This is a genomic window from Cupriavidus sp. FW305-26, from assembly GCF_058787975.1.
This window is the reverse complement of record NZ_JBYTAH010000043.1, coordinates 1-54,938: the sequence shown is the minus strand read 5'-3', so window position 1 is coordinate 54,938 and position 54,938 is coordinate 1. Positions and strand designations below refer to the sequence as shown.

57 protein-coding genes and 2 pseudogenes (1 of these 59 running past the window's edge) are annotated in these 54,938 nt (G+C 64.8%); 19 read left to right on the top strand and 40 right to left on the bottom strand.

Annotated features, from left to right (window positions below; translation table 11 throughout):
- The 3 genes from AC3WQZ_RS22120 to AC3WQZ_RS22110 all read left to right on the top strand — a co-directional run.
- Positions 1 to 12, top strand: partial view of an MFS transporter gene (locus AC3WQZ_RS22120; protein WP_492301261.1) — the 3' end only. 1,572 nt of this gene lie to the left of the window's left edge; only the last 12 of its 1,584 coding nucleotides appear in the window; the start codon falls outside the window, past its left edge; its stop codon occupies positions 10 to 12.
- Positions 13 to 179: 167 nt separating this feature from the next.
- Positions 180 to 1,058, top strand: coding sequence for an alpha/beta hydrolase (locus AC3WQZ_RS22115; protein ID WP_439669631.1), 879 nt, complete (start codon positions 180 to 182; stop codon positions 1,056 to 1,058).
- Positions 1,055 to 1,438 carry a RidA family protein gene (locus tag AC3WQZ_RS22110; protein ID WP_439669630.1) on the top strand — a complete coding sequence of 128 codons (384 nt, stop codon included), beginning with the start codon at positions 1,055 to 1,057 and terminating at the stop codon, positions 1,436 to 1,438. Before AC3WQZ_RS22115 ends, AC3WQZ_RS22110 begins: the two co-directional genes overlap by 4 nt.
- Positions 1,439 to 1,446: 8 nt before the next feature.
- On the opposite strand, the gene AC3WQZ_RS22105 is transcribed toward AC3WQZ_RS22110, so the two are convergent.
- Complete coding sequence (locus AC3WQZ_RS22105; protein ID WP_011616464.1) at positions 1,447 to 2,163, bottom strand: FCD domain-containing protein; 717 nt, start codon at positions 2,161 to 2,163, stop codon at positions 1,447 to 1,449.
- A gap of 359 nt (positions 2,164 to 2,522) precedes the next feature.
- Here AC3WQZ_RS22105 and AC3WQZ_RS22100 point away from each other — a divergent pair, with 359 nt between their 5' ends.
- From AC3WQZ_RS22100 to AC3WQZ_RS22090, 3 genes are all read left to right on the top strand, one after another.
- Positions 2,523 to 3,512: a Bug family tripartite tricarboxylate transporter substrate binding protein gene (locus tag AC3WQZ_RS22100; protein ID WP_011616463.1), complete on the top strand. Its 990-nt coding sequence runs from the start codon at positions 2,523 to 2,525 to the stop codon at positions 3,510 to 3,512.
- Positions 3,513 to 3,521: 9 nt separating this feature from the next.
- Positions 3,522 to 4,481 (top strand): NAD-dependent epimerase/dehydratase family protein, encoded by a 960-nt coding sequence (locus tag AC3WQZ_RS22095; RefSeq protein ID WP_439669629.1) that lies wholly within the window; start codon positions 3,522 to 3,524, stop codon positions 4,479 to 4,481.
- A 146-nt stretch (positions 4,482 to 4,627) separates the two neighbouring features.
- Positions 4,628 to 5,710: a porin gene (locus AC3WQZ_RS22090; protein WP_161940229.1), complete on the top strand. Its 1,083-nt coding sequence runs from the start codon at positions 4,628 to 4,630 to the stop codon at positions 5,708 to 5,710.
- 330 nt (positions 5,711 to 6,040) lie between these two features.
- Here the strand turns inward: AC3WQZ_RS22090 and AC3WQZ_RS22085 are convergent, their stop codons facing one another.
- On the bottom strand, positions 6,041 to 6,472 hold the full coding sequence (locus tag AC3WQZ_RS22085; protein ID WP_037025644.1) for a hypothetical protein: 432 nt from the start codon (positions 6,470 to 6,472) through the stop codon (positions 6,041 to 6,043).
- Between the two features lie 234 nt (positions 6,473 to 6,706).
- Positions 6,707 to 8,566 carry a dihydroxy-acid dehydratase gene (ilvD, locus tag AC3WQZ_RS22080; protein ID WP_058698286.1) on the bottom strand — a complete coding sequence of 620 codons (1,860 nt, stop codon included), beginning with the start codon at positions 8,564 to 8,566 and terminating at the stop codon, positions 6,707 to 6,709.
- Between the two features lie 224 nt (positions 8,567 to 8,790).
- On the opposite strand from ilvD, the gene AC3WQZ_RS22075 reads away from it, so the two are divergent.
- Both AC3WQZ_RS22075 and AC3WQZ_RS22070 read left to right on the top strand, forming a co-directional pair.
- Positions 8,791 to 9,126, top strand: a complete 336-nt coding sequence (locus AC3WQZ_RS22075) for a DUF3175 domain-containing protein (RefSeq protein WP_492301256.1) — start codon at positions 8,791 to 8,793, stop codon at positions 9,124 to 9,126.
- A gap of 85 nt (positions 9,127 to 9,211) precedes the next feature.
- On the top strand, positions 9,212 to 10,234 hold the full coding sequence (locus AC3WQZ_RS22070) for a class I fructose-bisphosphate aldolase (protein WP_010812651.1): 1,023 nt from the start codon (positions 9,212 to 9,214) through the stop codon (positions 10,232 to 10,234).
- Positions 10,235 to 10,543: 309 nt separating this feature from the next.
- Here AC3WQZ_RS22070 and AC3WQZ_RS22065 read toward each other — a convergent pair whose 3' ends face one another.
- The gene (locus AC3WQZ_RS22065; RefSeq protein WP_058698285.1) at positions 10,544 to 10,999 is read right to left on the bottom strand and encodes a carboxymuconolactone decarboxylase family protein; all 456 of its coding nucleotides are present in this window, start codon (positions 10,997 to 10,999) and stop codon (positions 10,544 to 10,546) included.
- A gap of 9 nt (positions 11,000 to 11,008) precedes the next feature.
- Positions 11,009 to 11,425, bottom strand: a complete 417-nt coding sequence (locus AC3WQZ_RS22060) for a cupin domain-containing protein (protein WP_010812653.1) — start codon at positions 11,423 to 11,425, stop codon at positions 11,009 to 11,011.
- A gap of 87 nt (positions 11,426 to 11,512) precedes the next feature.
- On the opposite strand from AC3WQZ_RS22060, the gene pdxR (AC3WQZ_RS22055) reads away from it, so the two are divergent.
- Positions 11,513 to 12,925, top strand: a complete 1,413-nt coding sequence (pdxR, locus tag AC3WQZ_RS22055) for a MocR-like pyridoxine biosynthesis transcription factor PdxR (protein ID WP_492294404.1) — start codon at positions 11,513 to 11,515, stop codon at positions 12,923 to 12,925.
- Positions 12,926 to 13,396: 471 nt separating this feature from the next.
- The gene (locus AC3WQZ_RS22050) at positions 13,397 to 13,915 is read left to right on the top strand and encodes a DUF1697 domain-containing protein (RefSeq protein WP_492301255.1); all 519 of its coding nucleotides are present in this window, start codon (positions 13,397 to 13,399) and stop codon (positions 13,913 to 13,915) included.
- A gap of 96 nt (positions 13,916 to 14,011) precedes the next feature.
- Here AC3WQZ_RS22050 and AC3WQZ_RS22045 read toward each other — a convergent pair whose 3' ends face one another.
- Entirely contained in the window at positions 14,012 to 14,419 is a 408-nt protein-coding gene (locus tag AC3WQZ_RS22045; RefSeq protein WP_439672341.1) for a PPC domain-containing DNA-binding protein, read from the bottom strand.
- Positions 14,420 to 14,699: 280 nt separating this feature from the next.
- On the opposite strand from AC3WQZ_RS22045, the gene AC3WQZ_RS22040 reads away from it, so the two are divergent.
- Positions 14,700 to 15,278, top strand: a complete 579-nt coding sequence (locus AC3WQZ_RS22040; protein ID WP_492301254.1) for a DNA-binding response regulator — start codon at positions 14,700 to 14,702, stop codon at positions 15,276 to 15,278.
- 271 nt (positions 15,279 to 15,549) lie between these two features.
- On the opposite strand, the gene flgL is transcribed toward AC3WQZ_RS22040, so the two are convergent.
- The 11 genes from flgL to flgB form a co-directional block, all read right to left on the bottom strand.
- On the bottom strand, positions 15,550 to 16,779 hold the full coding sequence (flgL, locus tag AC3WQZ_RS22035; protein WP_492301252.1) for a flagellar hook-associated protein FlgL: 1,230 nt from the start codon (positions 16,777 to 16,779) through the stop codon (positions 15,550 to 15,552).
- Positions 16,780 to 16,825: 46 nt separating this feature from the next.
- A complete protein-coding gene (flgK, locus tag AC3WQZ_RS22030) occupies positions 16,826 to 18,745 on the bottom strand; it encodes a flagellar hook-associated protein FlgK (protein ID WP_011616450.1) in 1,920 nt (639 codons plus the stop codon).
- Positions 18,746 to 18,881: 136 nt separating this feature from the next.
- Entirely contained in the window at positions 18,882 to 19,925 is a 1,044-nt protein-coding gene (gene flgJ, locus AC3WQZ_RS22025; protein WP_011616449.1) for a flagellar assembly peptidoglycan hydrolase FlgJ, read from the bottom strand.
- A 2-nt stretch (positions 19,926 to 19,927) separates the two neighbouring features.
- Positions 19,928 to 21,097, bottom strand: coding sequence for a flagellar basal body P-ring protein FlgI (locus tag AC3WQZ_RS22020; RefSeq protein ID WP_011616448.1), 1,170 nt, complete (start codon positions 21,095 to 21,097; stop codon positions 19,928 to 19,930).
- Positions 21,081 to 21,779 carry a flagellar basal body L-ring protein FlgH gene (flgH, locus tag AC3WQZ_RS22015; protein WP_010812662.1) on the bottom strand — a complete coding sequence of 233 codons (699 nt, stop codon included), beginning with the start codon at positions 21,777 to 21,779 and terminating at the stop codon, positions 21,081 to 21,083. The genes AC3WQZ_RS22020 and flgH overlap by 17 nt, the downstream gene beginning before the upstream one ends.
- An 11-nt stretch (positions 21,780 to 21,790) precedes the next feature.
- Positions 21,791 to 22,576, bottom strand: coding sequence for a flagellar basal-body rod protein FlgG (gene flgG / locus AC3WQZ_RS22010; protein WP_010812663.1), 786 nt, complete (start codon positions 22,574 to 22,576; stop codon positions 21,791 to 21,793).
- 54 nt (positions 22,577 to 22,630) lie between these two features.
- Entirely contained in the window at positions 22,631 to 23,374 is a 744-nt protein-coding gene (gene flgF, locus AC3WQZ_RS22005) for a flagellar basal-body rod protein FlgF (protein ID WP_011616446.1), read from the bottom strand.
- 26 nt (positions 23,375 to 23,400) lie between these two features.
- Positions 23,401 to 24,627, bottom strand: coding sequence for a flagellar hook protein FlgE (gene flgE, locus AC3WQZ_RS22000; protein ID WP_010812665.1), 1,227 nt, complete (start codon positions 24,625 to 24,627; stop codon positions 23,401 to 23,403).
- Between the two features lie 65 nt (positions 24,628 to 24,692).
- Positions 24,693 to 25,358 (bottom strand): flagellar hook assembly protein FlgD, encoded by a 666-nt coding sequence (gene flgD / locus AC3WQZ_RS21995; protein WP_010812666.1) that lies wholly within the window; start codon positions 25,356 to 25,358, stop codon positions 24,693 to 24,695.
- A 55-nt stretch (positions 25,359 to 25,413) separates the two neighbouring features.
- Positions 25,414 to 25,821: a flagellar basal body rod protein FlgC gene (gene flgC / locus AC3WQZ_RS21990; protein WP_010812667.1), complete on the bottom strand. Its 408-nt coding sequence runs from the start codon at positions 25,819 to 25,821 to the stop codon at positions 25,414 to 25,416.
- Positions 25,822 to 25,845: 24 nt separating this feature from the next.
- Complete coding sequence (gene flgB, locus AC3WQZ_RS21985) at positions 25,846 to 26,253, bottom strand: flagellar basal body rod protein FlgB (RefSeq protein WP_010812668.1); 408 nt, start codon at positions 26,251 to 26,253, stop codon at positions 25,846 to 25,848.
- A gap of 245 nt (positions 26,254 to 26,498) precedes the next feature.
- Between flgB and flgA the strand changes: the two genes are divergently transcribed.
- The 3 genes from flgA (at position 26,499) to AC3WQZ_RS21970 (ending at position 28,227) form a co-directional block, all read left to right on the top strand.
- The gene (gene flgA / locus AC3WQZ_RS21980; protein WP_011616445.1) at positions 26,499 to 27,290 is read left to right on the top strand and encodes a flagellar basal body P-ring formation chaperone FlgA; all 792 of its coding nucleotides are present in this window, start codon (positions 26,499 to 26,501) and stop codon (positions 27,288 to 27,290) included.
- A 161-nt stretch (positions 27,291 to 27,451) separates the two neighbouring features.
- Complete coding sequence (flgM, locus tag AC3WQZ_RS21975) at positions 27,452 to 27,760, top strand: flagellar biosynthesis anti-sigma factor FlgM (RefSeq protein WP_058698281.1); 309 nt, start codon at positions 27,452 to 27,454, stop codon at positions 27,758 to 27,760.
- 5 nt (positions 27,761 to 27,765) lie between these two features.
- Complete coding sequence (locus tag AC3WQZ_RS21970) at positions 27,766 to 28,227, top strand: flagellar protein FlgN (RefSeq protein WP_492301250.1); 462 nt, start codon at positions 27,766 to 27,768, stop codon at positions 28,225 to 28,227.
- A 68-nt stretch (positions 28,228 to 28,295) separates the two neighbouring features.
- Here the strand turns inward: AC3WQZ_RS21970 and AC3WQZ_RS21965 are convergent, their stop codons facing one another.
- From AC3WQZ_RS21965 to flhB, 6 genes are all read right to left on the bottom strand, one after another.
- Positions 28,296 to 28,733 carry a flagellar protein FlhE gene (locus tag AC3WQZ_RS21965; RefSeq protein ID WP_010812672.1) on the bottom strand — a complete coding sequence of 146 codons (438 nt, stop codon included), beginning with the start codon at positions 28,731 to 28,733 and terminating at the stop codon, positions 28,296 to 28,298.
- Complete coding sequence (locus tag AC3WQZ_RS21960) at positions 28,733 to 29,449, bottom strand: RNA polymerase sigma factor FliA (protein ID WP_010812673.1); 717 nt, start codon at positions 29,447 to 29,449, stop codon at positions 28,733 to 28,735. Before AC3WQZ_RS21960 ends, AC3WQZ_RS21965 begins: the two co-directional genes overlap by 1 nt.
- Positions 29,450 to 29,546: 97 nt before the next feature.
- A complete protein-coding gene (locus tag AC3WQZ_RS21955) occupies positions 29,547 to 30,341 on the bottom strand; it encodes a MinD/ParA family ATP-binding protein (RefSeq protein WP_492301259.1) in 795 nt (264 codons plus the stop codon).
- Between the two features lie 11 nt (positions 30,342 to 30,352).
- Complete coding sequence (gene flhF / locus AC3WQZ_RS21950) at positions 30,353 to 32,683, bottom strand: flagellar biosynthesis GTPase FlhF (RefSeq protein ID WP_492301249.1); 2,331 nt, start codon at positions 32,681 to 32,683, stop codon at positions 30,353 to 30,355.
- A gap of 10 nt (positions 32,684 to 32,693) precedes the next feature.
- On the bottom strand, positions 32,694 to 34,775 hold the full coding sequence (flhA, locus tag AC3WQZ_RS21945) for a flagellar biosynthesis protein FlhA (RefSeq protein ID WP_011616442.1): 2,082 nt from the start codon (positions 34,773 to 34,775) through the stop codon (positions 32,694 to 32,696).
- Positions 34,772 to 35,914 (bottom strand): flagellar biosynthesis protein FlhB, encoded by a 1,143-nt coding sequence (gene flhB / locus AC3WQZ_RS21940; RefSeq protein ID WP_492301247.1) that lies wholly within the window; start codon positions 35,912 to 35,914, stop codon positions 34,772 to 34,774. Before flhB ends, flhA begins: the two co-directional genes overlap by 4 nt.
- A 190-nt stretch (positions 35,915 to 36,104) precedes the next feature.
- Between flhB and AC3WQZ_RS21935 the strand changes: the two genes are divergently transcribed.
- Positions 36,105 to 36,521: a hypothetical protein gene (locus tag AC3WQZ_RS21935; protein WP_492301264.1), complete on the top strand. Its 417-nt coding sequence runs from the start codon at positions 36,105 to 36,107 to the stop codon at positions 36,519 to 36,521.
- A gap of 11 nt (positions 36,522 to 36,532) precedes the next feature.
- Here AC3WQZ_RS21935 and AC3WQZ_RS21930 read toward each other — a convergent pair whose 3' ends face one another.
- The 12 genes from AC3WQZ_RS21930 to AC3WQZ_RS21875 form a co-directional block, all read right to left on the bottom strand.
- Positions 36,533 to 36,937: a cupin domain-containing protein gene (locus AC3WQZ_RS21930; protein ID WP_010812679.1), complete on the bottom strand. Its 405-nt coding sequence runs from the start codon at positions 36,935 to 36,937 to the stop codon at positions 36,533 to 36,535.
- A gap of 4 nt (positions 36,938 to 36,941) precedes the next feature.
- A complete protein-coding gene (locus AC3WQZ_RS21925) occupies positions 36,942 to 37,421 on the bottom strand; it encodes a carboxymuconolactone decarboxylase family protein (RefSeq protein ID WP_010812680.1) in 480 nt (159 codons plus the stop codon).
- A 74-nt stretch (positions 37,422 to 37,495) separates the two neighbouring features.
- A complete protein-coding gene (locus AC3WQZ_RS21920; RefSeq protein WP_010812681.1) occupies positions 37,496 to 38,248 on the bottom strand; it encodes an SDR family oxidoreductase in 753 nt (250 codons plus the stop codon).
- Between the two features lie 234 nt (positions 38,249 to 38,482).
- Positions 38,483 to 38,752: a DUF2798 domain-containing protein gene (locus tag AC3WQZ_RS21915; protein ID WP_246840266.1), complete on the bottom strand. Its 270-nt coding sequence runs from the start codon at positions 38,750 to 38,752 to the stop codon at positions 38,483 to 38,485.
- Between the two features lie 51 nt (positions 38,753 to 38,803).
- Positions 38,804 to 39,529 (bottom strand): cysteine hydrolase family protein, encoded by a 726-nt coding sequence (locus AC3WQZ_RS21910; protein WP_439669615.1) that lies wholly within the window; start codon positions 39,527 to 39,529, stop codon positions 38,804 to 38,806.
- 67 nt (positions 39,530 to 39,596) lie between these two features.
- On the bottom strand, positions 39,597 to 40,586 hold the full coding sequence (locus AC3WQZ_RS21905; RefSeq protein WP_454751359.1) for an alpha/beta fold hydrolase: 990 nt from the start codon (positions 40,584 to 40,586) through the stop codon (positions 39,597 to 39,599).
- 241 nt (positions 40,587 to 40,827) lie between these two features.
- On the bottom strand, positions 40,828 to 42,261 hold the full coding sequence (gene pdxR / locus AC3WQZ_RS21900; RefSeq protein ID WP_454751360.1) for a MocR-like pyridoxine biosynthesis transcription factor PdxR: 1,434 nt from the start codon (positions 42,259 to 42,261) through the stop codon (positions 40,828 to 40,830).
- A 244-nt stretch (positions 42,262 to 42,505) separates the two neighbouring features.
- Complete coding sequence (locus AC3WQZ_RS21895) at positions 42,506 to 43,549, bottom strand: glutathione S-transferase family protein (protein WP_454751361.1); 1,044 nt, start codon at positions 43,547 to 43,549, stop codon at positions 42,506 to 42,508.
- 68 nt (positions 43,550 to 43,617) lie between these two features.
- Positions 43,618 to 45,087 (bottom strand): amidase, encoded by a 1,470-nt coding sequence (locus tag AC3WQZ_RS21890; RefSeq protein ID WP_492301244.1) that lies wholly within the window; start codon positions 45,085 to 45,087, stop codon positions 43,618 to 43,620.
- 174 nt (positions 45,088 to 45,261) lie between these two features.
- On the bottom strand, positions 45,262 to 46,173 hold the full coding sequence (locus AC3WQZ_RS21885) for a LysR substrate-binding domain-containing protein (protein ID WP_439669611.1): 912 nt from the start codon (positions 46,171 to 46,173) through the stop codon (positions 45,262 to 45,264).
- A 399-nt stretch (positions 46,174 to 46,572) separates the two neighbouring features.
- On the bottom strand, positions 46,573 to 47,481 hold the full coding sequence (locus AC3WQZ_RS21880; protein ID WP_439669610.1) for a SphA family protein: 909 nt from the start codon (positions 47,479 to 47,481) through the stop codon (positions 46,573 to 46,575).
- Positions 47,482 to 47,659: 178 nt separating this feature from the next.
- On the bottom strand, positions 47,660 to 48,343 hold the full coding sequence (locus tag AC3WQZ_RS21875) for a nitroreductase (protein WP_492301242.1): 684 nt from the start codon (positions 48,341 to 48,343) through the stop codon (positions 47,660 to 47,662).
- A gap of 258 nt (positions 48,344 to 48,601) precedes the next feature.
- Here AC3WQZ_RS21875 and AC3WQZ_RS21870 point away from each other — a divergent pair, with 258 nt between their 5' ends.
- Together AC3WQZ_RS21870 and AC3WQZ_RS21865 are read left to right on the top strand one after the other, a co-directional pair.
- Complete coding sequence (locus AC3WQZ_RS21870; RefSeq protein ID WP_492301241.1) at positions 48,602 to 49,720, top strand: iron-containing alcohol dehydrogenase; 1,119 nt, start codon at positions 48,602 to 48,604, stop codon at positions 49,718 to 49,720.
- 50 nt (positions 49,721 to 49,770) lie between these two features.
- Complete coding sequence (locus tag AC3WQZ_RS21865) at positions 49,771 to 50,679, top strand: tryptophan 2,3-dioxygenase (RefSeq protein WP_454751363.1); 909 nt, start codon at positions 49,771 to 49,773, stop codon at positions 50,677 to 50,679.
- Between the two features lie 243 nt (positions 50,680 to 50,922).
- On the opposite strand, the gene wrbA is transcribed toward AC3WQZ_RS21865, so the two are convergent.
- The 5 genes and pseudogenes from wrbA to AC3WQZ_RS21840 all read right to left on the bottom strand — a co-directional run.
- Entirely contained in the window at positions 50,923 to 51,549 is a 627-nt protein-coding gene (wrbA, locus tag AC3WQZ_RS21860) for an NAD(P)H:quinone oxidoreductase (RefSeq protein WP_037025737.1), read from the bottom strand.
- Positions 51,550 to 51,566: 17 nt separating this feature from the next.
- Positions 51,567 to 52,517: a ring-cleaving dioxygenase gene (locus AC3WQZ_RS21855; RefSeq protein ID WP_454751364.1), complete on the bottom strand. Its 951-nt coding sequence runs from the start codon at positions 52,515 to 52,517 to the stop codon at positions 51,567 to 51,569.
- Positions 52,518 to 52,608: 91 nt separating this feature from the next.
- On the bottom strand, positions 52,609 to 52,794 hold the full coding sequence (locus tag AC3WQZ_RS21850; protein ID WP_144062277.1) for a hypothetical protein: 186 nt from the start codon (positions 52,792 to 52,794) through the stop codon (positions 52,609 to 52,611).
- Between the two features lie 43 nt (positions 52,795 to 52,837).
- Positions 52,838 to 53,026 (bottom strand): hypothetical protein, encoded by a 189-nt coding sequence (locus tag AC3WQZ_RS21845; protein ID WP_492301263.1) that lies wholly within the window; start codon positions 53,024 to 53,026, stop codon positions 52,838 to 52,840.
- A 72-nt stretch (positions 53,027 to 53,098) separates the two neighbouring features.
- Positions 53,099 to 53,580 (bottom strand): annotated as a pseudogene (locus tag AC3WQZ_RS21840) (SDR family NAD(P)-dependent oxidoreductase); the annotation flags it as partial.
- Between the two features lie 100 nt (positions 53,581 to 53,680).
- Here AC3WQZ_RS21840 and AC3WQZ_RS21835 point away from each other — a divergent pair.
- Both AC3WQZ_RS21835 and AC3WQZ_RS21830 read left to right on the top strand, forming a co-directional pair.
- A pseudogene (locus tag AC3WQZ_RS21835) lies at positions 53,681 to 54,577 on the top strand (AraC family transcriptional regulator).
- Positions 54,578 to 54,628: 51 nt separating this feature from the next.
- On the top strand, positions 54,629 to 54,938 hold a 310-nt coding region (locus AC3WQZ_RS21830; RefSeq protein ID WP_492301238.1), incomplete at its 3' end, for a hypothetical protein.

The following is a 54,938-nucleotide window of genomic DNA, read 5'->3' as shown; positions in this document are numbered from 1 at the left end:
CCCCGCAGGTGATATGCGTCGTGTCGCCGGAGGCGTCCGTTGCCTATCCGGCACGGACATTGCTCCTTTAATTTATAAATTGTTCTCTTGCAAACATGAATAATTGAGATGTATATTTTGCAAACTGCCAGGAGCGGCGCAAGCCGGTGGCTCGCACTTGATATGGAAGCAAAGTGAAAATGTCAGACCAGTTCGCAACTGAACCAGAGCCATCTCAGCCACCGCTGTCGTCCGCGGCCGCAGTGGCGTATGAACGTACCGTTCTTGACTGGGCCGAACACCTGCCGGAAAGCGTCGTCGCTGTGCGCAACCTCACCTACGGTACCGACCAGCGGCAGCGGTTCGACGTGTTTACGGCACGAGGGTTGCGCGACGCGCCTGTCCTGATCTTCTGGCATGGTGGGGGCTGGACGAATGGCTACAAGGAATACGCCTCGTTCCTTGCGCCTATGGTGATAAGCCTTGGCATGGTGCTGGTGGCGCCCACGTATCGGCTGGCACCGGCCCACAGGTTGCCCGCAGCGTTTGACGACGCGGCGTTGCTCCTGGCCAGCGTGCAGAAAAGCATTGCCACCTGGGGCGGCTCACCCTCTCACCTCTATCTTTCCGGCCATTCGGCAGGCGGCGGTATTGCGGCCATGGCGGCGATGCGAAAACCACAACTGCGCGCGGTGGGTATTGACCAGCAGGCCATTCGCGGTTGCCTGCCCATCAGTGGCATCATGAACCTGCACCACCCGAACCCGGCGCCCGGGAGTCTTGAGGAGCGGGTGTACACCGCATTGCTCGACTCGCAGGAACTGGATGCGGCAATGAGTCCGCTGACGTGGTCTGCCGGCAATACCGTTCCGATGGTGCTCAGCTACGGCGAACATGACAGCGAGCGCGTGATCCGCTCCAATCTCACCCTGTACGCCATGCTGAGGATGCAGCCGGCTCCCGTTGATTGCTACATGCACGCGGGCGAGGATCATTTCCGCACGCATACTGCGCTTTCGGACCCTTCCCACCCTTGGTATGCGCGGCTCGCGCAACTCGTCAAGGAGACCTCACAGTGAAGCAAGTCATTGAGACTGGCTTGCCCACTCCGGCACAGCCATTTTCCTGGGCGACCCAGGCCGCAGGTCTGCTGTTCACTGCGCACGGTCCAGTCCGTCCTGACGGGTCGGTGGATACCGGCGATATCGCCCGGCAGGCCCGCCTGACGTTTGAGAACCTGAAGTTAGCGACCGAAGCAGCGGGCGCGGACCTGAACGATGTGGTGCAGGTGCTGATCACCCTGTTGGAAGCCGATCACGTGCCGGTAGTCGATGCGGTCTACGGAGAGTTCTTCGCCCCGCCTTATCCAAACCGCTCGACGGTGATCGCCAAGGCCTTGGTAGTGCCAGGCATGCGCATCGAAATCGTGGCCTATGTCGCGCTGCCCGACAAGCCCTGAAATTGGGGCTAGTCGGCAAAGCGCTTGCTGAGGACTTCGGCGGTGCGCATCAGGTGGTGCCGCAGCAGCGCGGAGGCTTTCTCCGTGTCGCGCGCGAGCACCGCCTCCATGAGATCCAGGTGTTCCTTCAACACATCGTCGGCCAGTTCCTTGCTCGAGCGCGGGTAGGCCAGGCGAATTCGACGATACCGCTCAGAATGGTCGACCAGTTGTTCGTCGATGCGCAGTAGCCACTTCGACGTAGCCGCTGCAACCAGCGCGAGGTGAAAGCGCCGGTGAGCCGTTTCCCACAGTTCCACTGCCACCGTGTCCGATGCATCGGTCGGGAGCCGCGCCCTGGTCAGCTTGTAATAGGCGGCCATGATGTTCGCGCCCCAGTCATCGTCGCCATGCTCAATGGCATCGGCCAGCAGGAGCAGTTCGATCGAGGTGCGCGCATGCATCAGATCGAGCAGATCACTCCTGGAGAGCTTGGTCACGCTGAAGCCCCTTTGGCCCTCATTGCTGACCAGTCCTTCGCCGCAGAGAAGCATCAGGGCCTCGCGGATCGGGCTCACGCCGAGTTCGTAGCGTTCCTGCAATGCCTGCAGGCGAAGCTTTTCCCCAGGGGCCAGGCTGCCCGCGATGATGTCTGCGCGCAGCAGTTGATACGCCTTCTCGGAAATGGTCTGGGTCGGCGCCGGCTCTGCGTGCTGCAGCCTGCGCGGCAAATCGGAAGTCCGCATGATTTGTTGTTGGATGGATGAGCGGCAAGGGCTGGCCGGCATCTATAGGACACTGGCAATTTCATAAATTTACCTCCAACAACGAAATTTTGCACTATCCGGGGACCAGAGCAGGTGCTGCCGGGACCCGTCGGATTACCGATTCAGGCCCGAATTTCGCCCGTCTGCAGCCGATACAGGCCAGTTCCGCGCTCCTCGCCCACGCAGGGTAAACTCCACCTTTTATTCAATAGATATAAATTTATAATTTTTAATGAGTATTCAATGAGACGCCGTTTCATATATGAACAATGCGCGGTGAGCGCCGGATCTGCTGTGAGGCCCGGCGGGCCGCAATGCACCTAGAGGAGTTGGATCACATGAAGAAATCCGCGAGACGCCGGGCATTGGTTGCCCTGACAGCTATTGCCACCCTACTTGCGACGGGCGGGGCCACTGCGCAGGGCAGCTATCCAACCAAGCCGGTCACGCTTCTCGTGGCCTATCCAGCCGGCGGCGATACAGATGTGCTGGCACGCCTCTTTGCCGAGAAGCTGACTGCTCGGCTTGGGCAACCTGTCGTGGTGGAGAACCGCACCGGCGCCGGCGGCACCATTGGCACGGCGTACGTGGCAAAGGCTGCGCCGGATGGCTATACGCTGCTGTTCGCCCCGAACACAATCTCGATCTCTCCGCACGTGCTGCGGCCCGGCACGGGTGCCTCCTACGACCCGCGCAAGGATCTGACGCCGATCACGCTACTCGGCACGCAGTCGCTGTTCGTTGTGGTCAACAAGGCCGCCGGTGTCACCCGGATTGAAGACTTCGTCACGCATGCTAAAGCCGGTACGCTGAAAACCTATGGCAGTCCGGGCAACGGATCGCCAATGCACATACTGGCGGAACTGTTCAACAAATCGGCCGGCATCAAGCTCACGCAGATCCCCTACCGCGGCAGCGCCCCCGCGGTGGTCGACTTGCTGGGCGGGCAGGTGCCGATGATGTACTCCACGCTTGGGCCGGTGTCCCAGTACTTCCCGTCGGGCAAGCTGATTCCGCTGGCCGTCGCGGACAAGAAGCGCTCGCCTTTCGCGCCGAACGTGCCGTCCCTGGCCGAGCTTGGCTACAAGGATGTCGAGGTTGGTGCCTGGCAGGCCGTGGTGGGCCCGAAGGGCATGTCCCCGGAACTGGTTCTGACGCTGAACAAGCACTTCAACGACATCCTGAAAATGCCGGACGTCGTCGCCCGGATGGCAACGGTTGCCGTGACTCCGCAGGGCAGCGACCCAGCCGCCCTTGGCAAGCTGATCGCTGCCGACTACGAGCGCTATGGCCGGATCGTCAAGGAATTCGGCATTCAGGCCGACTGAGGAGCAGCCATGACGATATTAGTCACCGGTGCCGGCCTGATCGGCCGTCTGACCGCCGCGCAGTTGCTGGCCCGGGGAGAACCTGTGCTGCTCGCCGACGTCAGGCGGCCCGATTCCGCTGAACTGGGCGCGCTGCCGCTGGCATTGTGCGATGTGACCGACTACGACGCATTGTCCCGCCTGGTGGACGAGCATGGGGTCACCGCTATCGTCCATACGGCGGCCTTGCTTTCCACTGCCATTCGCAAGGATCCACTCGCCGGCATCCGGGTCAATACGATGGGAACGGCAAACGTTCTTGAGCTGGCACGCCAGCGTAAGCTCTCGCGTGTCGTGATTGCCAGCTCGACCACCGTCATGTACTCAGCCTTCCCGTCCCTGCCTGCCACACCGATCGCCGAGGATTTCCCGTTGCGGGTCCTCAGCGAACGGCCTGGCAGCATCTATGCGGCCACCAAGCTGGCTGGCGAGCATCTCGCGCTCGCCTACGCCTCGCTCTATGACGTCGATGCGGTCGTGCTGCGCTACGGCGCTGTGCTCGGCGCCGGACGGGACGCGGTCACCAGTGTGCCGGGCCGGCTACTGGCCACACTGCTCGAAGCCGGACGCACCGGAGTGCCTGCAAGGCTAGACGATCCGATCCTGTTGTGGAACGGCCGTGAGGAATTCATCGATGCCCGGGACTGCGCTATCGCCAACATCGCTGCACTGACCGCACCGGCACCGCGTCAACGCGTGTACAACATCGCTACCGGCGAATGGTTCTCGGTTGAAGCGTTCATCGATGTCGTGCGCCAATGTTATCCGGCGCTGCAGACCACCGATCTCAGGCTGCCCGAGGGCGGCTTTGCCGGATTTCCGCATGTGCGACCGGCGTCGTCCGACGTCAGTGCCGCTCACCGCGAAATCGGCTTCAGGGCCTCCTATTCGCTACTAGAGACCACGCGGCACTTCGCTGCAATGCTGTAGATCCGCGCCGCCGCACCCGGCAGGACCCCAACCAGGAGCAGGCTCACAGTCCACCAGGCTGACTGGCGCCCTCGTGCGCGCCACGCAAAAATTTAGATATTTCATACATATTTGCATATTTTAAAAAATTTAGAATGAGAACCGATATGGGAATGAAGCGGGCGATGTTGGCAAGATGCGTGCTCGGCGCGGCAGTGGCATTCGGCGCAGGTGGGCACTCGATATATGCCGCGGCGCAGTCGTCCAGCGTGAATCTGTATGGCGTAGCGGACGTCGGGCTGGTACACGAAAACGGCGCGGCAGCCGGTTCGGTAACAAAGGTCACGAGCGGCATGATGTCAGGCTCGCGCGTTGGCATGCGCGGACGCGAAGAACTAGGCGGGGGCACGGCAGCGTTCTTTACGCTGGAAGCCGGCATCCTGATGGATACTGGCGCATCAGGTCAAGGTGGCTTACTGTTCGGCAGGCAGGCCTACGTCGGACTCGACGCATCGCCGGGCCGTATCACGATGGGGCGGCAATATACAACGCTGGCGCTGGCACAAGTGGAGTTCGATCCGTTTGTGACTGGCCTGGCCGGCACGTCTGCAAACCTGATTTCAGCCGGCGGTCGAGGCGGCAGCAACCGTGTCGACAATGCCCTTAAATACAACCTGCCGGGCACACTCGGCGGCCTCGATGGCGAACTGTCCTACAGCTTTGGCGAAGTGCCCGGCAGTGCGGCCACCAACAGCCAGTTTGGCGCGTCACTTGGCTATTCGGGGGGGAGCTTCATGGGACGCGTCGCCTACGCGGACGCCCATGACGCCAACGGCCCTGGCAAGAATGCACGGGAAGTGTTCTTCGGCGCCAAGTACGACTTCGGGCTCGCGACGGGTTACCTCAACTACGTGATCAACCGAGGCGCCATCATACCGGGCACGCCCAACTTCAAATCGGAAGACGTGCTGGTCGGGGCTTCGATTCCGGTCGGCGCCGGGCGGGTCGTGACCTCGTACATCTACAAGAACGATCGGACCGACGCCGACAACGATGCCCATCAGTTTGCGATCGGCTACGTACATAACCTCTCCAAGCGGACCAGGCTCTATACGTCTTACGCCCACATCTGGAATCGCGCGGCGAACACGGCCAAGTCCGGCTTCTACCGCGTATGGAATGCCAATGATGTCGGCAACCCGCTCGCCGGCAACTCTGCTTTCAACGTTGGTATCAACCACACTTTCTGACCTCTCTGCCGCCTACCGTCCGGTGGAGTCGTGCCCACCGGCCTTCTTGCCCGATGCCAGCAAATGCTCGCATCGGGCCTTTCTCATAGGCAGGCACCAGATTTAAGAGCACAGGCAATCGTGCGAAGTACGCACCGCTGGGCGCCATTGATTTTTCGGAAAACGCAGTCTGACGAATTCCGGTTCCCCACGAATCGCGCGATGTTGCGCAGCGCGTCTTATCAGGCAGTCTGGCCGCGGCGGGAAGTGGCCCTTGACCAAGGGCAGATAGTCAGCTCCTGCAGGCGGATCGGATTAACCGTCCGTTTCAAGACCCATGGAATGACCGGATCACCCACGCATCCGCAACAGATCAGCGTAAGAAACCAGCTTGCGTTTCTCGTTAGCAAGCGTCTTTCGTTTGGACGCCGAGCGGGTTGGTTGGCCGCGCTCGAACTTGGCGGCGGCGCGTGCGTCCTCCCGCGCGTAGGCCCGCGCGGTCCTGGCTTCCGCCTTCAGGCGTTCAGCCTCCAGCCGCGCAGCAGTGCGTTCCTCTCGGGCAACATCTTGCACGGCCGACATGATTTCGGCTCTTAGCAGATCGCGCCTTTGCCTGGCAGCGGCACGGGCAGCCTGCAATTGCTCTTTCCTCTGCCGCAGCCAGTCTTTCCCGTTGACCGGCGCAGGCCTGGCCTCTGGCGGCACGCTCAGGCGTAAAGCCCTGCTGGTTGAAACTCTCTCAGTCGGCGGCGCGCGCCGCGCATCCTGCTTCGCATCACTCACGCTGCATCACTCTCCCAGCACCACATAGCTGCGGCCCATGCGTCACTGGTTGAAGTCCGTAAACTCATGCCAGCAACCTTACCATAGGACTGCATCTCGGGCCTGGAGCGTCCAGCCTCCTTTTACTTGGCGGCATGAATCGCTTAGACACGCGGGCCTTCTTATAAGAACCAAAAAAAAAGCCGCTCCAAAGAGCGGCCTTATCGGCAAACGAAGCAAAGCTTCGCCCCGGGATCAGTCATCCAGCAACGACAAGTCCCGCACAGCCCCCTTGTCCGCCGACATCACCAGCTTGGCGTAAGCCTTCAGCGCAGCAGACACCTTGCGCGGACGCGCCTTGGCCGGCTTCCACCCCCTGGCGTTCTGCTCTTCGCGGCGGCTCGCCAGTTCCTCGTCGGACAGCAGCACGTTGATGGTGCGGTTGGGAATGTCGATGCGGATCTTGTCGCCGTCGCGCACCAGGCCGATGGCGCCGCCGGCCGCAGCTTCGGGCGAGCAGTGGCCGATGGACAAACCCGAGGTGCCGCCGGAGAAGCGGCCGTCGGTCAGCAGCGCGCAGGCCTTGCCCAGGCCCTTGGACTTGATGTAGCTGGTCGGGTAGAGCATCTCCTGCATGCCGGGGCCGCCCTTGGGGCCTTCGTAGCGCACGATCACCACGTCACCGGCCTTGACCTTGTCGTTGAGGATGTTCTCCACCGCCTCGTCCTGCGACTCGGTGACGTGGGCCGTGCCTTCGAACACGAGGATGCTCTCGTCCACGCCGGCGGTCTTCACCACGCAGCCGTCGAGCGCGATATTGCCCGTCAGCACCGCCAGGCCGCCTTCCTTGGAGAAGGCGTGCTCGTAGGAGCGGATGCAGCCCTCGGCGCGGTCCAGGTCCAGGCTGGGCCAGCGCGTGTTCTGGCTGAACGCCACCTGGGTGGGAACACCCGCCGGGCCGGCCAGGTAGAAGTTCCTGACGGCTTCGTCCCGGGTCCGGCTGATGTCCCACCGCTCCAGCGCGTCCCTGAGCGTGGGGGCATGCACCGTGGGCACATCAGTGTGCAGCTTGCCGGCGCGCTCCAGCTCGCCCAGGATGGCCATGATGCCCCCTGCGCGGTGCACGTCTTCGATGTGGTACTTGTTGGTGTTGGGCGCCACCTTGCACAGCTGCGGCACCACGCGCGAGAGGCGGTCGATATCGGTCATGCTGAAGTCGATGTCGGCCTCGCGCGCGATCGCCAGCAGGTGCAGGATGGTGTTGGTGGAACCGCCCATGGCAATGTCCAGCGTCATGGCGTTCTCGAACGCCTTGAAGCCTACCGAGCGCGGCAGGATGCGCTCGTCTTCCTGCTCGTAGTACTGGCGCGCCAGTTCCACGATGCGGCTGCCCGCGCGCTTGAACAGCTGCTCGCGGTCGGCGTGGGTGGCCACCACGGTGCCGTTGCCGGGCAGCGACAGGCCCAGCGCCTCGGTCAGGCAGTTCATGGAGTTGGCGGTGAACATGCCCGAGCACGAACCGCAGGTGGGGCAGGCGGAGCGCTCCACCTCGGCCACGTCGGCGTCGGAATAGGCGCTGTCGGCGGCGATCACCATGGCGTCCACGAGGTCGAGCTTCTTGAACTCCATGGCCTTGGTGACGGGGTTGGCCAGGCGCGTCTTGCCGGCTTCCATCGGGCCGCCGGAGACGAAGATCACCGGGATGTTGAGCCGCATTGCGGCCATCAGCATGCCCGGGGTGATCTTGTCGCAGTTGGAGATGCACACCATGGCGTCGGCGCAGTGCGCGTTGACCATGTACTCCACCGAGTCCGCGATGATGTCGCGGCTGGGCAGCGAATACAGCATGCCGTCGTGGCCCATGGCGATGCCGTCATCGACCGCAATGGTGTTGAACTCCTTGGCCACGCCGCCCGCGGCCTCGATCTCGCGCGCGACCAGCTGGCCCAGGTCCTTCAGGTGCACGTGCCCGGGCACGAACTGGGTGAAGGAATTGACCACCGCGACGATGGGCTTGGAAAAATCTTCGTCTTTCATGCCGGTGGCGCGCCACAGCGAGCGCGCCCCCGCCATGTTGCGGCCGGCGGTGGAGGTTTTGGAACGGTATGTGGGCATTTTTATTGCTGAAGAAATATCGCAGAAAGGAAGCGGGCCACAGGAATAAGGACCCTTGCACGCCCGTGCGAACAACCTCTTGAGCTGCGCCCTGGGCAAAGGGGCAATTATCCCACACCGCCCGGGCCGTCTTGCCACCACGCGCCGGTCCCCCTGCCCCCCCCGGGACGGCGAGAAGTTGCCTAGGCTAGACGGATCCCGATAAAGCTATGGGAGGACCGGAAATGGCTGCCGCGAAATCCACCCGCCGGCCGGCAAAGGGCCGCGCCAAAGCTGGCGCCAGCAAGGGGCGGCGCTGGTCGCAGCAGGTAACAGAGCACAGCAACGCGCTGGACCTCGAACCGCACATCTTCGCCTCGGACAACCCCGAGGAAATTGCCGCCTCGCTCAAGCGTTCCGCCGTGAGCAGCCGGCGCCGCAAGGGCACGGCGTTCCAGTCGGCGATGTCGATGCTCAATTTCTACATCAATCGTGCCGGCCGCCATCTGCCCAGGGCGCGTCGCGCCACGCTGGAAAAGGCCAAGGGCAAGCTGCGCGAAGCGTTCGGGCGGCCACCTTAGGCAGGCGCTACGTGCCCCACCTGGCTTGCGCGACGGCGTTTTCGCGCCAATGCTTGTTCCTATGTCACCTGCACGGAGCCTGATCATGGACAGAAAAAGCGAACTGCAAGCCACCGTGGACGCCCTGGTACAAGCGGGCAAAGGGTTGCTGGCAGCCGACGAGAGCGGGCCGACCATCGCCAAGCGGTTCGAACGCATCGGCGTGGAGTCGAGCGAGGAAAACCGCCGCGCGTGGCGCAACCTGCTCTTGTCGAGCCCAGGCCTTGGCGAGTTCATCAGCGGCGTGATCCTGTACGAGGAAACCCTGGGCCAGCGCGCCGACGATGGCACGCCGCTGCCGGAACTGGCGGCGCGCCAGGGCATCGTGCCCGGTATCAAGGTGGACAAGGGCAAGATCGCGCTCGCCCTGGCACCCGGGGACGAGGTCACCGAGGGTCTCGACGGGCTGGCCAAGCGGCTTGCCGGCTATCGCCAGCAGGGCGCGCGCTTTGCCAAGTGGCGTGCGGTCTACAACGTGTCGGACAAGTTGCCGGGCTGGGCTGCCGTCCAGGCCAATGCGGAAGCGCTGGCACGCTATGCCGCGATCTGCCAGGAAGCAGGCATGGTACCCATCGTCGAGCCCGAGGTGCTGATGGACGGCGCGCACTCAATGGCGCGTTGCGCCGAGGTCACCGAGGCCGTGCTGCATGCAGTCTTTCATGCCTTGCACCGGCATGCGGTGGTGCTCGAGCACATGCTGCTGAAGCCGAGCATGGTGCTGCCCGGCAAGGAGGCCGGGCACGCGGCCCCGGCCGAGGTCGCCATGCAGACCGTGCAGGTGCTCAGGCGCACGGTGCCGGCGGCGGTGCCGGGCATCTTCTTCCTGTCCGGCGGCCAGACGCCCACCGAGGCCACCGTCAATCTGGACGCCATGAACCGGCTTGCCCCGCTGCCCTGGCGATTGTCCTTCTCCTACGGGCGCGCCTTGCAGGAGCCACCCCTGCTCGCCTGGCGCGGCGACGCCGCCAACGCCGCGCAAGCGCAACGGGTGCTGCTGCAGCGCTCACGGCTGAATGCCATGGCCTGCCTGGGTCAATACGACGAGGCGCAGGAGAACGCCGCAGGCTGAGCTTGCCGATGCGCCTGCGCTCCTTCGGCGCAGGCGCGCAGCCCCGCAGCAAATTCCGCATACGCCAGTGCCCGCGATCCTGGCTCGCCTCAGCAACTGGATACTGATGTGGACAGGCCGGCCGACCGGTACCGGCCCAGTTCCGGTCAGTCGGTGCGTGAACTACGGGCGCCCCGTTCGGAAAGGAAGCGGACCTCTGAATGGAAAGCTGCGAAGCGCAACTCGGGGGCTACGTGCCCCCAAAAGGGAAACGCCCCTAAAGGCGCGCTTCTCAACAGACTTCACCCGGCACCCGAGGGACAACAAGCATCAGTCTTTAGCGGCCAGTGCGGACTCGGGGGCGCGCCGGAAGCTGATGGCGAGCCGGTTATAGGCGTTCATCAGGCTGATAGCCATCGTGAGGTCAGCGAGCTCTTTCTCGTTGAACGCCGCGGTCGCGACTTGGAATTCCTCCTCGGGCACGTGTGTGTCCGCCACCAGGGTGACCGACTCGGCCCATGCGAGTGCGGCCTTTTCGCGGTGAGTGAACAACGGCCCCGCTTCGCGCCAGGCTTGCACGAGCGCAAGCTTCTCGGGCGTAGCGCCCTTCTTGATCAGGTCACGGGTATGCATGTCCAGGCAATAAGCGCACGCGTTGATCTGGCTCACGCGCAGATAGACCAGCTCGACGAGGACGTCTTCGAGGCCCGACTGCATGACATAGCCGTACACGCCGCCAAATGCCTTCACACCGCCTGGCGATGCTTTGGTGTAATCCAGTCTCATTTCAAACTCCTACTTGTCGTTGATCGTCAGTTCCTTGTCGTCTGAATCGACGACAAACACGGCGAGCAGTTTTGCCGGCTTGGTCTTGCTCGCATTGCGGCTCACCGGATGGCGTGCGCCTGGCTCCTCGAAGAAGCTCTCACCAGCCTTGTATACGCGTTCCGGCTCGTCGTTCACCTTGCTGGCGACGCTGCCCGAGACGACGTATGCATAGATGAATGACGACTTGGCATGGGTATGAGGATGCGAAGCGCCTCCGGGCGGATAAAGGACCTCCACGGCGATGAGCGACTTGCCCGGGATGTTGGGAATCGCCCGGGAGAAATTCGGCTTGACCGTATCGCCAACGGTGTGTGCAGCGGCAGCCCCGGTGAAGGCGATGCTCGTAGCCGCGACAAGAGAGCGAAGAATGCGCTGAAGTTTCATGTTTATCTCCTGTGAGGCTAGAATCATGCTCTCCCGGAGGTTCATAAAAAAGAACCAAAAGTTCAATTTCCTGATGTACCAGAGGCTATGAGACTCCTGGATCTGAAGCTTGACCGCGCGTCGAAAACTTCACTGGCGGAGCAGATTCGGCTCGGCATTACCGGCGCCATTGAGAACGGGGTACTCGTTCCCGGTGCCAGACTGCCGTCCTGGGTAGATCTTGCCGCACAACTCGGGGTTGCCCGAGGCACCGTCAAGACTGCATATGAGCGGCTGGCCGACGCACAACTGGTCGTTTCATCGCGCGCTTGGGGGACCAGAGTCTCTGAGCATGCTGCCGTCGCGAGCCCGATCACGGAGCGTGCGCGTTCCATCGAGTCTGATCTGCGATCCGAGCTGTACCAGCATTTCCTGCCCGGACCTGCGGTCTTTCAAATGGGCGTGCCGGCATCGGACTGCTTCCCGGCTACATTGTTTTCGCGGCTGCGAGCCCGTGCGGCACGCGACGAAGTCGAAGCGCCTGCAGCGTATCCGGACCCAAGAGGCGAACATGAACTCCGACGAGAGATCGCAGCGCATCTGGCCCTGGCACGCGGCATTGAATGCCAGCCCTCACAGATTTTCATTACGGCGGGATGCTCAGGGGCGCTCGGTGTGGCGCTGCGAGTGATTCAGGCCGAAGGCCGGAAGGCATGGGTCGAGAACCCGGGATTTTTTCCCAGCCGCAGGGCATTGGAAATTTCCCGGCTCGCAACGGTTCCCATCCCGGTAAACGAAGAAGGCATTGATGTCAGCTACGGTGAAACGCACGCACCAGATGCCGCGGTGGCTTTGGTCACCGCGGGCCAACAAGCGCCTCTGGGTCCTACCTTGTCGCTCGCTCGTCGGGTGCAGATCCTCGACTGGGCGACACGCGCGGATGCCTGGATCATCGAAGACGATTACCTGGGCGAACTCCAGCTGACACGCCGCGCGGCTCCCGCATTGGCGTCACTCGATCGTGCGGGGCGGGTGATTCATATCGGGTCCTTCAGCAAGACCATCAGTCCGACGCTGCGGCTTGGATTTGTCGTGGTGCCGGCCTCCCTGGTAGCCCGATTCGATGAAGCCGTGGCCTGCCTTGCTTCAGCGCCCGGACCGGCAGTGCAAATGGCAACTGCTGAATTCATGCGGGATGGGCACTATATCCGACACTTGCGTCGGATGAAGCGCATCTATGCAGGCCGAAGCCATGCACTGCTGGCTGCGCTGAGGTCCAGGGGATTCCAGGCCTATCCGGCCGGACTTGCCGTGGTGATGAGGCTTCCCGATGGCGCCGACGACAAGACGATCGCTCGGGAAGCCTATGCCTACGGCCTTGCGCCCGCCCCGTTGTCGGGGTGGTATTGCTCGGCGTCTACGCAGCGATCGGGACTGCTCCTTGGTGTTGCGACAGCGATTGAACAGCAGCTGCCGGCTGCCTGTGATCGCTTGCAACACCTGATCAGCAAGTTCTCCTAGCGCAAAGGCACTGACAGCACATGGGAAGGGTGGTACACGAATTCTTCAGCTTTTTGGTGCTTTTTTAAGTCCCAGGACCAGAAAAAATGGCGTTCACCGAATCGGAACGGGGCGTCACTCCGCTCCGCTGTGTCGTCGACTTTGCGCTGCGCTGCCAGCCTGCGCAGCTCAATGGAGAAAAGCCATGAAGATTTTCGTTGCAGGCGCAACTCGCGCCATCGGACTGCCGCTCGTGCGGGTACTTCGCGCACTGAACCATGAAGTACCCGGCTCGAGAGTCCGTAACTGCGCGCTAGCAGGTCGTTTCGCCATCTCCTGTGAGATTGTTAATTCTCCCCTTTTCATAGCGGCCATGCGCTGACACGTGGGTGGGCTGAACCGCTGGCCGGCACTGGTCTATCATTGACCAGCCTGTTTACCGTTGACCGCGAGCGAGCTGTGTGGCGGTTTGCCAGCAATCACGAGATAGCCATGTCCCGATACGTTGCCTTTCTTCGCGGCGTCAGCCCGATGAACGCCCGGATGCCCGAACTCAAGCGCTGCTTCGAGGCGGCGGGCTTCTCCGAAGTGAAAACCCTGCTCTCCAGCGGCAACATCGTGTTCAACGCGCGATCGTCGTCACTGGCCAGCCTGGAGCAACGCGCCGAGAAGGCGATGCAGTCTGAACTGGGCCACAGCTTCGACACCTTCGTCCGGCCGTCCCGCTATCTCCAGGACCTCATCGACTCGGACCCTTTCGCCGAGCTCAGCCTTGCACCTTCGGCCAAGCGGGTTGTCACCTTTCTCCGCAACCCGGTGCCACCAGACGTGGAGCTGCCCATCGAGCGCGACGGCGCAAGCATCGTCAAGGCCAATGCCACGGAGGTCTTCAGCGCCTACGTGCCCGATCCGAAGAAAGTCCCGGTGTTCATGCGCCTGCTCGAACGCTCGTTCGGGAAGGGCATCACCACTCGCACGCTCGATACCGTCGTCAAGTGTGCCAAGGCATAGGCTTCATGCGTAAGGCGGTCGCCCGAACACTCGCACCGAGTGGCTGAAACGGGCCGAACGACCTCATTCATCCACGCTGCCCGGGTTGCTTCGAATCTAATCCAGCGGCGGCTCGTTCCGTACCACCAGTTCCATGAACCCTGAACTCTGGTCGTACTCACGGGCGAAACGATGTTCGGGAAGCAGCGCCAGCAATATCTCGGCAGTCGTACGGACCGTGCAACCGCGCGCCACATGACCACCGAGCACCCGACCTCGCGAGTCCGCAACCGACATGTGCAGGTGCGCTCCATCCGGTGACAGGGATCCGGCGAGCGTCAGGATCTCCAGATTGCCACGCAGTTCGGTAGCGTCTTCCGCCCCGGCAAATCGCAATTGGGCAACGCTGAGGCTCCCGATTCCCTGGATGACGAAAGCCGCATGCAACTTGAGCCGACTCAGCACGTCTTCGAGTGCGGCACGCAGATCGTCGCCGGGAGAGAGGCGTAAGGGATGTGCTTGCATCGCGCGGTTCCAGGGTGGGGCTATGTGACAGGTTAAGGCGAATTGAGACCGATCGCAATTGAGCACCAGCTTTCGGTCATTGGCGTCCTGCTCTGCGCGGGACGCTGGTTTCGACAGCCTCCGGCGTCCGGCCGAGGCTGGTCGCGTAACACGTTACGTTACACGTAACACCCCGCCGCGGCTGCCAGTCGTCCGCAAAGGCCGGCAGGTCCGCGTCAACCTCCCGGAAACCCGCAGCGGGCCTGGCTCCCGCGCCTGTGCGCAATGGCACGAGGCGGCCTTGCCAGAGTTGGCATTGCCCTTGCTGGTACTGGTGCAGGGCGCTGGCCACGAAGCCAACGCCGGCAAACCGGAGGAAACAAGGATGAGCTGGACGAACCGTGGAGCGGCCGCCTGGGAACAAGTCCTGGGGCGCAACCGCGAGGCAAATGCCGTGGTGATCGACGACATGCCGGTGTACCGGCACGGAGTCATGCGCCTGCTCGGAGAAATGCCGGGCATTGGCCGGGTCGAACTCGTGGAAACGGACGCCCTGGCGGCACGCAATGCGCGCCTGCCGGCTCCGGCATTGCTTGTGTTCGGCATGCCGCCGGATCTTGCCGACGGCTGGCACCTGCTGCGCCTGGCCAGCCTGGCGCTGAAGCCAAGGCGCCTGCTGCTGGTCTCGGACAATATGTGGCTGCGTCTGCCACCAGGCCTCGACAGCCGCTTTGCCCGCTCCCTGTCCAGGTCCGCTTCGCTCGCGACGGTAGAACGGGACGTGCGCGCGCTGCTGGACCTTCCGCCTTCTGCGGAAGCCCCGCTCGGGCAAGACGCCGGGTCCGTAGCCTTCCAGCGCCCGTTTCACGTGCTCGCGTAAGCCGTTCACGCTGGCACCGGAGCGGGCAAGGCGCTTGGCAAGAGCCGGCGATCTTGCGCTTCGGAAAAATAGAAAGGTCCCCCGGGTTACGTGGGGCCAGGCGGAAGTGCAGGCCGAGGACGGTGCCATCTCCTGATGGCTCCTGCGTGTCCGCCTTCGTGCACGTCGCTAAATGGAGCTGCTACCCGCGGATGCAAAACTTCTTTCGGGGTTTTGCGGGACTTTGTTCCGGCTAGACAAGAACACACCTGAGGCCGCCGCCCCACCCACCTTACAAATACTTAAACAAATTCATCCCCTGAATCTGCATAAACGACTGCTGCGCCCCCTGCAGCGCCGTCTGCCGCTGGTAATACTCGGTGATCGCCTTCGCGTAATCCAGATCCTGCAGTCCCGACAGCGTCTGCGAGTACGTCAGGTCACGGTTGGACCCCACATCATCCAACGCATCGAGCTCGTTCATGCGCGAACCCACCGATGCCCGCACGGTCAGCACGTTGTCGAGCGAGTTGGAGAACTGGCGCGTGGCGGTGGAGATGACGTTGCCAAGATGCGCCCGATCACTGCTGTCGGGGGTGGGCTGGCGCAGCGTGTCGATCACGGTCTGCAGATTGGCGAACATGTCGGTGCCGGCCTCGCTGGCGGGAACCATGGTTATGGTGTCGCCGTCCTTGGGATCGCCGGTCACGTTGAAGCTGACGCCGGCGACGTCGATATGGGCTGGCGACGTGTAGGCGACGGGGCCCTTCACGACCGGTGCGGGGGTCGTGCCTGCCGACAGGTCGGTGATGGTGTATTCCATCTGGCCGCTGGCATTGGCCGCGAACGTGACCTGCATCGAGAGCCCATAGTCGGGATCGCTCGGGTTCGTGGTCGACACCGTGCCGAACGTGGCGCTGCCGGTGTTGTTGGCATTGCCCTTGACGACATAGCCGGCGCCGCCGGTCACGCTCATGAACACTTCGCGCCCGGTGTTGCCGGCGGGCATCTGGCGCGCCATATCGACCTGCAGCAGTTGCTGGCCGTTGTCGCCGATGTAGGCGCCCGGACCTTTGCTCTGCGTGAACGGCGCGCTGCCGGAGCGGGTGCCGCCAAACAGGTACTGGCCGTTGCCGTCGTCGGAGTTGGCCAGGCCCACCAGCTGGTTGTACAGGCCTTCCAGCGCCGTGGCCAGCGAGCCGCGGTCGGCATCGCTCATGGTGCCGTTGCCGGCCTGCACCAGCAGCGTCTGGATGTTCTGCGTGACCGTGGTCACGGACTGCAGTGCGTTTTCTTCCGCGGCCAGCGCGATATTGGCCTGCTTGCGCGAGGTTGCGTACTGGCCGTTGACGGCCTGTGCCTGGCTCACGCCCAGCGCGCGGGTGGCGCCGACGGGATCGTCGGACGGCGTCAGGATGCTGCGGCCGGTGCCTAGCTGCTGCTGGATATGCAGCAGCGAGCCCTGCTGGTAGTTCATCGAAGCCAGGCCTTGCTGGTACAGGGTGGAGCTTGCAACGCGCATATTGGTTACCTCTTCTGACTCTGCTGACGCTTGTGGGTGCCGCCGCTTACCTGCCGATGCCGATGATGGTGTCGAACAGCGTGCCGGCCGTCTGGATCACCCGGGCGTTGGCCTGGTACAGCTGCTGGAAGCGCAGCATCGACACGGTCTCCTCGTCCATGTTGACGCCGGACACCGATTGCTGCGCGGTCTTGATCTGGGTGGTGATGCTGTCCTGCGAGGCCGAGGCGATCTTGACCGACTTGGCGCGCGTGCCGACGTCGTTGACCAGCTGGGCATAGCCCTCGCTGAAGCTGGACACACCGCCGATGGTCTTGGCGTTCTGCAGCTTCGCCAGCGCCAGCATGTTGCCGTTGTCCTTGACCGCGCCGGCGTTGCTGCTCAGCGTGAAGGTGTCGCCCGTCGCGGGCGTGCCGCCGAAGCTGAAGGTCAGGCCGTTGAGGGTGTAGTCGGTATTGCTGCCGTTGGACACGGGCGCCGGCTGGGTCGCGAGCGGTCCGTTGGCATCGCTGAAGACATAGGTGGTTCCGTCGAACCTGGCGGTGATCGTGCCAGCCAGCAGCGAATAGCCGGGCGCGACCTTGCCCAGGCTGACCGTGCCGTTGCCCTTGTTCGACGCCGCCGCGTCGGCGCGAGCCGGCGATGCCGCGGCGATCCTGGCCGGGTCGCTGATCGCCATGTCGAAGCCGGTGGCGGCATTGCGCGTGGGCTGGATCGTGAACGAATCGTTGGTGCCCATCGCCGCATTGATCTCGACTGTGAAACCGTCGGCGCTGAACTGCAGCGGGTAGCTGGCGCCGCCGGCGGGCACCGGCGTGACCACCTGCTGGTTGTCGGAGAGACGCGTCAGCGTGTAGTTGGTACCGTCGAACTGCAGCTTGTAGTCGCTGGTGGTCAGGGCCGAGGCATTGTCGATCCTGGTCGTTGCCACCGTGGTCTTCACGGTGTTGTTGGCGTTGGGGATCGAGGTGGCGCTACCCAGTTCAAACATGTCGGTGCCAATCGCGCCGTTCAGGTCGATGCCCAGCTTGTGCTGCGCATTGAAGCTCTGGCCGATTGCCAGCGACAGCCGGCCGATGGCGTTCTGCGCCGCGTCCAGGGATTCGGTGCGGAACTGCAGCAGGCCGCCCAGCGAACCGCCGGTGATCGCGCCCGGCTCGCTCTCGAACACGTTGCCGTTGGGCAGGGTGTAGGCCACCACGGTGCGGTTGGGATCGGCCGCCGAGGCTACCGCCTTCAGCTCGTACGCGTCATTGCCCATCACCAGCGGCTGGCCGTTGCCGACGAAGACGTTGTAGGTGCCGCTGTCCTGCACCACCACCTTGGCGCCGACCAGCCTGGTCAGCTCGGCCACGGCCTGGTCACGCTGGTCCAGCAGATCGTTGGGCGGCTGGCCGCCGGAGGCAGCCTTCAGGCGGGTGATTTCCTGGTTCAGGTTGGCAATCTGCCTGGTGTACGCGTTGACCTGCGTGACGGCGGTGCCGACCTGCTCATTGACGCCCGATTGCAGCTGCTTGAAGTAGTTGCTGGCCGAGCGCACCTGCCCCACCAGCGCCTGCCCCGCCGACAGCATGCCCTGGCGCGCTGCCGGATCGGCCGGGGTGTCAGCCACTGCCTGCACCGCCGCGAAGAACTTCTGCATCAGCGGCGCCAGGCCGCCCTTCTGGTCGGCGAGCAGGTTGTCGATCTGGGCGATCTGGTCCGAGTACGCCGCCAGCGATGCGCTGGCCGAGGTGGCGCCGCGCAGCTGGCCGGTCAGGAACTCGTCATAGACGCGGATCACCGTGGTGGTGTTGGAGCCGAAGCCATAGAAACCCTGGCTGGTGTACTGGCCGCCGGCCGAGGCCACGATGGTATTCTGGCGCGAATAGCCTTCGGTCGCCGAATTGGCAAAATTGTGGCCGGTCGTCGTCAGCGCGTTCTGCGCGGTGTTCAGGCCGGAAAGACCAATACTGAAGAGAGACATTGTGCTCTGACCCCGGATTGATGGGACTACCGCGGCGAGGGCCGGCGGTGGTGGATGTGGAAGTTATCGGCTGGGTGGGGGCGGGACTTTAGGTGTGGAAGTGATCTTCGCCAGATCCGCTGGCTTCCCCCTGCCCTCAGGCTGCGACCTTCTTCATGATCTTCACCAGCTTGTGCCCGTACGCCGGATCGGTGGCATAGCCCGCGCGCTGCAAGCCATGCGCCGCCTCTTCAGCCGACGCCGCGCTGACCACGCCCGCGTAGCGCGGGTTGTTCGTCAGCAGGCGGGCATAGTCGGCACAGGCCTCGTCATACGAGCCATAGGCGCGAAACTTCGCCCGCACCTTCTGCGGCTGCCCGTCGACATATTCCGTGGTGGTGATCTCGGCCACACGCCCCTTCCAGCTGGCCCCGGCCTTGATGCCGAAGACGTTGAAGGTGGTGGAGCCGTCGGCGTGCGTGATCTCGCGCTGGCCCCAGCCGGATTCCAGCGCGGCCTGGCCTACGATCAGCCGCGCCGGCACGCCGCTGGCGCGCGCGGCGGCTTCCGCGGGCCCGGCCATGCGGGCGACAAAGGCGCTGACGTGGGACGGCGCGTCGTCCGGCAACCGTCCCAGCCTGTCCTCGCCCTGGCCACGGTCCGCGTACCACTGCGGCTGGTACTGGCGCAGGCCGGCAGTGGGATTCCAGTTCTGCCCCGGCACGATGGTGCCGATCGCCGGCAGGTCGGCCTGCTCGCCGGCGTCGGCCGGGATCGCCCCGGCGCCGCGGCTGTCGAGCAGCCTTGCCATCTCGGCATCGGCCGCCTTGCCTGACTCGGCCGGGCTCATGGCGCTCATGCCGGCCGGCATCGGCGTGCCCGTGGCGCGCGCCAGCTGCCGCACCATCACGTCGGCCAGGCCGATCCCGCGCGACGACATCTGCTGCGCAAGCTGCTGGTCCATCATCGACATATAGAGCTTGCTCTGCTCGTTGTCGAAGAGGCCGTCCTGCGGGGTGGCATCGCGCATGCTCTTGAGCACCATCTGCGTGAACACCGCCTCGAACTGCCTGGCGACGGCTTGCAGCGTATTGGCGTCGGCGCCGCCGCGCGCGCTGTGCTTGAGCGCCTCGAAGCCCTGCGTGTCCAGCGCAAAGCGCTGCGTCAGCTCCGCCGCCTGCGGGGGTCGTGCCGTGTTCATGGTCAGATCACTTCCAGCTCGGCGCGCAGCGCCCCGGCCGCGCGCATGGCTTCCAGGATGGTCTGCAGGTCGGCCGGGGTTGCGCCCAGCGCGTTCAGCCCCTTGACCACGGCGGCCAGCGAGGCGCCCGCCTTGACGATCTGCAGCGAGCCGCCCTGCTGCCTCATGTCGATCTGCGACACCGGCGCCACCACCGTCCGCCCTTCGCTAAATGGCGCGGGCTGGCTGATCACCGGTTGCGTGTTGATCACCACCGACAGGTTGCCGTGCGCCACCGCGCAGTCTTCCACGGTCACGGCCTGGTTCATCACGATGGAACCGGTGCGGGCGTTCAGGATCACCTTGGCCGCGGCCTTGGCCGGGGTCACGTCGATGTTCTCGATGCGGGCCAGGAAGCCCACGCGCGCGGCCGCCGAGGCCGGCGCACGCACCTGCACCACGCGCCCGTCCAGCGCCGCGGCAACGCCGCCGCCCATGGAGCGGTTGATGGCTTCCACCACGCGCTCGGCGGTGCCGAAATCGGTGTCCTTCAGTTCCAGGTTGAGCACGCCGCCATCCGGCTGGAACGGCGCCACCGCGCGCTCAACGATCGCGCCATTGGCGATGCGCCCCACCGCCAGCTGGTTGACCTGCACCTTGCTGCCGTTGGCCGACGCGCCCGCGCCGCCCACCAGCATATTGCCCTGGGCGATGGCATAGACCTGGCCGTCGGCGCCCTTGAGCGGGGTCATCAGCAGCGTGCCGCCGCGCAGGCTCTTGGCATTGCCCATCGACGACACCACGATGTCCAGCTGGCTGCCGGGTTGCGCGAACGCAGGCAGCGAGGCGGTCACCATCACCGCCGCCACGTTCTTGAGCTGCATGTTCTTGCCGGCCGGCAGCGTGATCCCCAGCTGCGAGAGCATGTTGGTCAGGCTCTGCGTGGTGAACGGCGTCTGCATGGTCTGGTCGCCGGTGTTGTCCAGGCCGACCACCAGGCCGTAGCCCACCAGCGGGTTCTCGCGCACGCCCTGGAACGTGGCCAGGTTCTTCAGACGCTCGGCCTTGGCGACGCTGGCAAAGGCGCCAAAGGCCACGCCCAGCGCCAGGCTGATCACGCTCAGGCGCAGCAGGCGGGACAGGAAACGGGCGAGCATCGGAGCAGACATGGCGCGGTCAGAACGGTGAAACATTGAGGAAGAAGCGCTGCAGCCAGCCCATGTTCTGCGCTTCGTCGATCACACCCTTGGCGGTGTATTCGATGCGCGCATCGGCGACCTGCGTCGACAGCACGGCGTTGTCGCCGGTGATCGTGCGCGGATTGACCACGCCGGAGAAGCGGATGAACTCGGCGCCCTGGTTGATGGCCATCTGCTTTTCGCCGGAGACCACCAGGTTGCCGTTGGTGAGCACCTCCAGCACGGTCACGGTGATGGTGCCGTTGAAGGTATTGGCCGCGCTGGCGCCGCCGCTGGCCTTCATGGTGTTGGCGCCGTTGATGCTGGCGTTGCTGCTGCTGTTGAACAGGCCGCTGAGCGCGCGCGGCACGGCATCGAACGCCAGCGCGGTGTTGCCGGTGCGGCTGGTATTGGTGCCGGAATTCTTGCTGGCGTTGACGTTCTCGGTTATCAGGATCGTCAGGATGTCGCCCACATTGCGCGGACGCCGGTCCTCGAACAGCGGGTTGCCGGCGTAGGACGACTGGTAGATCGAGCCCGAAGCCGGCCCCATCGGCCGCGGCTCTGCGCGCGCGGTGGTGGGCAGTTGCACCAGCGGCTCGCGCGGCATCAGCGCGCAGCCGCCGCTGGCCAGCATTGCCACGCCGGCCAGGCAAACCAGCGCATGCGCGCCCAGGCGGGAAAGCAAGGTGGCCATGTTCACACCAGTCAACCCAGTTGCGACAGGCGCTGCAGCATCTGGTCGGATGCCTGCACGGCCTTGCTGTTGATCTCATACGCGCGCTGGGTCTGGATCATGCTGACCAGCTCTTCCACCACGTTCACGTTGGACGCTTCCACGTAGTTCTGCTGCACCACGCCAGCGCCGTTCAGGCCCGGCACGGTGGTGTTGGGCGCGCCCGAGGCATCGGTCTGCACGTACAGGTTCTCGCCCATGCTTTCCAGGCCGGCCGGGTTCATGAAGGTGGCCAGCTGCAGCTGCCCCACCTGCACGTTGGCGCTGGAGCCGGGCTGCGTCACCGACACGGTGCCATCGCGCGCAATGGTCATCGACAGCGTATTGGCCGGGATGGTGATGGCGGGCTGGATCACGAAGCCGCTGGAGGTCACCAGCTGGCCGTTCTGGTCCACCTGGAACGAGCCGTCGCGGGTGTAGGCGGTGGTGCCGTCGGGCAGCGCCACCTGGAAGAAGCCCTGGCCCAGGATGGCCACGTCCTTGGCATTGCCAGTCTGCTGCGGGTTGCCCTGGGTGTGGATGCGCTCGGTGGCCACGGGGCGCACGCCGGTGCCCAGCTGCATGCCCGACGGCAGCGTGGTCTGGTCCGACGACAGCGCGCCGGGCTGGCGGATGGTCTGGTACATCAGTTCCTCGAACACCGCGCGGCCGCGCTTGAAGCCGTTGGTCGACACGTTGGCCAGGTTGTTCGAGATCACGTCCATCTGCGTCTGCTGCGCATCAAGGCCGGTCTTGGCAATCCAGAGAGAGCGGATCATGGTGGTCCTTGCGTTGGTGCTGGCACGGTGCGCCGTGCCGGTCAGTCATTCAGGTCAGTTGGTCGAGAGCAGCTGGTTGGCGCGCTGCTCGTTGCCGTCGGCGCCCTGGATCATCTTCATCTGCATCTCGAAGCGGCGGGCATTGGCGATCATCTCGACCATGGCTTCGGTCGGGTTGACGTTGCTGCCTTCCAGCGCGCCCGAGATCACGCGCACGGTGGGATCGGCCTCCAGCGGCTGCGCGCCGGGACGCAGGCGGAACAGGCCGTCATCGCCGCGCGCGATGGCGTCGTTGGGCGGGTTGACCACGCGCAGCCGGCCCACCTGCGCCAGGCCGGCAGAGGCTTCGCCGGGGCCGCGCGCGGTGATGGTGCCGTCGGTGCCGATGGTCACCTGCGAGCCCGGCGGCACCGCCAGCGGACCGCCATCGCCCATCACCGGCAGGCCGGAGATGGTCTGCACCTGGCCGTCCTGCGCCACCTGCAGCGCGCCGGCGCGGGTGTAGGCCTCAGTGCCGTCCGGTGCCTGCACCACCAGCCAGCCATTGCCTTGCAGCGCCACATCCAGCGTGCGGCCGGTGTAGGTCAGCGGGCCGGCGCGCATGTCGGCGCCGGGGGTCGAGGCCACCGTAAACGCGCGCGTGCCCGCCTCCGGCCCGACCACCGGCACCGCGCGGTACAGGTTGACCTGCGCGCGGAAGGCCGGCGTGGAGACGTTGGCGAGGTTGTTCGATACCGCCGCTTGCTGGTCGAGTATCTGCTTGGCGCCCGACAGGGCGGTGTAGATCATGCGGTCCATGGCGGCGGCTCAGCTCAGCGTAGCGGTCACAGGTTGACCAGGGTCTGCATGACCGTGTCCTGCGCCTTGATGGTCTGCGCATTGGCCTGGTAGTTGCGCTGCGCAACGATCAGGTTGACCAGCTGGCCGGACAGGTCCACGTTGGAAGCTTCCACCGCATTGGAGCGCAGCGTGCCCATGCTGCCGCCGGCCACGCCGACCAGCGCCTGGCCGGAGGCGCCGGTGGCCGACCACACGTTGTCGCCCTCCGGCTTCAGGCCTTCGACGTTGCCGAATGCGGCCATCACGATCTGGCCGAGCGGCTTGGTCTGCTCGTTGGAATAGTTGCCGGTGATGGTGCCGTCGCCATTGACCGAGAAGCCCAGCAGGCTGCCCGAGGTGTAGCCGTTCTGGCTGAGCTGCTTGACGTCGTTGTCGGCGCCGAACTGGGTGGTGCCGGTCAGGTCCAGCTTCATCGCCATAGCCTGCGCGCCATTGGCGGCCGGCTGGCTCAGGGTGATGGCGCCGGCCGCCGGCGATTGCAGTGCGCCGGCATTGTCGAACGCGAGTGTGACCGGTGCGCCGCCGACGGCATTGCCGTTGACGTCGGTCACATACATGCGCCAGTCGGTGCCACCGGCGACGGTCGGGGCGCCCGCCGACTTGGCGAAGTACGCCATCAGCTGCTGCTTGTTGCCCAGCGAGTCATAGACGTTGATCGCCGTGCTGTAGTTGAACATATTGCTGGTCGGCGGCGAGCCGGCCGCGCTGGCGAAGGCCTGCGTCGGCACGGTGGCGCGCGAGTCAAGCTGGAACTTGGCGGTGATGTTGCTGGTAGCGCGGGGCTCCATCTGCGCGTTGCTGATCACCAGCGGCTGCGGCTGCACGCCCGCGCCGCCGGCCACGCCCGCCGGATAGCCGGTCACCTGCAGGCCCTGCATATTGGTGATGCGGCCGTCTTCCTGGCGCTGGAACTGGCCGTTGCGCGAGTAGTAGACCGCGCCTTCCGGGCTGGTCAGGCGGAAGAAGCCGTTGCCGTTGGTGATAGCCACATCCAGCGAGCGCCCTGAGGCTTCGATATTGCCCTGGTTGAACGACTGCACCACCGAGTTCACGCGCACGCCCAGGCCGATCTTGGTGCCTGCGTAGACATCGGCAAACTGCGCTGCCGATTGCTTGTAGCCAACCGTGTTGGCGTTGGCGATGTTGTTGCCAATCACGTCCAGATTGGACGCGGCGGCGTTCAGGCCGCTTACCCCTTGACCGAAACCCATGATTGCTTCCTTTTTGCTTGGTCGTTGAAGCCGGCCGGCGCCTGTGCGCTGCCGGCACCTGCGTTTCAGAGAATGCGGCGTACGTCGTCGACGTTCGCGGTCTGTCCGTCGCCCAGGTCCACCAGCACGCCGCTGGCGTCGCCGCTGATGCTCTGGACCTTGCCGTAGACCAGCGCCACCGGCTGCACCGAGGTGCCGTTGGCGGTGGCGGTCACCTTGAAGGTGTAGTCGCCGTCGGCCACGGCCGCGCCGGCGTTGTTCTTGCCGTCCCATGCGACGTTGTGCACGCCCGCGGTCTGCCCCTTCATGTCGATGGTGCGCACCACGTTGCCGTCCTTGTCGAGCACGTCGACGGTGACCGCATCCGCGGTCGACGGCAGGTCCAGGCCAAACTTGCCCGGCACGCCGCCTGCCACCGACACCTGCTTGCCCGGCACCATCACGGTATGGCCGATCAGCGCCGCGGAGTCCATGGCGCGGCTGGCGCTGACCTGCGACAGCAACTGCGACAGCGTCGCGTTCATGGTCTGCATGCCGCTGACCGTGCTGATCTGCGCCAGCTGCGAGGTCAGCTGCGCGTTGTCCATCGGGTTGAGCGGGTCCTGGTTGTTCATCTGCGTGACGAGCATGGTCAGGAAGTTGTTCTGCAGCTCGGACGCGCTGGCGCTGCCGCTCTTGAGGGCGTCGTTGATGCCCTGGGTGTTGCTGCCTACCGCGGAGGTGGTTGTCATGTCGGTTCGTTGTGTGCGTGCTGGTGGAGGCGTTGCCGATACAGGCCGAGGCTTGTCACTGGCCGATCGTCAGCGTCTTGAGCATCATGTTCTTGGCGGTATTGAGCACTTCCACGTTGGCCTGGTAGGAGCGCGAGGCCGAGATCATGTTGACCATCTCCTCCACCGGGTTGACGTTGGGCATCACCACGTAGCCCTGGGCATTGGCCATGGGGTGCGTGGGGTTGTGCACCATGCGCGGCGGCGACGGGTCTTCCGACACGCCTCGCACCTGCACGCCGCCGATGTCCGTCTGCCCCGGTGTGGGCGCCATGCCGAACACGACCTGCTTGGCGCGATAGGCCTGGCCGTCGGGGCTGACCACGCTGTCGGCGTTGGCCAGGTTGGAAGCGGTCACGTTCATGCGCTGCGACTGCGCGGCCATGGCCGAGCCCGCGACGTCGAAGATGTTCATTGCCGGCATGCGCTCTCTCCCTTACTGCTCGATCTATTGCTGGATGGCGGCCAGCATGGTCTTGATCTTTGAATTCATCACCGTCAGGCCGGACTCGAAGTGCACGGCGTTGTCGGCGAAGGCCACGCGCTCGGCATCCATTTCCACGGTGTTGCCGTCGACGCTGGACTGCAGCGGGATGCGGTAAGCCAGGTCGAATTCCTCGCGCCCCGGGGCCTGCGCGGGCAGATGGCGCACCGAGGTGGTGGACAGCGACATGCCCTCATTGCGATGGCCGCGTTCGACGCTCTGCGCCAGCGTGCTGGAGAAATCAAAATCGCGCGCCTTGTAGCCGGGCGTGTCCGCGTGCGCGATGTTGGAGGCAATCACCGACTGCCGCTGGTTGCGCAGGCTCAGCGCTTCCTGCTGGAAACGTAGTGCCGCGTCGAGTCTGTCAATCATCTGGGATCTCCCTGCTCACGTGAACGGAGCGAACGACCTTCTTCAGGGTTGCCATCTTAGGCGGCGACCTGTCACGCCAATCGGATGAATAAGGACGGGAAATCCATGCATTTCGGCCCGCCCTCGCGCGAGGGGCTGCCTACAATGGGACCCCGATGACAGATGTAAACGGGGCGCGCGGCCAGTCACGGGGCGGTGCGCCAGGCATGCCGTGCATGCCGTGCCGTCCTTGCCGGGAAGTCCAGATGAAACAGAATCGCCGCAACGCCCGCAGCCTGGCGCAAGCCCTGCTGGCGGCCTGCCTGCTTGGGCCCGCCGCCGCCGGTGCCGCGCCGGCGCAGGTCATGCCCGTCGCCATGCAGGCGGCGGCCGCGCACGGCCAGCAGCAGGCTGCCTATGCTGCCAACCCCGCTGCCAGCCCCTTTGCCGAAGACCCCGCGCGCGTTGCCGTGGAACGCTTCCTGCTGCAGCAGACCGCCGGCCTGCCGGGCAAGGTCAGCGTGCAGGTGGCGCCGCCTTCGGGTGGGCGCGCGCCGGATTGCCTTGCGCCCGACCCGTTCCTGCCCGCCGGCACGTCGCCTTGGGGCCGCGTCTCTGTAGGCGTGCGCTGCGGCGGTGAGCGGCCGTGGGTGCGCTACATGCAGGCGCGCGTGTCGGTGCTGACCGATTACTACGTCGCCGCGCGCGCGCTGGGCCCGGGCGAGCCGGTCGGCCAGGCCGATATCGAAGTCCGCCAGGGCGACCTGGGCACGCTGCCGCGCGCGGTGATCACCGACCCGGCGCAGCTTGCCGGCGCGGTCACCGCCAACCGTATTGCCGCCGGCTCGCCGATACGGTCTGACCTGCTGCGCAAGGCCATCGCCGTGCGCCAGGGCCAGACCGTCACCGTGGCCGTGGAAGGCGATGCCTTCCAGATCACCAGCGAAGGCAAGGTGCTGGCCGATGCCGCCACTGGCAACACCGTGCAGGTGCGCCTGCGCAGCGGCCAGGTGGTCAACGGGCTGGTGCGCAGCGGCGACACCGTGGTGCTGCAGTAGCCCGCCGAAAGTGCCTTGATCGTGGCCAAAAGACTGCAAACCCGTGGCGGGCGGCATGCGAAAATGCCGCCGACATCGCTGCGCGGCGAAATCGGGGCGAGCGCCCTAAAGAATTCGCCGGCGCAACCGTAATGCCATAGGAAACCAGCAAGGAACGCCCCGTGAAGATCAACCACACCGCCTCGTCCCGGCCCGCCGACGCCCCCGCGGACGCTGCCGCCGCCCGGCCCCAGGCCGCGCCGGCCAGCGCCGCGGCGCCGTCCGCCGGCCTGAGCGTCAGCCCGCTGGCCGCCCAGGTGCGCGACATCAGCGCCCGCCTGGCGCAGCCCACGGACGACGATATCGACACCGCCAAGGTCGAAGAGATCCGCCAGGCCATCGCCGAGGGCCGGATCAGGATCGACCCGGGCAAGATTGCCGACGGCCTGCTCGCGACCCTGCGCGAGCTTGGCCAGGCCGAACCCCGCTAGCCCAAATGAACCAGAGCCTGATCCAGTCCCTGCAGCGCGAAACCGAAGGCATCCAGGCCTTCGGCCAACTCCTCGCCGAAGAGCGCGACGCCCTCAAGCGGGGCGACTTCCAGTCCCTGAGCGGACTGCTGACGCGCAAGGTTGAACTGGGCCAGGCCCTGTCCCGCCAGCTCAAGGCCCGCGAAGCCCAGATGGGCGCGCTTGGCCTGCGCGCCGGCCCCGAAGGCCAGCTGCTCGGCCGCCAGGTCGACCCGGCCGTGGCCGACGCCTGGCGCCAGCTGATCTTCGCCGCGCGCACCGCGCGCCACGGCAACGCCCTGAACGGCGCCGTCGTCAACGCCCACCTCGACTTCACCCGCGAAGCCATCCAGGCGCTGCGCCAGCATGGCGGCGGGGATGCGGGGTTGTATGGGAAGGATGGGAAGGCGGCTGCCGGGGCTGGTGGGGTGAGTCTGGCGGCGGGTTGAGGCGATCGCCAGATGTTCCGTTCTTTCGTCACTTATTCAGAAGTGACGAAAGAACCGAACATTCACTCCTACCTAAACCCCACCACCACCTCATTGCTGCGCCCCTGCAGCACCGGCACCAGGCTGCCCTGCCCCGGCACCCGGAACGCAAACACAAAGCCCTTGGTGGCATCATCCCCGAAGAACGCATCGGTCTTGCCTTCCGCCTGCGGCAGCAGCACGCAGCGCTGGGCATTGCAGAGATAGGCTTGCAGTTCCAGCGGTGGGGTCTTGGCGAAGCTGTAGCGCCAGCGCACCGACGTGATGACCCCTTCTGACTGCGGCAAGACGCCGGTGGGCAGGATCGGCGGCGACACCGCGCGCTGTCCGCGGCCGTGGAGTGCCGGCCCGTTGACCGATCCGGTCCAGGCGTGGCGGGTGCCGCCCTCGATGGCGGCCCAGGCGCAGGCCGATGCGGCAGCCAGCAGCCAGCAAGCGCCGCGCGCGGCGCGGCCCAGCGCCTGCATCACAGCAAGCCGCGCAGCTGGTTGCGCAGCCGCGTGATCGCCTGGCCGCGGATCTGGCACACGCGCGACTCGGTCACATCGAGCACCGCGCCGATCTCGCGCAGGTTCAGCTCCTGGTCATAGCACAGCGACAGCACCAGCTTCTCGCGCTCCGGCAGCCGGTCGATGGCGCGGATCAGCGCCTCGCGCATGCCGCTTTCCATCAGCACGGTCAGCGGGTTGCCGTCATCGCTGCCGCCAAGGTGCCGGTCCAGGAAGTCTTCTTCGCCGGAGCGCTCGAAATCCTCGTAGTGCAGCAGCTGGCAGCCATAGACCTCATTGAGCAGCAGCTGGTATTCGTCCAGCGCCATCTCCATGGCCTCGGCCACTTCGGAGTCGAGCGGCGCGCGCCCGAGCTTCTGCTCCAGCCCGCGCTGCGTGCGCTCGATGCGCCGGGTGAACTGGCGCAGGCTGCGCGACTGCCAGTCGTTGGCGCGCACCTCGTCAAGCATGGCGCCGCGGATGCGCTGGCTGGCGTAGGTCTCGAAGCGCGCGCCGTGGGTGTCTTCATAACGCTTGGCGGCATCCAGCAGGCCGATCATGCCGGCCTGGATCAGGTCGTCGATCTGCACGCTGGCAGGCAGCCTGGCGGCCAGTTGCAGGGCGATGCGGCGCACCAGCTGTGCATGCGCCTTGACCACATCGGCCTGTTCGAGCTTTCCCTGGATCGTGTACATGGTGCAATTCTCGTGAATGCTGGATTGCTGGACCGCCGCAACGTGCGGCGGGGGCTGGCTCAGGGTCTGGTTCGGTTGGATGGCATGGCTGGCAGGCTCAGGCCATTGCGGCTGCGGGCGCGGGCGCGGACGTGTCCGCGCGCAGCGGCCAGGCACCGATGCTGCCGGCGGTGCGGCGCAGCGCGGTGGTGGCCGGCGCCGCCGGAAACGCCTCGACCACGCAGCGCCCCAGTTGCACGCCGCGCGCCACCAGCGGGTCGGATGGCAGCCAGCCCGCGCACAACGCCTCAACGCCCAGGTACTGGCTGGCCGTGCGCGCGAGGTTGCGCAGGATCGCCTGCACCGTAGCCTCGCTCGCCGCCATGTTGACGATCAGGTGGAACTGGCGCCAGGCATACAGGTGGTGCAGGCGCTTGATGCAGGCGTAGGCGGCGGTGATCGACGCCAGTTCAGGCCGCATCACGATCAGCACGTTGTGCGCGCCGCCCGCGAGCGGCGACAGCGCGCCGTCGGCATCGACGCCGGCATCCACCAGCACGCTGCGAAAACCGCTCGCGGCAGCGGCCGGCAAGGCGCTGCCCGGCACATTCCGGCCAGCCGGCAGCACCGACAGCACGCCACCGGAACCGGTGCCTGCAGCAGCTTCCAGCGACAGGCGGCCTGCGCTGACATCGGCCAGGGTGCCGGCGGGCCTGGCGCCGGACAGCCGCGTGGCGCACGCCGCGGCGGCGTCTTCGTCGACCAGCAGCACGCGTTCGCCCTGCATGGCCAGCGCGTGCGACAAGCCCAGCGCCACGGTGGTGGCGCCGGCACCGCGTTCGCTGGCGACCACGGCGATACGGCGCGTCGTGCGCGGCGCCAGCATCCGGCGCAGGCTCTCGGCCTGGTCCATGGCGAGGGCGCTCACTGCAACACCTCCATCGCTTCAGCGGGCACGGCGGTGCCGCGGCCCGGATAGTTTTCCAGCACGTCGAGCAATGCCAGCATGCGGCCCATGCCTTCATTGAGCACCGTGCCCGGCACCGGCACGCCCTGGCGCACCGTGCGGCCAGCCAGGCGCGCGAGGAAGGCGGGCGCGGCCGCGGTCGGCGCGTGTTCCAGGCGCAGCACCGACAGGCCCAGCTGCAGTGCGGCCAGCGCGGCGCCGGCGGCGTGGCCGCTTTCGGCGTCCTGGGCGAAGTGGTCGATGGCGTGGCGCAGCGTGCGCAGGCGCGCATCGGCTGCGTCGGTCCACAAGGCCCAGCGCGCCACCTGCGCGGCATCTTGCGCCAGCGCCGGGTCGCACAGCAGGTAACGGGTATCCAGCAGTTCGCCGGTGGCGCGGTCGGCCAGGCGGGCCACCACCAGGCAGGCATCGATGCCGCCTTCGGGCGTGCCCTTGCCGCGCACCGGGCTGTCCGGCACGCGCACTTCGGCGCTGGCCAGCCAGCGCACGGCTTCACGCTCGCGCACGGTGTCCTCGCCCACGGCGTGGAAGGTCAGCGTGTCGGCCAGCGCATCGAGCTTCCAGGCGGCGCCGGCGCTGACCACGCGCGCGGTCTTGCGCGCGCTGGCCACCCAGCGCTCGCCGGCCTGCTGCCAGCGTGCCAGCGTGGCGGCGGTCGGTACGGCATCGATCAGGTTGACCACCTTGCGCGCGGCGCTCATGGCGGCGCGCAGGCTGGCGGCATCGGACTCGGCCTCGCCCAACGGCTGGCCGGCACGGCCGGTCGGGGTCACGGTGGCGGCCAGCGGCATGCCGTCGCGGTCGGCGAGCCACAGCGTGTGCTGCATCGGCTGCGGCGTGCGGCGGCCGGGCACGGCCACTTGCAGCGTGGCGGCACTGGCCAGCACGTACTGCTCGCACTGGCGGGTCACGTCGCGGCAGACCGCTTCGCGCACCTGCTGCGACATCGCGCGCAGGGCCGGGGCGCCGGCGCTGCGCTGTTGCCACAGCGAGCGCGCCAGGTCCAGACCCAGGCCCGCGCCATTGAGTTCCGCCACGCACTGGCTCAGCGCGTCGGCGCTGTCGGTCAGCGAGCGCAGCACCTCGTCGGCACCGCCACGCGCGGGGGCCTCGTCATCGGTGCCGGCGCTGCGCCGGCGTGCGGCGTCCGCATCGGCAAATACCGAACCGCGGCGCGGCGTCAGGAAGGCGCGCTCCACCAGCGCGGTGCTGTTGGCCAGCTCAAGGTGCTCGGGCACGCGCTGGCCGGTGGAGGCGTAGAACACCGGCAGGCGGTGGCGGATCACCACGTCCAGCACCGAGCCCAGGTGGGTGGCCTCATCCAGCTTGCTGATGATGCAGCCGTCGATGCCGCCCCCATCCGGCGCGGCGTCATGACGGTAGGCATGCACCACTTCATTGAGGGTATCGCCGTGGCTGGCGCCGTTGAGCAGCAGCACGCGCTGCACCGGCGCCGGCACGCCGGCCAGCATCGCGATCTGTTCCGACAGGCTGCGGTCGCGCTGGCTCATGCCGACGGTGTCGATGATCACCAGGTGCTTGTCCTTCATCGCCGCCAGCGCGAAGCGCAGGTCGGCGGCATCCTTTACCGCATGCACCGGCACGCCCAGGATGTCGCCGTAGATGCGCAGCTGTTCGTGCGCGCCGATACGGAAGCTGTCGGTGGTCAGCAGCGCCAGCTTGTCGGCGCCGTGGCGCAGCACGAAGCGCGCCGCCAGCTTGGCCGTGGTGGTTGTCTTGCCTACGCCGGTGGGACCCACCAGCGCCAGCACGCCGCCTTGCGCGAACAGGCTGTCCTCATCGCCCAGCACCGGCAGCTTGCTGGCCAGTTCGGTGCGGATCCAGCCCATGGCCGCGGGGCGGTCGTAGCCCAGCGGCAGCCGCGCCAGCAGCGTGCGCGCCAGCTGCCCGGAGAAGCCGGCGCCGACCATCCATTCAAACAGGGATTCGCGCAGCGGGTCGCTGGCGGCCACGCCGTGCGCTGCCGCGCTTGGAACCGCGCTTTGGGCAGGGCTGATCCCGGCCAGCTGGCGCTCCAGCATTGCGCGCATCGATTGCAGCTCACCGCGCAGGTCGCCGATGGCGGCGGGCTCGACCACCGGCGCGGGCGGCACGTAGACCTGTGCCGTGGCCTGCACGCTGCCCAGATCCGCATCGCGCATGGCGACGATCTCCACGCCGCCCTCGACGGTGCGGTTGGACAGCACCACGGCGTCCGGGCCCATGGCTTCGCGCACCTGGCGCATGGCTTCGCGGCCGTTGGCCGCGACAAACTTGGCTACGCTCATCTATGACTCCTCACGCGCCGATCATGGCGGTGATGCGGATATTGCGGTTGTCCGGCACCTCGGCATGCGACAGCACCCTCAGCTGCGGCATGGTGCGCCGCAGGAAGCGCGCCATCAGCGGGCGCAGCTGCGACGGCACCAGCAGCACCGGGTCCATGCCCAGCTGCTCCTGGCGCGTGACCGCGCCCTGGGTCTGCTGCAGCAGCGCATCGGCCAGGCCCGGCTCGATCCCGCCGCCATTGGTCAGCGCCTGCGACAGCACGCGCTCCAGGCCGGCATCGAGGCCGATCACCTGCAGGTCGGCGTTGTTCGGGAACAGCTGCTGCGTGATCGCGCGGCCCAGCGCCACGCGCACCATCGCGGTCAGCTCGTTCGGGTCGCTGATCTTGGGCGCATGCTCGGCCACCACATCCAGGATGGTGCGCATGTCGCGGATGGGAACGCCTTCGTCCAGCAGGTTCTGCAGGATCTTCTGCAGCGCGGTCAGCGAAATGGCCTTCGGCACCAGGTCTTCGGTCAGCTTGGGCGAGTCCTTGGCGATGCGGTCCAGCAGCGCCTGCACTTCCTGGCGGCCCAGCAGCTCGGCGGCGTGCATGTGGATCAGGTGGTTCAGGTGCGTGGCCACCACGGTGCTGGCATCGACCACGGTATAGCCGTAGGACTGCGCCTGCTCCTTGATGCCCGCGTCGATCCATACCGCCGGCAGGCCGAAGGCAGGATCGCGCGTGGCCGCGCCAGGCAGCGTGCCGCTGACCTGCCCGGGGTTGATCGCCATCCACTGGCCCGGCATGGCTTCGCCGCGGCCGATCTCCACGCCCTTGAGCGTGATGCGGTAGGCGTTGGGCTTGAGCTCCAGGTTGTCGCGGATATGCACCACCGGCACCAGGAAACCGATCTCCTGCGCCACCTTCTTGCGGATGCTCTTGATGCGGCCCAGCAGCTCGCCGTCCTGCGCGCGGTCCACCAGCGTGATCAGGCGGTAGCCCACTTCCATGCCGAGCGGGTCGACCAGCGTGACGTCGTCCCAGCTCGCTTCAGTGGATTCCTGCGCCACCGCCGGGGTGCGCTCCTCGCGCTGCTTGACCTGCTCCTGCGTGGCGGCGCGGCGCGACATATAACGGCCCATCCACACCAGCGCGCCCGCCAGCAGCAGGAAGGCAAAATGCGGCATGCCCGGGATGATGCCCATCAGGCCGATGATGCCCGCGGTCAGGTACAGCACGCGCGGGTTGGCAAAGAGCTGGCCGGTGAGCTGCTCGCCCACGTCCTGCTCGTTCGACACGCGCGACACGATCACGCCGGCGGCGGTGGAGATCACCAGCGCCGGGATCTGCGCCACCAGGCCGTCGCCGATGGTCAGCAGCGTGTAGTTGTGCACGGCGGTGCCGAAGTCCAGGTCGTGCTGCACCATGCCCACCACCATGCCGGCGGCAACGTTGATGAACATGATCAGCAGGCCCGCCACGGCATCGCCGCGCACGAACTTGCTGGCGCCGTCCATGGCGCCGTAGAAGTCGGATTCCTGCGCCACTTCGGCGCGGCGCTTCTTGGCGGCGGCTTCGTCAATCAGGCCGGCGTTCAGGTCGGCATCGATCGACATCTGCTTGCCGGGCATCGAATCCAGCATGAAGCGCGCGCCGACTTCGGCGATACGCCCCGCACCCTTGGTGATCACCATGAAGTTGATCACCACCAGGATCGCAAACACCACGATGCCGACCGCGAAGTTGCCCCCTACCAGGAAGTGGCCGAAGGCCTCCACCACCTTGCCCGCGGCGTCCGGGCCGGTATGGCCTTCGAGCAGCACCACGCGCGTGGAGGCCACGTTCAGCGACAGGCGCAGCAGCGTGGTGAACAGCAGCACCGCCGGGAAGGCGGCAAAGTCCAGCGGCTTCTGCGTGTACATGCTGACCAGCAGCACCATGATCGCCAGCGCGATATTGAAGGTGAACAGCAGGTCCAGCACGAAGGCCGGCAGCGGCAGGATCATCATCCCCAGGATCATGATGATCAGCAGCGGCCCGGTCATGGCCTTGAGCTGGCCGGCGGAGCGCAGGCCGGGCAGGTTGAACAGGTTGCTCAGAGCGTTCATTCGCGCATTTCCGGTACGGCGAGTTCATCGGGCACCGGCAGGTCCGCGGGTGCCTGCGGCTGCGGGCCCTGCGAGTAATGCCAGTGCTTCAGTTGATAGACCCAGGCCAGCACTTCGGCCACGGCGGTATACAGTCCGGCGGGGATTTCCTGGCCCAGCTCCACGTGGCGGTGCAGCGCACGCGCCAGCGGCGGGGCCGACATCAGCGGCACGCGGTGCTCTGCAGCCAGCTCGCGGATGCGGGCGGCAATATCGCCGGTGCCCTTGGCCACCACGCGCGGCGCGCCCATGCGCCCCTCCTCATAGCGCAGCGCCACGGCAAAGTGGGTGGGGTTGGTCACCACCACGTCGGCCTTGGGCACCTCGGTCATCATGCGGCGGCGCGCCATGGCGCGCTGCTGCTGGCGGATGCGGCCCTTGATATGCGGGTCGCCCTCGCTTTCCTTGAATTCCTGCTTGACCTCTTCCTTGGTCATGCGCAGCTTCTTGAAGAACTCCCAGTACTGCCACGGCACGTCGATGGCCGCCACCACCAGCAGCGACAGCGACACCACCAGGCAGCAATACATGACCAGGTCCACCATGTGCAGCAGCGCTTCCTGCACCGGCGCATTCATCAGCGCGATGGCCTCGGGCAGGCGCCGCCACAGCACCCAGGCGCCCACGCTGCCCACCAGCAGCGACTTGGCCACGGCCTTGAGCAGCTCCACCAGCGAATGCGCGGAGAACATCCGGCCCAGCCCCGCCAGCGGCGACAGGCGCGAGAACTGCGGCGCGAAGGACTTGCCCGAGAACACCCAGCCCCCCAGCAGCAACGGCGCCGCCAGCGCCGCAACGCCGAACAGGAACAGCAGCGGCAGGAAGGCCAGCAGGCTGTCCCACACCATCATGGCAAAGCGCGACAGCATGCGCGAGGTATCGAACGCCGTTGCCGGCTCGAAGCGCAGCGCCCCCTGCATCACCTGGTTCAGGCTGCGGCCCAGATGGCCGCCCAGCGTCCACAGGCCGGTCACGCCGGCGATCAGCATGATGAAGGTGGCGAGCTCGCGCGAACGCACTACCTGCCCCTCCTCGCGCGCCTTTTCCAGGCGCCGGGGTGAGGCGGGTTCGGTTTTCTCGAGGTCGCTTTCTTCGGACATCCATGCTCCGTGCGAAGCGGCAGGCCGCTATTCGTCAGCAGGGATTATCGAAGCGTGGGGGGCTTCCCATTCGCGCGAACAGGCGGGGGAATTGGGTGTTGTTTGGGAAATGGGGACGCCTGGGGGTTAACGGCGAGCAGGCTGGGGGACTTTAGGGGGAATCTGGCGAAGCCGTCGGCCGGCGAGTGCCGTGAAGCAAGCAACCGCCCGTCGCCTGCAAGCGCGTTTCACATTACGGAATCCACTCCGCCTCGCCAGCGCCATGTTTCGTCATCTGAAGAAGCGTTCCCCATCCAGAAAAAGAATCGACAACCACGTCACCCACGTCGTGCCCATCATCGCGGACATCGACACGGGTTTCAGCAACGCCATCGGCCTGGGCATGGAGCTGTCGATCTCCCGTTCGATCATCGATCGCGCATGGCGGGCCGATCGTGAGCGAGAGAAAACCTCCCTCGCGGCGGCGCCGTTGAGGTCACCGTGCGGGCCCATCCTGCCGCTTCATCGTGACTGTCACGCCACCCGGGAAAGCAGCGGCACGGCAAGAGCATGCGGTAGCGCCGCTCTTGCCGGCCGGACAGTGCGCACTGGCATTGCCGGTGCCTGAATGGACGACCGCTACTTTACCGGCGTCAGGATCGGCGCGCCCTTTTTCTTGAGCAGGAACACGACAAACTTTGCTGGCTGCGTCTTGCTGGCATTGCGTCCGACGGTGTGGATATCGTTGGGACCTTCGTGGAAGGTATCGCCCGCTTTGAGCGTTACCTCTTTTCCGCCCTTGAGGCCCATGACGATGCTGCCCTCGAGCACGTAGACGAAGGCGTGGGCGTCATGGCGATGCACGGGATCGGCGCTGCCCGGCGGATACTCCACGATGATCATCTCGGCTTCCTTGCCCGGATATTCGGGCAACGCTTCCTTGACCAGGGGCGTGACACTGGCCTCCGGCGCGGCGGCGGCCGGCCTTGCAACCGTCAGGCATGACAACACCAGTGCTGCCGCAACGGAAGTGACCGTCTTCATGGCATCACTCTAGGTTGGCCTTGTCGAGCCCGAACGCCTTGTCCGACGAACCAGGCACCATGCGGAACGCCACGTTCAGGCGGTTCCAGGTATTGATCGCCCCCACCAGGAAGGTGAGGTCCGACAGTTCCTTCTCGCTGTACTGGGTGCGCACGCGCTCATAGATATCGTCGGGCACGCCGTCGGCGGGAAGCCGGGTCAGCACCTCGGTCCAGGCCAGCGCGGCGCGTTCGCGCGGCGAGAACAGTGTCGACTCGCGCCAGATCGCCACATGATGCAGGCGCAATTCGCGCTCGCCGTGGATCTTCGCCATCTTGATATGCATGTCGACGCAGAACGCGCAGCCATTGAGTTGCGATGCGCGAATCTCGACGAGTTCGCGAATGGGCGCTTCGATCGTGGTCTTCTGGAACAGCGGCCCGAATTCCATGAGCTTCTTGGACAGTTCCGGGGATTGCTGGAAGTAATTCGTACGTTGGGTCATGTTCGCTCCTGGTAATCTGATCAATGTTGTGCTTGCGAAACCGGTGCTGCTTGCGTGGGCATGCGCCCTGGGGACTATCGTTGCTGTGCTTGACGCATCCATTCCTCCAAACCGATGCGGCCGAGGCGTGCCTCGCCCAACGGCACGAGCGAATGTTCCTCGACCAGGCCGCCAAAGTAGCGGGCCTCGGGGTCACGCACGACTTCACGCGGGTCGCCAACCGCCTTGAGATAGCGGGCGACGATCTCATTGAACGGGGCTCGCTCCGGTCCAGCGATCTCGACGATGCCGTTTCTGGGGGGCGCGAGCGCGACATCGGCAACGAGGGCGGCAACGTCGTCCGCCGCGATCGGCTGGAACAGCCCCGGCGAAAGGCTGACGATATTTCCTTGTGTACTGGAATCGGCGATGCCGCCGATGAATTCCATGAACTGGGTCGAGCGGATGATGGTGTAGGGGATGCCCGAGGCCTCGATCAGTTTTTCTTGCGCGACCTTGGCGCGGAAATAGCCGTTGTCGGGCGTCCGGTCGGTGCCGACGATGGACAGCGCGACATGGTGCTGAACGCCCGCCGCGGTCTCCGCCGCGTGAAGGTTGCGGCCGGAAGTCTCGAAGAACTCCAGCACCGCCTTGTCTTCAAACGACGGGGAATTGGCAAGATCGATCACCACCTGAGCGCCGGCCAGGGCCCCCTGGAGCCCCTCGCCGGTGATGCTGTTGACACCGCTCCTGGGCGAGGCGGCGACGACCTCGTGGCCGCCCTGGCGCAGAATGGCAACGGTCTTCGAGCCGATCAGGCCGGTCCCGCCGATGATGACAATCTTCATGATGCTTCTCCGTACTGAGGAAAGGGGAACGATTCCATGTTAGGGAACGCCGCATCCCCGTGCCAGATCGGCTTGGAGCGCACCTCGCTTCCTGTCTGGAATAGTCACGGCGCGGGCTGCAATCGAGCCGCAGCAGGCTGAGGGGCCTCGGCTTCAATGTAGTGGAGCGATGACGCAGTCAACAGGCACATGTTTATCGTTTTCAACTGGGCCATCGGCATTGGACGGTATGACCTAAGAGTGGCTCGTCATGCAATCGACCAGGCGGCGAATGACAGGCGTGGCCGACACGACAACCGGCAGCATGGTCAGCCAGGAAACGCTCCAGGACTTAAGCCAGTGCTGAAAAAACAGGCCTTCGTCCGCAAATGGAATGCTTGCGATGGCAGCAGCGATGGAGCAGGTCAAGCCGGCCTGGATAACACCATAGGCGAAATGGCTGTAGCGCGAAGGAATCTTAGGCATATGAGTCGCCTCTATGCATTCTTTGAACTGGACATTCATGCACTTTGCATTGCCGCGCCAGGGCGCTGTCGCACTGGCGCACGACAGGCGCTACGCGGGTGCTCCAACCTTTCCTGCCAACCGCTGCACGGTTTCGCTGGTATCCCACAGCGCGTTTGCGATGAAGCGGAAGTTGACCAGTGCCGCGTGATACCCGTCCCCTTCGGGTAGCTTTGGCCCTGCCACGGCGTCACGCACGATAGCAACTTCGAAACCCTGCTCCAGCAGATCACGCAAATGGGATTCGACGCACAGATTGGCGGCCATGCCCGCAAGAATCACCTGGTCGACGCGCTGCTTGCGCAACTGCAGGACAAGGTCGTTGGCCTGCGGGCCGTACAGCTTGTGCGTGGAGCAGATGATGGTCTTGCCATCCTCGATATACGGCTTGAGCTCCGGCATGAAGTCCGCGCCCGAGCCGCGGAATCCATCCAGGTTCAGCGCGCCCGGACGGTCGAACATGCCGATGGCATGCTGGAACATTTCGGCGGGGCCCTGCACTTTCCATGTGTGATCATGGGGAAAGTAATAGTGGGGAGAGATGGCGACCGTGATGCCCGCCTGTTTTGCGGCCTCGAACAGACGGACCAGGTTGGGCACCAGGTTCTGCTCCGTCACGCTTTCTCCGACCACGCCCCAGCTGCGGCCTTCGGGGCTCATGAAGTCGATCTGCGGGTCAATCACGACAAGCGCGGTGCGTGACAGGTCCAGCGTAATGCTGGACTTCGGCAGAGCCGGGTCAACGGGATCTGCATAGGGGCCGTGGTGGTTGCACATGGGAAGTACCTCTTGGGATGAGCCAGTCTGCCGGCGCCTTCGTGGGGCCCGGCAGGTGCGGCGTCGTTTAACTACGGATGAATGCCAGCAGGTCGGCGTTGAACCTGTCCTTGTGGGTGTCGGTGAGCCCATGCGGCGCACCCGGGTAGACGATCAGCTTCGAGTTCCTGACGAGCTTTGCCGATGCGCGTCCAGCGGCGTCGATCGGCACGATCTGATCGTCGTCGCCGTGGATGATCAGGGTCGGCACATCGATCTTCCTGAGATCCTCGGTGAAATCGGTCTCGGAGAACGCCTTGATCGAGTCGTAAGTATTCTTGTGCCCACCCTGCATGCCCTGCGCCCACCATGCGTCGATCAACCCCTGCGACGGCTTGGAACCGGGACGGTTGAAGCCATAGAACGGCCCCGCCGGCACGTCCTTGTAGAACTGCGACCGATTGGCAAGTTGTGCGGCACGCAGGCCGTCGAACACTTCAATTGGCAATCCGCGCGGATTGGCGGCGGTCTTCACCATCAAAGGCGGCACCGCTGAAACCAGCACCACCTTTGAAACGCGTCGCGTCCCATGCCGGCCGATATACCGGGCCACCTCGCCTCCACCTGTGGAGAAGCCAACCAGGATGGCATCCCGCAGGTCAAGGGCTTCGAACACTGCGGCCAGATCGTCGGCATAAGTGTTCATCTCATTGCCGTTCCATGGCTGGCTTGAACGGCCGTGGCCACGACGGTCATGTGCAACGGCGCGATGCCCTTCCGACGCAACGAGCACCATCTGGGATTCCCAACTGTCCGAGCTCAGTGGCCAGCCATGACTGAATACAACGGGGCGACCGGCGCCCCAGTCCTTGAAATAGAGCTGGGTACCGTCCTTTGCCGTGATATAGCTGCCTGAAGCCTTGCCGCCTGCCCTTGCGGCGTTCCCCTTTCCTGCCGACGTTGCTGCCGCCGCCGGTCCGGGCAAGCCGGAAGCCGCCAGCGCGCCGGCTGCGGCCGCGCTGCCCAGCAGCAGGTCACGTCGCGACAGGCCTTGGTCGAGGCTGCGATCTGAAGACATGTTGATACTCCCTTATTGGCGCGTGCGCGCGTTGCCTTGAACAGATCTGCGCATCGGATCCCTGGTCATGGTGCCGATGCGTGCTGGTTTGTCCGGGATTCAATGTAGTTGTGCGATAACACAGTCGACAGACACATGTTTATCGTTATCGACTGGGCCATCGACATGGGGAGGCATGACCTGTGGTTGGTAGCGCGTCGATCAGGTGATCGATCGGCGCGAGTGCGCATATGACGATCGTCTATGCTTTCAGCGCGCGCATCAGTTCGGCAACCAGTCGATCGGCTTCAGTCTGGCTACGCAGATTGGTAAAACCGATCATCAAGCCGCGCCGCCCTGGCGCACCATGCCGCCAGGCGGTCAGCGAATGAACGGCGAATCCTGCCTCGCGCGCACGACGGGCCATGGCCAGGTCGTCAAGATCGTCCCTGACGTCGACCAGAAGGTGCATGCCGCCATCGTGCAGGCAAACAGTGAGGCCGTCCGTTGCGTACGGAGCCAGCGCCTCGGCCAGCATTGCGCGTCGTCGCGCGTAAAGCGTGCGCATGCGTTTGATATGCCGGGCGAAGTGCCCCTGCTCAATGAACTCCGCCGCCACGGCTTGCAAGAGTTCGGGGCAGCCGCCATGCACCGTGCGCCTGCAGGCCAGATCCATAGTCGGCACCAGACTTTGTGGCACGACCACGTAAGCGAGCCGTAGCCCCGGGTACAGCACCTTGCTAAGCGTGCCGCAGTAGATCACCCGTCCGCCTGTGTCCAGGCTCTTCAAGGCCGGCAACGGGTGGCCGCGGTAACGATACTCGCCGTCGTAGTCGTCCTCGATGATCCATGCGCCCCGCTCACCGGCCCAGTCGAGCAGTTCGACGCGGCGTTGCAGTGTCAGTGCCACGCCAGTCGGGCTCTGGTGCGATGGCGTCACGACGGCCAGGCGCGCATCCGGAAAATGCTGACGCCCAAATGCGACGTCGAGGCCATGTGCATCCACTGGCACATGCCTGACCTGCAGGTTCAGGCGCCTGAGTGACTGGGCTGTCGGAGGGTAGCCGGGATCTTCAACCCAGGTGCTTTCACCCGCCAGGCTGAGCGCATCCACAATCAACGCAAGGCTGGCCGTATAGGCCGGCACGACGAACACCTGGTGCGGCTGGGCGTCGATGCCTCGCGAGCGATGCAAGTAAGTGGCCAGCGCTTCGCGCAGCGGACCAAATCCGGCTGGCGCCGGCCTGGTCAGCGAGCCAGCCCTGCGTATTTGCCGCGCCATCAACCTCGTCCATAGTTTTCGAGGGAACTCATCCAGCGCGGGCAGCCCCAGCTGCAACGGCGCAGGGACGCCCCCTTCCGCGTCGGTCGAAAACTCGGCAAGTTCCTGGTCCGGTGGCGTGGGGCCGGAACCAGCCGCTGCGACGACGCGGTCGGGGCGGGATGGCGCAATTTGCTCGGAAACGAACGTCCCCGCGGGGCCTTTGGCGGTCAGGTAGCCTTCGCCCAGGAGCCGGTCATAGGCAACCTGGACGGTCCCGCGGGCTACTCCGAGTTCGCCCGCAAACGCACGCAAGGATGGCACCCGCTGCCCGGGTTTCAGTTGCCCTTGCAGAATCGAGGCACGAATCCGTGCGTAGATCTGCTCATGCAGGGGCGCTGCATTGGATGGGTCCTGAGCCGGTGACTTCGTCATAGCCTGGCAGACGTATCCGGTCAATGCCGCAACGCCGATGCATGGGAATGCGGATCATTGCCGGCGGTGGCAACGGATCGGATTTCGGGGTGATCTTGACCTCCGATCATACCCCCAGGGCGCCGCATCCGCCGGGATCCGGCCCGTGGCAGCCTGAGAAAGCAAATGGGCGGAGGTCAGAGTCTCCGCCCACTCCCCCTCTTGCTACAGGCACCGGTATTGACCGTGCCGTCGGGATGGTGGATTACCCTGGCCCCGCTTCCCCGCAGCCCGCAATGACATGCAAATAGCGCGAAGGAGGCATGGAGTCGACCGTGGCCTGGACCGCTTCCGTGCACAGGGACGGACGCCTGGCCAGCGTATCCACATATCGCCAGACGTTGGGCAGGTTTTCCCACATCGACGCAAGACCCAGATAAGCCATCCGGACCAGGTTGACACCCCACAGCACATCGCCGAGCGAGAATGACTCCCCCCTGAGGTACGGTGACGACGAACCAAGCGCATGGTCGAGGTCCGTCAAGAGGCCCGCGACGTGCTGGCGCGCGGCGCGCTGAAATGCCGCATTGTGGCGAACCGATTTGCCGCCCTGCTCCTTCGCGATCTTCGCGCGATAGGCTGCAACGAGCTCGGCATCGTCGGCATTGGCGTCAATCATGGCTTCGAGCGCCTTGATCTTGTAGTCGTAGACCGTTTCCATGGCCGTCTTGAGCGCTTCAGGCCGCAGGTCGGCATCGGGATGAAAGCCGTAGAGCAAGGCGCCATTCGGGATCTGATCGACGATGCTCACCTGATGCATCACCCGGGCACGCGCATCGGCGTCTTCCGGCACGAGTTGAATTGGATCGCGCGACACCGCATCGAGATAGCAGCAGATCCGTCTGGAGTCGGCAATGACACGGCCAGCCTTGTAGTCCACAAGCAACGGGACCGCGCAGGGATCAAAGCCCTCGGTCTCTACCGAAGTGCGCCCGCTATAGCCGCTGACAAGTTCCCGCCCCACTTCCCGGCCTGCAAGCAAGCGCAGTCGGACGTAGGGTGGATGGTAGTGCTCGGCTGGAACCACGCCATCCGGACCCATCGAACCGAGGATCATCATATTGTTCGAGCGGTATGGCAACTGCTTCTCGAACAGTACCGTGCGCACTTTCTGCGAGCAGAGCGAACTGGCCGCGTGGAACAGTTCAAAGCGCGGGTTGGCGTCACTACCCACGAGAGAGATTCGCGCGGGGTCCGCGATGGCGGCACGGGCACCGGCCGCCATACTCATCAATGTTTCATGGCTCATTGCTGGTTTCCTGACACTCAGGTTTGGCGCTATCGTTCATCGTTGTCTCCTGGTTGTGGGGTTGACGTCTACCAACTCTTTTGGGCGGTGCCCGTTCGCAGCATCAGCTCCATCTGCTGTGCAATCTGCAGCAGCGCACCGTCGTCGCCGGGCTTCGCGACGATCTGCAAGGCCGCGGGAAGGCTGCGTTCGCCGGTCGCCAGGGGAATCGAGATGGCAGGAAATCCCGCGACATTGAACGGCGCCGTATAGGTCATCAGCGCCTCGCGGACGGTGCCGGTCCAGGCGCCAATGCTGACGGTGCCGGCATCGAGATGCGGTGCGGTGCACGGGCATGTCGGCAGCACGAGATAGTCAACCGTCGACATCACCTTGTGCAGCCTTGCCGTGAAATCTCGCCTGGCCTGCTGGGCCGCTGCATAGGCGCGCAGGTCCATGGTTTCGGCGCGTTTCAGCCGGTCGACGGTTTCCGGGTTGTAGTGCGTCGAGATACGGTCCCAGTCATTGCGGCGGAAATGCTCGATGCCGCCTTCGATCAGGACGATGCTCGCGAAGGCACCGAATACCGCATCGAACAGGCCGGACGTGCTGATGTTCACACAGGAAAAGACGTGCGCCAGCCGCTTCATCGCGCCATCGAATGCCACCGCAATTTCCGGACTGAGTGGAACAGGTGCGATGTCACGAATGACGCCCAGCCGTGCCGACAGCCACGCATCGCTCTCGGGAACCTTGATATCAATGGCATCGGCAAGCAACAGCACGTCATCGACCTGCTCGCCGAGCAGGCCAACGTGGTCGCAAGTGGGCGCCAGGGGGAACACGCCGCGCGTGGATAGCGTGCCGAGCGTGGGCTTGTATCCGACGACGCCGCACAGCGCGGCGGGAATCCGGACCGAGCCGCCGGTATCCGTGCCCACGCCCGCCATGATGGCACCGTGCGCAATCGCCGCCGCGGCGCCACCACTGGATCCCCCGGGTATGCGCGCATGGTCCAGCGGATTCAGCGTATCGCCAAACCTGGCGCTGGCGGTGGTCACGCCCCACGCGAATTCGTGGGTCGTGGTCTTGCCGATGATGATCGCGCCGCGCTCCACCAGAGTTTTCACGATGTCCGCATCGGCGGATGGCACATGACCGAGATAGGCTGCGGAACCGTAGCGGGTCTCCATGCCCTTGGTGTCGATCAGATCCTTGACCGCAATCGGCAGTCCTTCCAGTGGCCGCGGCCGGCGTTCGCCATAGCGGCGATCGCTTTCCGCGGCCGCCTTCAGGGCACGGTCCCAATCGATCGCCGAGAATGCATTGAGCAGCCGCTTGCTGGCTTCCGCGCGTTCGAGTGCCTGCTCCGTCAATGCCGTCGCGGTGATCTGCCGCGTGGCAAGGGCATCCAGCGCGTTGCGCAAGCCCATGGAATGCGGGGCCGTCGTTCGGGATGGGCGCCGGATGCCGTGCTGGCCGAGCGACGCGACAGCCGTCGGAAGTATGTCGTGGCCAGAGAAGATCGTGTCTTGTGGCAGGCAGTTCAGCTGATTCATGTATTCCACTCCAGGGTGACGTGGTTGGCTTATCCCTGGTTGGAAACGATAGTTGATCGGCTCGGCCTTGGAAGCCGGCTGGCGCCGAACGCAGCGTCCATGAATATGGAACGCCCGGCGGGACACACCGGGCGTGGCCCGCGTGGCATTGGAGATAGAGGAGGTAGTGCCGGGTCAGCGGCCGTCGAACGCGGTGACCTTGGGCAGCTCTACGGCGAGGAAATCGACCAGCGACCGCACCGCGGGAAGCAGTCCGGTCCGATAGGGGATGAGGGCGGAGATGCGCGCATCCGCGGCGATCCAGCCCGGCAGTACTTGCCGCAGCACGCCGGCCTGCAGCTCGGGCCGGCAGATATACCCGGGCAGGGCTGCCACGCCAACGTTGGCGCAGGCCGCCTCTTTCAGGGACATCATGCTGTTGCTCTGGAATCTTGGCTCGATCGGGATGGTGACGAGCCTGTCGTCGGGGCCACGCAATTGCCACTGCAGCGGCCCTTTGCGCACCATCGAGACGATGGCATGGGATGCAAGTTGCTCCGGTTCCTCCAGGCGTGGCATCCGTTCGAGGTAGTCGGCACCCGCAAACAAGTACCATGGCGCCCTGACAATGGGCCGTTGGACCAGGTTGGAATCCTGCAGGGCCGAGGTATGTCCGCGCAGCGCCAGGTCGAAGCCCTCGCCCACAACGTCGACGAGTCTGTCCGTGGCGATTTCCACGATGCTGACCTTGGGATGGCTGCTCAGGAACGTCGGCAGGACCTGGCGCAGCGCAAACTGCGCAAGCTCGACCGCTACCGTCAAGCGAATGATCCCGCTGGGTTCCGCGAGCCTCTGGCGCATCGCCTGTTCCGCGACGTCGGCGCTCTGCAGCAAGGCGACAGCGTACTGGTAGAACTCTGCGCCTACGTCGGTCAAGGAAAACTGGCGCGAGGTCCGGTTGATCAGGCGAACGCCCAGCGAAGCCTCCAGCTCCTTGACCCTGTGACTTAACGTGGACTTCGGCAGCCCCAGGCTGTTGCCGGCAGACGTAAAGCCACCGCGGTCGACCACTTGCACGAAGTAGAAAACGTCTTTGAGGTCCAGCATCGGGCTGCCTTGGTAGCGGTTGGGTCGGGCCAATGGCGTGTGCTTTCCATCGCATGGTACTGCAACGGTGGCGCGCAATGCACTGTTGGGCGCCCCAAGGACCGCCATTGCTGTGGTCCGGCCACAGCCATCAGTGCGTGGTTCGCCACCGAATCGCACACAGCGACATCGCGACGAACGACCGCCCTGTCGAACATCGTCGAGTCGTCGAACGCAAGCATGCGCAGCCTGGCCAGCTGCGCATGCACTTCGCTGCTCACACGCGCCTGCGCCGTCATCTGCTCCCCATTCGTCGAGGAGTATTGCCAGACGGCGCTTGGCTGGGCAGACAGCTACTACGAACCTGCCGGCAACAATTGCCCGGCCATTGCGGACCGGGGTTGTGACGCAGCGCTCCGATCAAAGAGGGAAGCACAGCTCGATCCAGAACTTGTTGCCTTGCGGCCGGTTCCGTACGTCGAATTCGCGCTGATACTTGAACACAATGCCAGCAGCCTGTGACCACATGTATCGTAGTTGCGGCCCGACTGCGACAGCTCTTCCGCGAAACCCATCCCCGGCTACGGGCGTGCCGTTGACCTTGTCATCGGTGAACTGCTTCAGCAGATATCCCTGAAGTCCGAGCTGGAACTTGCTGTCAAGCGAATAGCCGACAAGATATTCAAGTGCGGCAACATTGCCAGAGTGATATCGCGTCGCGGAATTCGGTGAACTGAACTCTACTGACATGGTGGTAGAGACCTCAACTGCGGGCGTGGGAAACCATGTCGTACTGAGTTGCGGCGTTAGCGCATAGACATTCCGGCCAGTGTTCGCGACTCGGCTCGCGGAGTAGGACCCGCTCGGCACTGAAATTTCGGTGGTGAAGTAGGCGAAGAATGATCGCGATAGATTGGAATAACCGATGTACAACGGCTCAACGATGATATCTCCAATTCCACTGCGCTTGCCGCTGCCCCCTGGCGTGTCCGCCCGAACATGAACTAGCGGGACGATGACACCACTAGACAGAGTAAAGGGGCCAAATGTAGTGCCCCACGTGTGAACCACGCGCGGGGCATCAATCAACGCGTTCAACTGGAACCCGGGCACGAGACTCTCTCCATGAGGGCCAGCGAACTTTCCGGCATCGTAGTAGAGCGTGTAATTGTAGAACTGGGTTTCACCAGGTGGCGGCAAGATTCCATTCAATACGGTATTGACGCCAACTGGGTAACTGGTCTGGCCATTCTCGGTGGCCTCGACATTCGAGACCAGCAAGCACGCAAGCGCAACCACCGCAGAAAACTTCGCGGGCACTTTAATCATGTCTCCTCCGTTTCTATATTCTATTTTTCGGCTGAGGGCTCTGGGCATCCGCATCAGCCGGTGAAGCGCGCCTGCCTTGACGATTCGACATCTCCGCAGCTTGCAGACACTGTGCTAACGATGGCTACCGCTTCTTCGCATTTTCCAGATCGAGGTGCGACCTGAACGGTTCCTCGTGTCAGCGGTCGACGAAGGAGACGAACTCGTCCAGTTCCAGCTTGCTGAGCTCCATGTTGTTTTCCGGAATGCTGTTGTCTGCATAGCCGAGTGACATGCCGGCCACGATCATGTCCCCGTCGGGAATGGCGAGGCCTTCACGAAGCACCGCCGATTGCAGCGACCAGATCTGCTGCGGGCAGGTGTCCAGCCCCCGGGCGCGCGCGGCCAGCATGAGATTCTGGAGAAAACAGCCATAGCAGATGAAGCTGGCCCATTCCAGGCGCCGGTCCATGGTGAAGATCAGCCCCACGGGCGCATCGAAGAACCGGAACTGCCGTTCGACGTCGCGCCGGCGCCCGGCGATATCGCTCCTGTGCACGCCCTGCGCATCGCCCAGCATGCCGCGAAACGTGTTGAAGCGCGACGAGAATGGCGCCGGCAATTCTTGTGGAAAGAACGGGTAATCGGGCACCAGTCCCTCAGGCGTGGCGCGATACGCCTCGACCGCGGCTTCCGTGATCTTCTCGCGCGCCTTTCCGGTCAGCACATAGCAGCGCCAGGGCTGCGTGTTGCTCGAACTCGGCGCGTATTTCGCGACTGACAGGATGTTCCTGACAGTCTCGATCGGCACCGGCTGGTCAAGGAAGCCGCGCTTGCTATGGCGTCCGCGAATCAGCGCTTCTGTGATCTGGATTGCCTCCATCTTCATGTCTCCGTTCTAGTGGTGGGGATCGCTACGGTGGAAAAGATCATAGACACCTCCCCCGCCTTGAGAAGCCGGCAATACTTGAAAGCTTCGTTCGGAAACCACGAACGACAGGCGCCCCGCCCGCAAAGGTGCGGCGTCCAGATTCCTGGACGCTCCGTTCCCCAATCCCGCGCGCACGCGCGAACCCGATTCGCCTATCTTCCTACTCGGGATCGGAGCCCCGATCGCATACAAGATCATGGTGGAGATGGAATGAACCAGCTGAAATGCTTGCCGCAGGAAGAGATTGTCTGGGGACACGACGTGCTGAAAACCGTCGCTGCCTCCATGGAGAAGTACGGCATCCGCCGTCCGATGACGTTCACGGTGGAATTCCTCGATGCATTGAATCGCGAGCACCTGCAGCCTGCCATCGGCGACAGCGTGGGGACTTTCAACGGCCTGCCGCCGCATGTGCCCGATTTTGCCGTGCGCGACGGACTGCGTGCATGCATCGAAGCCAAGGCCGGCTCGATCATCGCCCTCGGCGGCGGCTCGGTACTCGACGCGGCCAAGGCAGTCTCCTGGCAGCATTTCGAGCAGACAGGCCGCTACCTGCCCATTGCCGCGATTCCGACGACCCTGTCGGGTTCGGAGTTTTCCCACTACTTCGGGGTGACGGAAACGGACGGCCCCCAGAAGTTCAAGCGCAGCTATGCCGTGCGCGAGACGACACCCAGGCTGGTGGTGCTCGATTCCCAGATGATTGTCGACACACCACGTACGCTGCTGCTGAGTTCGGCCATCAAGGGAATCGACCATGCAGTGGAAGGCATGCGCCGGGTCGACGTGGACCATCCTCACGCCATCCTGGCCGCCAGGGGCGTGGAGCGCTTCCTTGCCGTGCTGGAGAAGTGGCCGCGCAAGCTGGAAACGCGCGAGGCCATCGCAGGCGGCCATGTGTCGACCGACGACCTGTTGCAGCTTCAGCTCGCCGCGTGGCAGTGCTACTTCTATCCTGCTTCGGTCATTTACGGCCTGAGCCACCGCATCGGACATATCCTCGGCGGGACGTTCGGGGTACCGCACAGCGTGACATCGTGCATCGCGCTGGCGCCCGTCATCCGCGCCTGCGCCTATGCCTATGGCCGAAAGCTCGAGATTTTCTCCGCGAACCGTGGCGGCCGCACGCCCGCCGCATTCCTCGCTGACCGCATCGAGGCAGCCGTGGACGCACTGGAATTGCCGAGCCGGCTCAGCGACCTCGATTTCGATCGGGCGAGGCTTCCCGAGATGGCTGCCCTGCTCAAGCAGAACTATCCCTCCGAAGTCGGTGACCTTGGCAAGGATGCCGGCACGAAGCTGGATGCGCTATTGGAGAGCCTGTGGTAATTCGCCGTCCCACAGAAATTGCCTGACCCCACCACCACGAGGAGACCAAAGTGAACGATACCGTCAAGCCCCCATCCCCCACTGCGGCAGAAACGCCAGCCGGACGCACGCCGTACAGCGACTGGTTACAGACAGACGTGCTCCACTCGCTGCAGCAACCGGTCAGCGATCATCCCGGCGAGCACGCCTGGATCGTATCGGCGCAGGTGTCCGAGCTGTACTGGATGCTGATCATCAAGGAAATACAGGCCGCGCAGGCGCAATTGCGTGCCGATGACCTGGCCGGGGCCTGCCGGACGCTGCGGCGCGTCGTCGCCCACCACGAGCCGCTCAATGCCACATGGCGCTCCATCGCGTGGATGACGCCGGCCGACCTGCTGGCCATCCTGTCCTGCGTTGGCCCGAAGTACGGCAAGGACACCGCCCTCCAGGGCTGGACGTACCGGCAGATGGTCTACCTGCTCGGCATCAAGCAGGGGGAGCACCTGCAGCACTTCCTGCCGCAACCCCGGCGCTGGGAACAACTCAGCAAGGCGCTGGCAGAGCCGAGCCTCTATGACGACGTGCTCGCCCACCTGAGCCGCAAGGGCTTCGCCGTGCCAGCGGTGGTACTCGACCGCGATTTCAGTGTGCCCTACGCACCGGACAAGGCGGTCGAGAACGTCTGGCGCGAGGTCTACGCCGACCCGGACCAGCACCGCGAACTGCAGCAGCTCGGCGAGACGCTGGCCGATATCGCGGAGGGATTCTCCGCGTGGAAGCACCTGCACCTGATGGCAACGCGCCGGACGTTCGGCGCCCGGCCGGCGTACTTCGGCACCGAGGGCATTGCCTGGCTGCTGCCAACCATGAACGAGATCCCGTTCCCGGAACTCTGGTCTGCGCGCGGCTTCATCGGCGACCCGCCTGCGGTGTGCCCGCACGCCCGCGGACAGGGAAGCGGCCGGGCTGCGGAGTGACACGCTCAAGACGGTCATGGAAATTGCGCCCCTGCCGCCGGCTTGCTCCCCTCTCCCGCGCGCGGGAGAGGGGCCGGGGGAGAGGAGCGGCGCGTGGCAAGCATCATGACGCCTCACTCCGTGGAGGCTCTCGCCGTCTCCCCCGCCCCTCTCCCATCAATGGGAGAGGGGCGGCAACACTCGTATTTTTGACTTTGTCAGCAGCCTCGGGCGGAAACTGCGAGTCTCCGCCCATTTTTGCTATCAGGCTTCCACGGGCTGCGGCTGGACGTGCAAGGCACGGGCGATGGTCGTCACCCTGCGGCCCTGGAACCGGGCAACCGCCAGGTGATCGTCGTCGGGCTTCACGGCGTCACGCTGCGAGACGTGAGTCGCGCCGTATGGGGTGCCGGCCTTGAACATCGCCGCGTCGGCATAGCCCAGCGGCACGATGATCAGGCCCAGGTGAGCCATGGGCGCGTAGGTCGCCAGCAGCGTGGCTTCATTGCCGCCGTGGCGCGAGGACGTCGAGCCGAAGACAGAGCCCACCTTGCCGTTCAGCTTTCCGGCGAACCAGAGGCCGCCAAGCCCATCGATATACGCCTTGAGTTCGGCCGAGATCGACCCGAACCGCGTCGGCGTGCCGAACACGATGGCATCAGCCCACTCGGCATCGGCTTCGGTCGGCGCCTCGTATTTCGCATTCATCTCCGTGGCGTTCTCGAGCCAGCCCGGCGCCTGCCGCATGACGTCGGGGCCGACGACCTCCCGCACACGCCGCATGCGGATTTCAGCGCCAGCCTCGAGAGCCCCCTCGGCGACAGCCTTGGCCAGCATCTCGGTGGAGCTGTTCCGTGAGTAGAAAACAATCAGTACTTTCGGCTTATGCATGGTGATCCCCGGCAACGTCATGCAGAGATGGGCTCGAGCCGGCCCAGCAGTTCGTCCTTGCGATCAGCCAGCCAGGGCGGGAGCTGGAACTCCTCGCCAAAATGGCCGGGCGCCTCATCGATCGCGAAGCCGATGTCGGTGGTCGTCGCCTCGAACATGACGCCGCCGGGCATCTTGAAGTACATCGAGCGGAAGTAGTTGCGGTGCACCGATTCGGACGTATCGATGTACCCCAGGGCAAACAGCTTTTCCTTCAGGATCGCCTGCTGTTCCACGTTGTCCACCGCGAAGGCCACATGGTGGACGGTGCCTTCGCCGTAGATCGACGAGCCTTGGTGCCGGTCCGGCTCATGCAGGAACTCGACGACCGTGCCCGGGCCGCCGGTGTATGTCTCGAATCGGTGGTAAGGTCCCTCCTGGCCTACGTTCCGGAAACCGATCGCTTCGCTCATGAAGCGGATCGATTCGGCGACATCCCGCAGCGACAGCGTGATGCTGTGCACGCCGCGGATGGCATGGACTTCGGGAATATCGCTGGCCACGCAAGCCGGACGCGGGTCGAGATCCGTTTCGACAAGATCGAACTCGATGCCACACGGATGTTGGAAGCGCTGGCGGCGCTCTCCGAAGCGCTCGACGATCTCGCTGTCATACGGCACGTCCATGGCATCGAAGCGGCTGCGCCAGAACTCGAGCGAACCCGTGGGGACCGAGTAGTTGATGACCCGCACCTGGCCCGATCCTTGACGCGCCATGACCCCTCGCTGGCGGAACGGGAACGACGTCACCAAGGTTCCCGGATCGCCATTCGCGTTGCCGTAGTAGAGATGGTAGATGGGATCCTCTCCGTCGAGCAGCACGGTCTTCTTCACGAGGCTCTGCCCGAGCAGCTTGACGTAGAAGTCCACATCCTCCTGCGCGTGCCTCACGCCGGCGGTCAGGTGATGAAATCCCTTCAACATTGACATTGTCCTCTCCAGTTTGAAATAGGCATGTAGAAACAGCGCATAGCCGCTCCTGTGCAACAGCTTAGGACGGCAGATACCGATTGGGCAGCCGTCACGGGTTGTACGCAGGGTTCGGCAAACTTGGACAATGCGGCCCTGTGAGGCGCTCGGTCTCGCTGCGGTTCAGTTCGACCTGGGTGCGCACGCGCGCCAGTTCGGCCTCCGCGCGCGCCGCCAACTCGGCACGGTAGTTGCGGGCGTCGATTGGTAGAGCACATCGCCCTTCTCGCGTGATCATGAGAAGATCGTCGTGAGTGGGCGAGTCGCGGCGACGCTTGCCGTCAGCCAGCGCGCGCCAGTGCAACGGCGTCGGCACCCGCCGGAAAATGCAGCCGGTCAGAGGTGTCGTTGGCGGCGTCCCAGACGCCTTCGGCGACATCCGTCGCAGTCGTCACTGCGCAGAGCTGTCTGAATCCCGCGAACACTTCATGGGCGACGGGCTCGTAAGGCTCCGTGATCAGGCCCTGCATGCGCTGCTGGCCATTGGCGGTGAAGTTCGTGGAAGGTCCGTAGCCGGGCTCGACCAGCTTGACCCGCACGCCCAGCACCTTGAGTTCATGCTCCAGCGATGCCGTGAAGCCTTCGATGGCGGTCTTGCTGGCCGTGTAGAGGCCACCAACGGGAACGGGGCCAGCGTCGCGCTGGACGTGACATTGACGATCGTGCCGGCTCGGCGTTCGCGGAATTGTGGGATCACCGCCTGGCACATCGCCATAACGCCGAACGTGTTGGTCTCGAAGATCTCCCGCACCGTGGACATGGGGGTGGCTTCAAATGCACCGAACAGGCCGATGCCGGCATTGTTCACCAGTACATCGATGGGGCCAGCGGCCTCCAAGGCCCGGTCGATGCTCTCGGTCTGCGTGACATCCAGCGGCAAGACGCGCAGGTTGTCCGAGGCTGGAAGCAGGTCCGACCGGGGGGTCCGCATGGTAGCGATGACCTTCCAGCCGTTTGCGAGGAAGTGACGGGCGGTTTCCAGGCCATAGCCGGACGAAGAGCCAGTGATCAGTACAGTCTTCATTTCGTGCTCCGAGGTGGGTGATTGACTCAGAGGGAACGATAGGTAACGCTAGGCGGATCGTCGATATAAAAAAATCCGCTTTCTTTTAGCGAACGTCCAAATGAGTGACCCTCTCTCCGAAATCGTCCGACTGCTGCATCCGCAGGCCGTGTTCGCCAACCTGATCAGCGGCAAGGGCAATTGGGCGGTGCGCTACTCCGAGTTCGGCAAGCCCAGCTTCTGCATCATGCTGGAAGGCAGTTGTCGGCTGGCCGTGGATGGACACGAGCCGACGACGCTCAGCGCCGGAGATTTCGTGCTGCTTCCCACCACGCCGGGCTTTACGATATCCAGCTTCACCCCAGCGCCCCCGGCCTACATGGACCCCAACCAAGTGCGGGAGGGGCGGGGCGAATTGCGGTATGGCGAGCAGACAGGCCAACCCGACATGCGCTCATTGGGTGGTTCGTTCTTGTTCGACTGCGCCGATCCGGGTCTGCTGGTGTCGATGCTGCCGAAAGTGGTGCACGTGCAAGGTTCGACGCGGCTGTCGCAGCTAGTGCAGATGGTGGGTGAAGAGTCCGCGGATGAAAAACCAGGCAATGAGTTCATGCGCTCCCGGCTGGTCGAAATGCTGCTCGTCGAGGCCATGCGTTCAACCACGTCGGGAAGCGCCCCACCAGGCCTGCTCCGTGGATTGGGCGATGAGCGATTGGCGGCCGCGTTGAAGCAGATGCATGCGCATATTGACCAGAGCTAGTCGGTTGCCCAACTTGCCAAGATCGCTGCGTTATCGCGATCCAGCTTCTTTGAGCGATTTACGTTGACGGTCGGGGTCGCGCCGATGGAGTACCTGCTCTCGTGGCGTATGGAAATCGCGAAGGAACTCCTGCGTCGTGATGAATTGTCCGTTTCGGAGATAGCCGAACGCATCGGCTACGGCTCGACCAGTGCGTTCAGCGTGGCATTCACCAGGCATGTCGGGCAGCCACCCAGCCACTACGCGCGCGCAGTGTAAGAACGCCTGCCGATCAAGGAATGGAAGGGCCGCGCATTTGTCCAATCTCCCATGTCGCCCGCCACCATGCACCATCGCGGCGAACTGCTGTCCCAGCCGCGCGCGCCTAACGGCTGTACGCGCGTATCGTCGATCCAGGTTACCAACTCGAAAATCGCTCACACCGGCTTCCGTCAATCGGCGATTTACGCTTGGCCGAAAACCGCTGATCTCGAGCGGGTACGGACGGAAGCTCTAAGATTGCAGTCGTCGCATACTGGCCAGAAGCAGTCGGTTAGTATTTTTGGTTCTTCACCGATTTCCGGGGAAGGCCGCCCGGATCTTCAAGAAGAAGTAGTGGTCATCACGGAAGCCATAGGCC

Bases quoted from the DNA above. Each gene is read 5' to 3' on its own strand.
- AC3WQZ_RS22115 (WP_439669631.1), top strand. From the start codon at position 180: ATGTCAGACCAGTTCGCAACTGAACCAGAGCCATCTCAGCCACCGCTG.
- AC3WQZ_RS22105 (WP_011616464.1), bottom strand. From the start codon at position 2,163: ATGCGGACTTCCGATTTGCCGCGCAGGCTGCAGCACGCAGAGCCGGCG.
- AC3WQZ_RS22100 (WP_011616463.1), top strand. From the start codon at position 2,523: ATGAAGAAATCCGCGAGACGCCGGGCATTGGTTGCCCTGACAGCTATT.
- AC3WQZ_RS22095 (WP_439669629.1), top strand. From the start codon at position 3,522: ATGACGATATTAGTCACCGGTGCCGGCCTGATCGGCCGTCTGACCGCC.
- AC3WQZ_RS22090 (WP_161940229.1), top strand. From the start codon at position 4,628: ATGGGAATGAAGCGGGCGATGTTGGCAAGATGCGTGCTCGGCGCGGCA.
- ilvD (WP_058698286.1), bottom strand. From the start codon at position 8,566: ATGCCCACATACCGTTCCAAAACCTCCACCGCCGGCCGCAACATGGCG.
- AC3WQZ_RS22075 (WP_492301256.1), top strand. From the start codon at position 8,791: ATGGCTGCCGCGAAATCCACCCGCCGGCCGGCAAAGGGCCGCGCCAAA.
- AC3WQZ_RS22070 (WP_010812651.1), top strand. From the start codon at position 9,212: ATGGACAGAAAAAGCGAACTGCAAGCCACCGTGGACGCCCTGGTACAA.
- AC3WQZ_RS22065 (WP_058698285.1), bottom strand. From the start codon at position 10,999: ATGAGACTGGATTACACCAAAGCATCGCCAGGCGGTGTGAAGGCATTT.
- AC3WQZ_RS22060 (WP_010812653.1), bottom strand. From the start codon at position 11,425: ATGAAACTTCAGCGCATTCTTCGCTCTCTTGTCGCGGCTACGAGCATC.
- pdxR (WP_492294404.1), top strand. From the start codon at position 11,513: ATGAGACTCCTGGATCTGAAGCTTGACCGCGCGTCGAAAACTTCACTG.
- AC3WQZ_RS22050 (WP_492301255.1), top strand. From the start codon at position 13,397: ATGTCCCGATACGTTGCCTTTCTTCGCGGCGTCAGCCCGATGAACGCC.
- AC3WQZ_RS22045 (WP_439672341.1), bottom strand. From the start codon at position 14,419: ATGCAAGCACATCCCTTACGCCTCTCTCCCGGCGACGATCTGCGTGCC.
- flgL (WP_492301252.1), bottom strand. From the start codon at position 16,779: ATGCGCGTTGCAAGCTCCACCCTGTACCAGCAAGGCCTGGCTTCGATG.
- flgK (WP_011616450.1), bottom strand. From the start codon at position 18,745: ATGTCTCTCTTCAGTATTGGTCTTTCCGGCCTGAACACCGCGCAGAAC.
- flgJ (WP_011616449.1), bottom strand. From the start codon at position 19,925: ATGAACACGGCACGACCCCCGCAGGCGGCGGAGCTGACGCAGCGCTTT.
- AC3WQZ_RS22020 (WP_011616448.1), bottom strand. From the start codon at position 21,097: ATGTTTCACCGTTCTGACCGCGCCATGTCTGCTCCGATGCTCGCCCGT.
- flgH (WP_010812662.1), bottom strand. From the start codon at position 21,779: ATGGCCACCTTGCTTTCCCGCCTGGGCGCGCATGCGCTGGTTTGCCTG.
- flgG (WP_010812663.1), bottom strand. From the start codon at position 22,576: ATGATCCGCTCTCTCTGGATTGCCAAGACCGGCCTTGATGCGCAGCAG.
- flgF (WP_011616446.1), bottom strand. From the start codon at position 23,374: ATGGACCGCATGATCTACACCGCCCTGTCGGGCGCCAAGCAGATACTC.
- flgE (WP_010812665.1), bottom strand. From the start codon at position 24,627: ATGGGTTTCGGTCAAGGGGTAAGCGGCCTGAACGCCGCCGCGTCCAAT.
- flgD (WP_010812666.1), bottom strand. From the start codon at position 25,358: ATGACAACCACCTCCGCGGTAGGCAGCAACACCCAGGGCATCAACGAC.
- flgC (WP_010812667.1), bottom strand. From the start codon at position 25,821: ATGCCGGCAATGAACATCTTCGACGTCGCGGGCTCGGCCATGGCCGCG.
- flgB (WP_010812668.1), bottom strand. From the start codon at position 26,253: ATGATTGACAGACTCGACGCGGCACTACGTTTCCAGCAGGAAGCGCTG.
- flgA (WP_011616445.1), top strand. From the start codon at position 26,499: ATGAAACAGAATCGCCGCAACGCCCGCAGCCTGGCGCAAGCCCTGCTG.
- AC3WQZ_RS21970 (WP_492301250.1), top strand. From the start codon at position 27,766: ATGAACCAGAGCCTGATCCAGTCCCTGCAGCGCGAAACCGAAGGCATC.
- AC3WQZ_RS21965 (WP_010812672.1), bottom strand. From the start codon at position 28,733: ATGCAGGCGCTGGGCCGCGCCGCGCGCGGCGCTTGCTGGCTGCTGGCT.
- AC3WQZ_RS21960 (WP_010812673.1), bottom strand. From the start codon at position 29,449: ATGTACACGATCCAGGGAAAGCTCGAACAGGCCGATGTGGTCAAGGCG.
- AC3WQZ_RS21955 (WP_492301259.1), bottom strand. From the start codon at position 30,341: ATGGACCAGGCCGAGAGCCTGCGCCGGATGCTGGCGCCGCGCACGACG.
- flhF (WP_492301249.1), bottom strand. From the start codon at position 32,683: ATGAGCGTAGCCAAGTTTGTCGCGGCCAACGGCCGCGAAGCCATGCGC.
- flhA (WP_011616442.1), bottom strand. From the start codon at position 34,775: ATGAACGCTCTGAGCAACCTGTTCAACCTGCCCGGCCTGCGCTCCGCC.
- flhB (WP_492301247.1), bottom strand. From the start codon at position 35,914: ATGTCCGAAGAAAGCGACCTCGAGAAAACCGAACCCGCCTCACCCCGG.
- AC3WQZ_RS21930 (WP_010812679.1), bottom strand. From the start codon at position 36,937: ATGAAGACGGTCACTTCCGTTGCGGCAGCACTGGTGTTGTCATGCCTG.
- AC3WQZ_RS21925 (WP_010812680.1), bottom strand. From the start codon at position 37,421: ATGACCCAACGTACGAATTACTTCCAGCAATCCCCGGAACTGTCCAAG.
- AC3WQZ_RS21920 (WP_010812681.1), bottom strand. From the start codon at position 38,248: ATGAAGATTGTCATCATCGGCGGGACCGGCCTGATCGGCTCGAAGACC.
- AC3WQZ_RS21915 (WP_246840266.1), bottom strand. From the start codon at position 38,752: ATGAATGTCCAGTTCAAAGAATGCATAGAGGCGACTCATATGCCTAAG.
- AC3WQZ_RS21910 (WP_439669615.1), bottom strand. From the start codon at position 39,529: ATGTGCAACCACCACGGCCCCTATGCAGATCCCGTTGACCCGGCTCTG.
- AC3WQZ_RS21905 (WP_454751359.1), bottom strand. From the start codon at position 40,586: ATGTCTTCAGATCGCAGCCTCGACCAAGGCCTGTCGCGACGTGACCTG.
- pdxR (WP_454751360.1), bottom strand. From the start codon at position 42,261: ATGACGAAGTCACCGGCTCAGGACCCATCCAATGCAGCGCCCCTGCAT.
- AC3WQZ_RS21895 (WP_454751361.1), bottom strand. From the start codon at position 43,549: ATGAGCCATGAAACATTGATGAGTATGGCGGCCGGTGCCCGTGCCGCC.
- AC3WQZ_RS21890 (WP_492301244.1), bottom strand. From the start codon at position 45,087: ATGAATCAGCTGAACTGCCTGCCACAAGACACGATCTTCTCTGGCCAC.
- AC3WQZ_RS21885 (WP_439669611.1), bottom strand. From the start codon at position 46,173: ATGCTGGACCTCAAAGACGTTTTCTACTTCGTGCAAGTGGTCGACCGC.
- AC3WQZ_RS21880 (WP_439669610.1), bottom strand. From the start codon at position 47,481: ATGATTAAAGTGCCCGCGAAGTTTTCTGCGGTGGTTGCGCTTGCGTGC.
- AC3WQZ_RS21875 (WP_492301242.1), bottom strand. From the start codon at position 48,343: ATGGAGGCAATCCAGATCACAGAAGCGCTGATTCGCGGACGCCATAGC.
- AC3WQZ_RS21870 (WP_492301241.1), top strand. From the start codon at position 48,602: ATGAACCAGCTGAAATGCTTGCCGCAGGAAGAGATTGTCTGGGGACAC.
- wrbA (WP_037025737.1), bottom strand. From the start codon at position 51,549: ATGCATAAGCCGAAAGTACTGATTGTTTTCTACTCACGGAACAGCTCC.
- AC3WQZ_RS21855 (WP_454751364.1), bottom strand. From the start codon at position 52,517: ATGTCAATGTTGAAGGGATTTCATCACCTGACCGCCGGCGTGAGGCAC.
- AC3WQZ_RS21850 (WP_144062277.1), bottom strand. From the start codon at position 52,794: ATGATCACGCGAGAAGGGCGATGTGCTCTACCAATCGACGCCCGCAAC.
- AC3WQZ_RS21845 (WP_492301263.1), bottom strand. From the start codon at position 53,026: ATGCAGGGCCTGATCACGGAGCCTTACGAGCCCGTCGCCCATGAAGTG.